The organism is Ottowia sp., assembly GCF_035325765.1.
GTDB lineage: Bacteria > Pseudomonadota > Gammaproteobacteria > Burkholderiales > Burkholderiaceae_C > Ottowia.
Genome location: NZ_DAOKZG010000003.1, coordinates 1 through 56843, shown reverse-complemented (window position 1 = coordinate 56843; position 56843 = coordinate 1). Strand labels below are relative to the sequence as shown.

Sequence of the window (56843 nt, the reverse complement as noted above, 5' to 3'; positions counted from 1 at the left end):
AGGGGCGGCACGTCGCCGCGCGCCAGGCGCGCCGCGAAGCCTTCCACCACCGCGGTCTTGCCGACCCCGGCCTCGCCCGTCAGCAGCGGGTTGTTCTGGCGTCGGCGCATCAGGATGTCGACGATCTGGCGGATCTCGTCGTCGCGGCCGGTGACCGGGTCGATCTCGCCCTGGCGCGCCTTTTCGGTCAGGTCGACGGCGAACTTCTTCAGCGCCTCGCCCTTGCCCATCGCCGCCGGCGCGATGGCGCCGCTGTCCTCGCCCGGCGCGCCGCTGCCGATGCCGCTGCCGTCCTGCGCGCCCATGCGTGCCTCGGGCGACGCATCGCAGATGCGGGCGAAGTCCTCGGCCAGGTCTTCCACCCGGACCTTGCCGAACTCGGGCGACAGTCCGAGCAGCGGGTTCTTCAGGCTGGGCGTGCGCAGCATGCCGACCAGCAGGTAGCCGGTGCGCACCTGGGCCTCGCCGAACTGCAGCGTGGCGTAGGTCCAGGCGCGCTCGATGGCGTTCTCGATGTGGGGCGAGAAGTCGCTGATCGCGGTGGCGCCGCGCGGCAGGCGGTCGAGCGCCGCGGTCAGGTCGCGCGCCAGCACCGAGATGTCGAGCCCATAGTGCTGGATCACGCGGTGCAGGTCGCTGTCCTGCTGCTGCAGCAGCTGGGCGAACCAGTGCTCGAGTTCGACGTAGGGGTTGCCACGCATCTTGCAGAACACGGTGGCGCCCTCGATCGCCTTGTAGGCGAGCGGGTTGAGCTTGCCAAACAGGGCGGTGCGGCTGATCTCACTCATGGCGGGTCATTCCTCGGGATTTCGAGATGGAGACGATCCGGCGTCGATGTCTTGCAACTGCGGCGCCGACGCACGCGGCGCGATGCGCACGTCGGACGCATCGCGCGCGCGCGGCTGCGCACCGAGCCACGAGAGCCAGCCCAGGCGCGGGGCATTGCCCCGCGCCTGGCCGAGCCGCGTCGGCGGCACCTCCTCCCGCTTCAGGATCAGTTCGGCGTCCCAGGCCAACCCGTCGCCCAGCAACTGCTGCATCCAGCCGGCCAGCGCCGGCTGCGCCGAGCCGGTCGGCAGGAAGGCGCGATAGCGCGCCAGCGTCAGCGGGCCCAGGTGCAGGCGCACGCGATACTGGCGGTCCCAGACACGCTGGCCCAGCACAGCACCGCCGCCGAGCCGCTGCGCCGCGCGCGCCTGCGGGGCGGCATGCGCCAGTCCGATGCTGCGCAGCCGGCTGCGCTCGCGCGGCGCAATCGGCAGCCAGTGGCCGACCCAGGGCTCGAGCCGGGCCGGCACGTCAAAGTAACGACCGATCACGGCTTCCACGCCTTCGCGCCCATGCACGCGCCGCGCCAGCCAGCCGGAAAAATGCAGGCGGGCGTCGTCGTGCACGGCATCGCGCTGCTGGCGCGCCGGCGTGCCCATGCCGACCAGGGCACCGACCCAGCGGCGCCACGGGTCCTGGCCGGGTCGGTCGAGCGCCACCGCAGGGCGCGGCTGGCGCCAGGCGCGGTAGAAGTGCAGCGCGAAGCGGTGCAGCAGGGTGTCGAGAAAGGCCAGCCAGGTGGTGTCGCCGTGGTTCAGCGCGCGGTCGCGGATGACGTCGCTGAGCTGGATCGGCAGCGGGCCGTTGGGACCCAGGTAGCCGAAGAAGTGCTGGCGCAACCGGTGCACCGGCAGGCCGCGCGCCGGCGGTTCGAATGCCGCCACGCTGGCGGGTGCGAACGCCAGCGAGGGCGCCTGGCCGACGCGCAATGCCTCGGCCGCGGGCACCACGGCCTCGCCCCAGCGCGGCAGCGGTTCGGCCAGGGCCTCGAGCCGGCGCATGGCGGCAAAGAAGTCGACCGACCACGGCGCCTCGGCCCAGGCCTGGACCTGCGCCGCGACGCGCGCGCGGGCAGCCTCGTCCAGCGCGCCGCGCGGCATGGCTGCGCGCGCCGGCGTCACAGGATCGGACGGGTCCCGCATCGCGGCCTCCAGCGCATGATCTCGGCGCCACCCGGGTTTTGCAGCACGGTCTCGACGAAGTGGTTGACCTCGACATGGCGCGCAAGGTATTCGGCCAGCACGGCGCCGAACATGAAGGCGCTGTGGCCGTGGAAGGCGCCCGGATCGATGGTCAGCGTGACCTCGAGCCCACGCCCGAAGGCGATCGGCCCGGCCAGCGGCAGGCGCCGCGTCACCGCGCGCGACTGCACCGACAGCAGGCCCTGCACCTGCGCGGCGCGCGCGTCGTCGACCTGGCCCGCGTAGAGCATGAGCATCTCGCGCAGTGCGGCGGCGCCCTCGCGCGCGTTGCTGTCGGCAAGCGACAGGTAGTTGAGCGCCAGATGGTCGACGGCGCGCCAGCCCAGGCCGTTCGAAACCACCGGAGAATACGGCCGCGAGGGCCCGCGCAGGATGGCCACGCGTTGCAGCGGCAGGGCCTCCGCGCATTCGAGCGCGTCGTTGCCGGCGGCCAGCATCAGGGGCAGGTCTCGATTCGTGCACAGCGCCGTCACGGCAAGCTGGCGCAGCGCCCCGTCGTAGGGCGCCTGTTGCGGGTCGACGAGCTGGATGTAGAGCTCGGAGCCGATGTGGCTGCTGCGGTGCCCTTCGCTGCGCTGGCGCGCCGACAGGCGGCGCGGCTCGCGCTCGGTCGTGTAGTAGGCCGGATGCGGCTGGCGGCTGCCGTGGTAGGCGGCATAGAACGGCAGGAAAACCTGGGTGCCGGCCTCGCCGCGCGCGTCAGCCCGGGCCGGGCCACCCGCCGCCACGTGGCCGGTGACCTCGGTCAGGCTGTGGATTTCGTAGTCCTGGGGCCGGGTGCGATCGGCCAGCAGGTGGAACTGGCTGCTGCCGTCGGTGACCACCACGCGATCCAGGCGCTTGGGAAACAGGTTGATGGCGGGCACGCAGTGCAGGCGCACGTGATCGGCCGTCACCAGCTTTTCCAGCTCGGGCCGGGCGCGCGTGAACAGCAGCACCAGTTCGAGCTGCCGGCCGGGCACGCCCTGCAGGATGCGCCGCAGGCCGGTGATGCGCAGGAACTGGAAGCGGGGCGCGAAGGCAAAGTACTCCTGCACCAGACGGTAGCCCGAGAAGCCGGTCGCCGTGGCCGGCAGCAGCGCCTCGTCGGCGGCGAATCCGACCGGCGCGATGGCTTCGCCCTCCAGCACGCCGACCACGCCCAGGGCCTGGCCGGCGGCATCACCGGCACCCGGCGCGCAGACCAGCACGCCGACCGGATCGGCCAGCGCGCATTCGAGCAGCGGCCAGCCGACGTCGTCGCCGGCGCCGCCGAGGTAGAGCAGCAGTTCGTCCAGCGCCAGCGCGGCAAAGGGCAACTCGCCGCGCGTCTTCAGCGTCAGGCGCAGGCCGCCGCGCACGGCGCGGGCGCGTGGATGGCGCGCCAGCGGCAGGTCGGGGGCGTAGCTGAAGTAGCTGGCCTCGGTCAGTTCGAGCGGCCACAGGCGCAGGTCCTGCGCGGTGCGGAATTCGCAGTGCGTCTTCTGCCCGAGCGCGCGCGTGGCGCGCAGTGCGCTGCCGCGCGCCAGCAGGGGGCCGGCGGCCAGGCCGCCGTCGTCCAGCCTGGGCGCGCATTCGGCCACCAGCATGGCGGGCGTGGGCGCCAGGAAATGCGGGTAGACGATGTCCAGCAGGTGGGCGGCAAAGCGCGGGTATTCGGCGTCCAGCTTGAGCAGCACGCGCGCCGACAGGAAGGCGCTGCCCTCGATCAGGCGTTCGACATAGGGGTCGGCGACCTCGGGGCCGTCGATGCCCAGGCGCCGCGCGATCTTCGGATAGGCGCGCGCGAACTCGCCGCTGCCCTCGCGAAAATAGCGCAGCTCGCGCTCATAGAGGTCCAGCAGGCGCGGGTCCATGCCGACGTTCCCTCGCCCCCGGCTCAGCGCCCGCGGCGCGCGCCGTCCTGGATCTCGACGCGACCCTCTTCCAGGTCGATCTGGCTGCGCAGCAGGAACTCCAGCGGCACCGGTTGCGCCCACAGCATGCCGCGGATCAGCAGGCCGATGCCGTTGTGCGAATCGATCGCCGGTCCATCCATGACGAGTTCCACCTCCAGTGTGTCGGGCAGGATGCGCGGCTCGAACTGCACGATCGCCTGCCTGAGTGCCTGCTCCATGCTGACACGCTGGATGGACGAGGTGAACTGGCCAGACAGCATAGGCAATCCGTAGTTGATGACCGAACGCGCAGCCTCCGGATGACGGCCGTCGCCGTGCGTCAGGCCCAGGCCGGTGGTGTTGAGCAGCCAGTCGAGATCGCGCAGGACGGCCTGGCGCAGCGCGCTGCGCGTGAGCGTGCGCTTGTCGTCGCCCTCCTTGAGCCGGTCCGGTTCGTCGTCGATCAGGCGGTCGAACAGGGAGGGCTGGAGCTGCTCCTGCGGGGCGGGATCAGGCATCGGTGGTCGGCTCCGGGCTGGCCGGGGCATCCAGCACGATGTCCCGCAGGTCCAGCAGCGCGTGCTCGCCCTGGTCGGTCGCCAGCACGCGCTGGCCCAGCCCGTGCCAGACTCCGGGTGCGGCTTCGCGCCATTCGGTGCGGCGCGCCAGGGCCAGCGCGCCATCGGCCTCCGCCTCGCTGCCGGGGTAGCGCGCCGGGATCAGGGCCAGCGTCTCGCCTTCGGGTCGCAGGTCGAGGTGGGCCGGCATCCAGACCGCGTCGCGCAGGTCCTCGGGCGGATCGAGGCGCACACGCGCCAGACGCTCGCACGGCACCCAGTAGTAGCGCCCGTTGATGAAGGCTTCCAGCACCGGGCCGAGGCGCATGTCGGCGTCGGCGATCCAGGCAAAGGCTTCGCTGCCCTGCGTGCCTTCGAGCCGGCCGGTCAGTGCCGGGGCGGCGTCGAAGGCGCGCTGGCGCAGCGCCTCGGCCTGCGCCGGCTGGCCGCTGCCAGCCAGGCGCAACGACTCGATCAGCGGGGCCAGCCAGGCGGGTGGCTCGCCCAGCACCAGGGGCGTGCGCCGCCCCGCGAAGACCTCGGCGCGCAGGCCTTCGCAGCGAATGGCGTCGCCATAGACCTGCTTCATCGGCAGCGCCAGGGCGTCGAGTTCGGCCGCGACGTCGAGCTGCGTCAGCGCGCGCTCCCAGCGCCCCAGCACGCACAGCAACTGGGCCATGAAGACGCGCAGGCGACTGTCGCCCGGCTGGGCGCGCACCTGCTCGGTCAGGGCAGACAGCGCCTGGTCGGGTCGCGCCTCGTGCAGCCAGTCGGCCGGACTCATCGAAGAGGGGGTCATGGTGGTCAGTCTCCCGCCAGGTTCATCGTGAAAACGCGTTCGGCCCCGGCCCTGCCGCTGCCCTGCTGGGGCCGGCTGCTGACCGTGAAGTCACGCCCGGCGAAACTCAGGATCTCGCACGGGCCCAGCGCGCCCGGCGCCGTCAGCAGGGTGTGCGACGTCAGGCGGCCCTGCTCGACCACGAACTGCAGGCTGGGATCGGGCTGCGCCTCGCCACCGGCGCGGTAAGCGCTCAGCGTGATGCGCAGCGCGTCGCTGCGACCGTTGATCAGGCTGAGCAGCGATGCCGTGGCGGCGTCGCAACGCCGCAGCACGTACAGCATGCGCGGGTAGGCATTCCAGTGGTCGACGTCGCCCATGGAGTTGATGGGCGTGGCCACGCCCCACAGGTAGCCCTCGACCTCCATGCGGGTGCGGCTGTCGCTGAACTGGCGTGGCGACTCGCCCTCGATGGCGCGGCCCTGGTTCTCGATCGACAGCATGAGGTCGTACTGGCCCTTGTCGACCGCGAGCTGGACCAGGGTCCGGATCTGCTCGCTGCTCAGGTAGCCTGCATGCTCGACCAGGTTCGATTCGGGAGCTGGCATGGGTTCAATCCTCCGTTTCAGGTTTTGCTTGCTGCAAGAAGCGCCCGGGCATCACCATTGCGCCAGGACCGCGTAGGCCTGGTCGGCCGGCGCGCCGGCGGCGCGCAGCAGCACATCGCCCGCCGCGCCGGATGCCGGTGGCGCCAGGCCGAACAAGCGTGGCAGGCTGCGCGGGCGCGCCGGCGTGGCCAGCACCAGCAGCGTGCCGCCGGGCTGGGCCAGCTCGGCCGGCAGGGTGAAGCGCTTGCGCGCAGGCAGGGCTGCGTCGCCGCGCTCGAAGCGGTTGGATTCGCCCAGCGCGGCCGGAAAGATCGGCCAGACCGCGCCATCGCCAGCGACGCCCACGATCATCAGGTCGACCGACTGGCCACTGGCGTTGGCCACTTCCAGCGCACTGCCCGCGAGTGGGCGCTGCACCTCTTGCGCCAACGGCTCGGGTTGGGCGCTCGCCTCGGGCCCGCCCTGCGGCCACAGCCAGGCCTCGAAGCCCGCCAGTGGTGTCAGGGGCTGCGCCAGGTGCGCCAGCCGCCCCAGCCAGCGCTGCGTGGCCAGGCCGGCCAGCCGGCGCCGCAGCGCGTCGACGCCATCGATCGCCTGGGGCTCCTGGCCTGCCAGCCGCAGCGTGAAACGCGTCGCCGTGCCCCGCACCCGCACGTCCGCCGGGCCGCCATCAACCACGCGCAGCGACGCCGGATACTCCAGGTTGATGCCGTCCAGGGCCTGCCGCGCAGCCGCACCCTCCGCCAGCACGCGCAACGCCAGCGAAGCGGGCGGCTCGATGGGCGCAACCTGCCAGCTCGCTGCCGGCGGCGCCGCACGCCAGGCGGCGGGCAACGGCAGGCGCGTGCTGCCGGGCGCGGGCCTGGCGGCCACCGCGTCGGCAACATGCAAGCGACCCTCGGCGTCCAGCGCGGAGACGCGCAGCGCCTGGCCGGGCAGCAGACCGTCCAGCAGTCCCGCTGCCACGACCAGGTCGGCGCCATCACGGTGCGCCGGCCAGATCGGCTGGGTCGACGCGGCCGCGGCGGTGTTGCGCCACAACGGCACATCCAGCGCGCCCTCGGCCACCGGCGACGGCAGCTCGCGCGTCGGGAAACGCTGCTCGAGCTCGTCGATGATGGCTGGATAACGCGCCAGCACCTGTTCGAACAGCGCGCGCCAGGTCGCCGGGCGGCCCTGCAGTGCGTCCGCGATGGCCCAGGTCAGCAGGCCATGCATCTCGGCGACGCCCTGGCGCCGCGGCAGGCGCAGCTCGGGCGTCACCTGATGGCTTTCCGAGGCAAAGAAGGCAACATAGCGCGCCGGCGGCACCGGGGGATCATCCGAGCGCGGGACCGACGCGGCGTCCACGCCGAGGGCGGCGGCGCGCACCGGCGCCGCCAGCTCGGTGCTGGCCAGGCCACGGAACCGCACGGGATCGTCCGGCTCGACCGCAGCAGCAGCCGGCACGCCGCCGCGCGTCATCGAGGCCGCCGAGCAGGTGTCGAACACCGACCAGACGAAGCTGCCGCGCGCCAGCAGCGCCTGCACCCAGCGTCCGATCTCCTCGTCGCGCAGGGCGCCGCCCGGCGCCAGGAACATTTCGGACAGGCTGTCCGGCTCCTGGTAGGACTTGCCGGGATCGCGCAGCCGCGTGCCGTGGCCCGAGAAATACAGCAGCACGAAGTCGCCCGGCGCGACGCTCGTCACCAGCCGGCCGAGCGCCGCGCGAATCGAATCCAGCGCCGGCGCCGGCGCGCCCGCGACGCCATCGGCCAGCACTTCGATGCTGGACGGCGACCAGCCCTGGCCCAGCAAGGAATCGCGCATCAGGCGCACGTCGTTGGCGGGTGCCAGCAGCCAGTTGGCGGGCGGCTGGCCCGGCAGTTCGGACACCCCCACCAGCAGCGCGTGCCGCGCGGGCACCGCCAGCGCCGCGCCTGCGGCAAGCAGCCAGGCCAGCGCCAGCGCGCGCAGCCCGCGCCACGCCGGCCGGGCGCGCGGCGCAGTGCAGGCGCGCCAGGCTGTCATGGCCCGGTCACCTCCAGCACCAGCGGCGACGCCAGCAGCGCGCGCTGGGCAGCGGCCGGGTCCGGGGCGCGCACGATCCAGCGCCCGGCCGCGTTCGGGCCGTCCACGCTCTCGCCGCCGAAGCTGCGCACCAGCGCGGCGATCGCCGCCGGGTCGGCGCCGTCGCGCCAGCGCACGCTCAGCTCGCCGCCCGCCGCCGGGGCGGGCAGGGAACGAAATCGCACCTCGTCATCGATCGGCGTGCCCACCGGAGCCGGGGGATAGAGGCCTTGCAGGACCAGGATCAGCGCCGCCAGAGTCACCCCGGCCAGGCCGATGCGCACCGGCACACCGGCGCCGAGCCAGTCGCGCAGGCGCGCTCCCCAGCCCGGGGCCGGCGCGACCGGCGCGGCCTGTGCCGCTGCCAGCACCGGCCGGGACAACTGCGCCCCGGCGTCGCGATACAGCGCCTGGTAGGCGACACGCGGATCGTCCGGCCCCAGTGGCGTGCCTGTCAGCACCGTGAAACCCCCCGCCTCGCGCAATGCGATCGAGCCGGGGCATGGCACGATCGCGGCGACGCTGGCGCTGGCGCCACGCGCGTGTTCATCGCGCACGGCGCGCACGGCGGCCAGGCGCGCCGCGCCCAGGCGCCCGAGCAGGGGGGCCTGGCGCACCGTCACGCGCACCGGATTCCAGGCCTGCACCACCCCGGCCACCGGATCGAACGGCTCGTCCTCGGGCTCGAGCAGCACGTCGGAGACGCCCGCCCAGTCGGCCTCGGCCACCGCCAGCCAGCCGCGCCAGACTGGCGCGCCGGCGGGCCCGGCCTCCTGTTCCACCTCGTCAAGCAGCACGCCCAGCAGGTTGCCGCCGGGACCAGGCAGCGCGATCAGATCGCCCGGATGCCAGCGGCCGTCGCTCTGCAGCCCCCGCAGCGCGGTGCGCGCTGCCGCCAGGGCGCGCAGCGGCTGCGGCAGCTCGGGCGTCTGCGCGACCGCGCCGACCGCGGTCGCCAGCCGGGTGGCCGAGGCGTCCTGCGGCTCGTCGGGCGGCCGCGCGCCCAGCGCGCGGCGCACCTCGTCCAGCGGGGGCCAGAGCGCGACTGTGGACATGTTCATCTCCCGCGTTGTCATCATGTCCAAGACGCTTCAGCACCGAGGATTTGAAACACCTGGCCGATCACGGCCCAGTTCTCGGCACGGATCGGGATGCCCAGGGTGCGCTCGATCCAGTGGCCCAGGCGGGTGCGCCCGTAGTCGGCCGGCAGGGCGCCCCGGTGATGCACCAGGCCCAGGCGCCCGGCGCGGTAGTGGTAGGAGGCGATCGCATGGCGCGCCGCCACGCTGGCCAGGCCGCCGGGCCGTTCCTGGCCGAAGCCCTCGCACAGCAGCAGGCGCTCGGGCTCCGGCAGGGCGCGGATGAACTGCCGCGCTGCCAGCGCCACCTCGGCCGCGCTCAGCCCATGCTCGGCGAGCGCGGCGGCCGCGTCTTCCGGTGCCTCGTTCAGCCCGGCCGCATCGCGCGCCAGCTCGGGGTCGAGCGGCGCGCTGCGCCGAAACGCGCTGGCGCGCAGGCAGTCGATCAGGTAGCGCCGAAAGTAGGCACACAACGCATACGCGCTGGAGGGCGCGCTGTGGCCAGCGCGCGCGCGTGGCACGGCGCCCTCCGCCTCCTGGCCGGCATCCAGGCGCAGCACCTTCAGGTAGATGAACTGTGCCACCAGTTCCTGGCGCGATTCGCCCAGCGCTGCCAGTTCCGGCGGAGCGCAGCCTTCGAGCGCGCGCTGCACCAGCCGGTAGCCCAGTTCCATGTCGTCGGGCGTGAGGCGCTGGCGCCGGCACCACAGGCGCGTCAACACCACGCTGTCGTCGACGCTCAGGCTGTCCTGCATGGCGGCACGCTTCCTTCAGGCGCCCGCGCCCAGACGCGCGCCGTCGGCAGCCGCCAGCCCGCGCCACTCGCACGACGCGCCCGAATCCCTGGACCCGATCATCCGCATGCCAGCAACTCCCGCGCCCGGTCGGCACGTCGGCCCACGGTCACGGTTCGGCGTCGCCCGCCTCGACGCAACTGTCCTCGTCCGCAACCAGGCAGTCGGGCAGGTCGAGGGCAGCCCCGCCGCGCGTGCGCGGACCGGACCCGGTGGTCGCCACCGCCACGTTCATGCCGCGCGGCAACAGCACCCACATTTCGCCACGCTGCTTCATGCGGCGCGCCGAGCTGGCGGCGCTGGGACCGGCGCCAAAGAAGTAATCCGCCCGGACCGCGCCGCGGATCGCGCCACCGGTGTCCTGAGCCAGGGTCAGGCGCTGGATCGGTGCGCCGGTGGCGGGCTCCTGGGTCGAGACGAACACCGGATAGCCCAGCGGCGTGCTGCGCGGATCGACGGCGATCGAGCGCCCGGCCGTCAGCGGCACGCCGAGCGCGCCGACGACGCCGGGCACGCTGGGCGGCTGGGCGCGAAAGAACACGTAGCTCGGATCGGTGTTGCCGGTGCCCAGCGTCACGCCGGCGCGCGCCACCTGGCCCGGCACCGCCACCGGCCCGGACTTGACCGGACGCACCAGCGAGAAGCCGCGTGTCAGCGTGCCCGCGGTGACGTCGTCCTCGGCATCCTCATCGTCGTCGAGCTCCAGCTCGACGAAACCGCCGCGCACCGCGACGCCCTTGCTCTTGCCGCCCTTGCCCTTGGCCAGCATCGGCCGGAACGGGTGGCCGTTCTGTTCCGCATACGCGATCTGCAATACGCTGCCGTCGGTCATGCGGATGCGGCCCGAGCCCTGGATCTGCAGCTCGTACAGCGTATTGGCGTCGCGCACGAAGGCCAGCACGGCAGCATTCGGCGCACCGCGCGCCTCGATCTCCTGGCGTGTGTAGTAGGGCACCAGGCGCCGGCCCTCGATGCGCAGTCGGGCCCGCCGATCGAGCGCGCTGCGATCGACGCTGGCCAGGTCCAGCGCATAGAGGTCGCTGGCCTTCATGTCGCGCGTCGACAGGCCCTTCTGCACCAGCACCGAAGTGCCGTCGACGCGCGCCGCCACCGTGCCGCTGCGCTCGGGCGGCAGGGCGCGCGTGTCCAGGATCAGCATGTCGCCGGGGGTGGCGTAAACGGGGTAGATGAAGGGCGGTGCGTAGCGCCGGCTGCCCTCGATCTCGGGCTCGAAATAACCGGTCACCACGCCATTCGGCCGCCGGTCATCATCGCGGATCTGATAGACGTTGAACTCGCGCTCGTAGAAGCCGCGAATCGCCGCGGGACTGCGCGCATCCACCGCCTGCGCGCGCCCGCACAGCGCACGCCATGACGCGGCGCGCGTTCCGAGACGCTTGCAACTGGCGATGAAGGCTGGCCAGCCGGCCTCGAAATCGTCACGCCCCCAGCCCGGGAGCGCGTCGAAATTCGACTCGGTGTAGGTCGCATGGCGCGTCGAGAAGCTGCGCGCCTGACCGACCACGCTGCCGGCGCCCAGCGCGGGCCCGGCAGGCGCCGCAGCGGCCGCCGGCGCGGGGACGCTGGGTTCCGGGACCGGCGCCGCCGGCGCCGGCGCGGTGGTCGCGGTCGGCTCGGGCGGTGCCTGCCACAGCGGCGCGCAGGCCGCCACGGCCAGCCCCACGCCCAGCAGGGCAACGCACCGGCCGGCCCGCTGCAGCGACGCATCCAGGGTTTCGAATTCGAAGTTCATGACCTGCTCCTCATGACATCCAGACCAGTCGCGCGAGCGCACCTCGACATGCGGCTGCCGCGCCACGTGCGGCAGCGCATCGAGGCGCGTCGCCTCTTGCGAGACGATCGGATCGCGCATGTTTCAAAGTCGGGACGCGATTGCTGCCAGGTTTTCGATCGACGCATCACGCCCTCCGGTCCGCTTCACTTCTCGGTAATCTCGAAATGCGCGACGCCCCAGGCGTCCGCGCAGCCCGCCTGGCCCTCGGGACAGATCACGTGCCCGAGCAGCGGCGTCGGTCCGTCGCCACGGGCCTGCTCGAGCGCCGCCAGCACGGCGGTCGGGAACTGCGGAAACACGCCGCCGGCCAGCACGCCGGACTGGGTGAAGTCGCGCTCGCGCGCGCTCACCAGCACCGCGAACCGATCCACGCCGGCCGGTCCGCCGGCCTCCATCGCCCAGGAGGCGCGCGGCAGTGTCAAGGTCTGGCCGGGCGCAATCTCGTTGCGCTTGTCCAGGGCATTCGGGAACAGCAGGTACATCTCGCCCTGGCTGTCGAGCAGGAACACGTAGACGAAGCCGGCGCGATTGCTGCTGACGTCGAAGGCGAGCTGGTCCTTGCCGATCACCACCTGCGCCTTGCCCGGCCTGGCCGTGACGTCGAAACCCGGCGTGGCGCCCAGCGCCAGGGCCTGCAGCGACTCGACCGGCGTGCGCTCGCTGGCCGGCGGGGGCACGACCGGAACCGCCGGAGCAGACGGCTCGGCCACTGCAACCGGCGGCGCTGGCGGCGAGGCAGGAGCCGGGCTGGCGGGCGTCGCGGCGGTCTCGGCCGGCGGTTCGGGTGCCGGCACCTCTGGCGGCGCGCGCAGCAGCCACCACGCGCCGCCGCCCAGCAGCAACGCGACCAGCACACCGGCCCCCAGCAGGGTGCCGCGCCGCGAACCGCTGGCGGCGGGCCCCGGCGCCCCGCTGGCGGGGGATGCCGCGCGCGGCACGAGCACCGTGGCACCGGCGTCGCCCTGGTCCAGTCCGAGCAGGGCGCGGAACGCGGCCACCGACTGCGGGCGCGCCTCGGGTCGCACGGCCAGGCCGGCGTCGATCGCAGCCAGCAGCCCGGCGCTGTAACGCTGCCGCAGCGCCGCGTCCTGCGCCAGCGGGACGTAGCTGTCCGACAGGATGCGGCCGACCGAAGGCGGTGGCACGCGGCCCGTGACGGCCACGTGCAGCACCGCCGCCAGGGCGTAGACGTCGGTCCAGGCGCCCTGGCGCATGTCGGGCATCTCGGCGTACTGCTCGATCGGCGCGTAGCCGGGCTTGAGGATGACCGTGATGGCCTGGGTCTTGTCGCTGATGACGCGGCGCGCGGCGCCGAAGTCGAGCAGCACCGGGCGATCGCTGCCGTCCAGCAGCATGATGTTGTCGGGCGCGATGTCGCGGTGGTAGCACTGCGCGGCGTGCATCACGGCCAGGGCCTGTGACACGCCATCGACGATGCCGAGCAGCCAGGCCTCGTCGGCACCCCCGCTTGTGCCGGCGAGCGCCTGGCGCAGGGTGCGCCCCTGGTAGTACGGCATCACCAGGTAGGTGGTGCCGCGCTCCTCCCAGAAGCGGTAGACCTTGACCAGCGACGGGTGGTCGAACTGGGCCAGCAGGCGGGCCTCGTTGATGAACGAGCGCATGCCGAGGTCGAAGGTCTCGCGCTGGCGCTCCGACAAGGGCACGATCGAGCCGCTGGCGGAGCGCGTGGCGAGCGAGCCGGGCAGGTATTCCTTCAGGGCGACCACGCGCTCGAGCGTGTGGTCCCAGGCCTCGTAGACCACGCCGAAGCCGCCCTGGCCAATCAGGCGCGTGACCTCGAATTCCGCCACGCGCGTGCCGGCGGCCAGCACCGTCGCGCCCTCGGCGGCGACCGCGGGCGCGGCGGGAGCACCGGATGCCTGAGACGCCAGCACCCGCGTGGCGTCCTGCGGGACCCCCGTAGCGCCCACGCGGGTGGCGTCGTCCGCGCTATCGGGCATGGCATCCTCCCGGCACGTGGGCGCACGCGCCTGCCGGCCAGCGTGGTGCAGGCATCCTCATGTCCCCAGCGCTCCCGACACCGGCAGGCCGGCCAGGTCGAACAGCAGGTCGAAATGCGCGCCGCGGGGCCAGCCCTCGCACACCAACGGCGCGCCCAGGTCCCGGTCGCTGTGCCAGTGGCTGTGGCCGGGCGCCGGCAGCGGCACCGGTTCGTCTCCGGCGCGCGGCGCCTCCGCCTGGGCGAAGCGCCTTGCCAAGCCCCGCTCGAGGTCCTCGGGACCCTGGTCCTGCTCCAGTGCCTGCAGGGCGGCGTCGGCCGCGCCGCGCCACCAGCCCCGCACCGAATGACCGTGCTCCTGCACGGCCTCGCGCACGCTCTGCACGATCACCAGCGGAAAGTAGCGGCCGACGCGATCGACCGAGGGCATCAGCACGCCCAGCCAGGCCTCGGGCGTCAGCACGCCCGGCCCCACGGCAAAGCACCACAGCGGTGCATTCAGGTAGGCGCTCTGCCAGCCGGCATGGCGCGCGCGCAGCTTGCCCAGTTCGGCTTGCAGCCAGCCGTCGAGACACGCGCGCGGCGCGTCGGGCAGGCGGCGATGCGAGAAATCGCCCGCGCCGGGCAGCTTGCCCCACCAGCCCGGCAGGGCGCTCACAGGCCCCGTGGACATGCGAACTCCCGCAGCTCGCGCAGCCGCACCGGGTGCTGCACGCTGTTGGCCGTGACTTCGAGGCGGGTGCGGCGCCCGTCGATGGCAAAGGTGATGAAGAAGCGCTCGGGCGCGTCGGCCGGCTCGAGCTGGGCCTGGTCGAAGGCGCGGAACAGCGCCCACGGGCCATCCACCGTCAGGCCGGAGGCGCCACCGCCAGCCGAGGGCGGGCTGAGCTGCACGCGCACCTGGTTGCTGCCCTTGGGTCCGGGCCATTGCACCGCCATCGGCACCACCGGGCCGTGCGAGTAGCGCACCAGCTGCCCGTCCACGTCGAGGATGAACTGCGTGATGCTGGCGTCCATCTCGACCGGACGGAAATCAAAGCGGATCGAGGGCGTGCGCCCGCCGGCGCGGAAGAAGATGTCGCGGATGCGGGCGGCGCGCTCGAACTGCGCCAGGGCCGCGGTGGTGATGGCGCCCTGCTCGGCCACCGGCTTGTAGCGCCAGGGCCGCGTGCTGGTGTCGACCAGCGCCGCCAGGCGCTTCTGGAAGAACTCGTCCATCAGCCCGCCCGGGCCGAACATCTGGCCGAAGTCGTCGGGCAGCACGTCGCGGTTGCTGCGCGGGTCGAACGGGTAGCGCCCGGCAATGGCGCGCTGGCAGAACTCCGCCACCGGACGCAGGTCCTGGCTCAGGTTGTCGCGCTCCGCCACGCGCGCCTCGGCGGCGCCAGTCTGGCTCAGGTTCTCGACCATCGAGCGCACCGGCTCGGGCAGGCGCGCGGCGTCGGCGCGCAGCTTGCCGGCAACGTCGCCGGGCGGCGGCGAGCTGCGGCTCTTGAGCGCTGTGTCGACCGCGTTCAGGTAGACGTAGACTTCGTTGAACAGCTTGAGCACGTCGTCGATCGGCGCCGGCTGGCCCGCCGGTGCGTCGACCAGGCGGTGCAGCGGCTCGAAGCGGTCGTCGACGATGCTCTCGATCGGCTTGCCGGGGACCTCCGTCGCCGGCGCCGCGCCGCCGCCCAGCAGTTCCTCCAGGTTGCGCCGCGTGCCGCGCACCGCCTGTGCGGCCCGGTCCAGCGCGCCGCCCGCGCCGTCCTTCTTCGCCGGCACCAGCGTGGTCTCCTTGGCCACCGCGCGCAGCAGGCGCGCCAGCGGCGAGTCGGCGCCCGACAGCACGCGCGCGACCTCGATGCTTTTCTCGACGCCACCGCCGCGCACCAGGCGCAGGTCGGCCAGCAGGCCTTCCCAGGTCGAGACGTATTCACGCAGGTAGAGACGGCGCACGCGGTCCGTGAGTTCCGGCAGCGCCAGCGCATCGCGCGCGCGGCTGGCGCCGCCCGCATCCAGCCCCAGCACCCAGGGTTCCTCGGCCGCGAGCTGCGGCGTCACCTGGGCCACCGCCTGCTGGAAGCGCTGGTGGTAGCCATCGTAGGTGAACAGGCCGGGCACGCCATCCGCCAGCGGCTTGCCGCTGGCGCGCTCGAACACCAGCGGCGCCGATGGACCGGCTGCCGCGGCCACGCTGAAATCGGGGACGCCCCGCGCCAGGCGCTGGCGCTTGAGCCGGCTGAAGATGCGCTGTTCGAGCGGATAGCTGGCCAGCATGGCGCGCACGTTGCGCACCAGCGCCTCGTCCATCTGCAGCGGCGTGCGCGGCGGTCCCTGGTCCACCAGCGCATTGAGCTGCTGCTCGAGCTGGCGCACCTGCGTCTCGGGAATGCCGCGATCCAGCGAACGCGACCAGTCCAGCAGCACCCAGGCCTTGAGCGCTTCGGCGTCGAAATGCTCCGGCTGGTGCAGCATCAGGTAGGCCTTGAGCGCCTCGTAGGTGAATTCGAGATCCTCCTTGCCGGCGCCGCGCAACTGCGCCTCGATGCGGCGCGTGACCAGCGGCAGCAGCACGTCGTCGAGCGCGTGGCGGTGCGCCAGCGCCGCGGCGGCGTCGATCTTGTCGCCCTGGTAGAAGCCGGCGGTCATGGCCAGTGGCGGGTCGCCCTCCCCGTTCTCCGGCACGCGCCACACGTCCCGCAGCGCCGCGAGCACGGGCGCCAGCGCGGTGATGCCGTGGCGCGGGTCCTGGACCTGGCTGGGCAGCTGCGCAAGCTGCTCCTGCATCGGCGCCACCCGCGCGTCGACCGCCGCCAGGTAGCGCGTGTTGCGCCAGGCACTGAAGCCGCCCAGCGCCAGCAGGCCGACCGCGAGCAGGCCCAGCAGGGTCAGCGCCGCCGCGCGCGACACGTGGCGCCGTCGCTCGGCCTTCATGTCGGCGCCGGCCAGCAGCTGCTCGGGAAACACCACCTCCTTCAGCAGGGTGGTCAGGAAGTAGCTGCGCGCGCTGCCGGACTGTGCCGGCAAGGCCGCGCGCGGCAGCGCAAAGCTGCGCGCCAGCGCGCCCATGACGCGGTCGATCGGACTGCCTTCCTGGGTGCCGCTGGTGAAGTAGACGCCGCGCACCAGCGGCGCATGCGTATAACGCGAGCCCACGAACACCTGGTTGAGCAGGTCCTCCAGCGCCGGTCCCATCGCCGCGAACTGCGCCGGGAAGGCAAAGATGTCGGCGCGGCGCGCGCTGTCGCCCTCCTGCTGCAGGCGGTCGACCAGGCCGTCCGCCAGGCGCTGGGCCAGCAGGCCGAACTCGCGCCCGAAGAACGGCCCGACGCCCTTCTCGGCCAGCTCGCCGCCTTCCTGTTGTGCCAGCGTGAAGCCCAGCACCTGGGCGCGCTGCGCCTTGCCCAGGTCATCGAAGTAGGCCGTGAAGCCGTGCAGCAGGTCGGCCTTGGTGACCAGCACGTAGACCGGCAGGCGCGTGGCCAGGCGTGCGTCCAGCTCCTGCAGCCGCGCGCGCAGCGCCGCCGCGTGCGTGCCGCGCTCGGCCGGCCCCTGCTGCAGCAGGTCGGCGGCGCTGACGGTAAGCACCACGCCGTTGAGGGGCCGGCGCGGGCGCGTCTTCTTGAGCAGGTCGAGAAACGCGTCCCAGGCCTGCCTGTCGCCCGCCTGGTCGCTGTCCTGGGTGGTGTAGCGCCCGGCGGTGTCGATCAGCACCGCCTCGTCGGTGAACCACCAGTCGCAGTTGCGCGTGCCGCCGACCCCGCGGATCGCGCCCGGCCCGTATTTTTCGGCCAGCGGAAAGCTCAGTCCCGAGTTGACCAGGGCCGTCGTCTTGCCCGATCCGGGCGCGCCGATGAAGACGTACCAGGGCAGTTCGTAGAGGTAGCTGCCGCCCGATACCGACAGCCAGTCGCGCCACCCGGGCTTGCCGCCGGCGCGGTGCAGGCGCATCTGGCGCAGCGTGCGGATGGCCTCGCCAAAGCGCTGGTCCAGCACCTGCGACTCGCCCGGCGCGGCGTCCTGCAGCGGCGCCGCCGCCGGCCGCGCGAGCTGGTCGGTGAGCTGACGGCTGGCCCGCCGCGCGCGCCAGCGGCGCCAGCCGTACGGCAGCAGCACCAGCAGCGCGATCACGCCGATCAGCAGCGCGCGCGCCGCGGGACTGGCCAGGGGCGTCGCAGTGCCGACCTGCACCACCGGGCCGATCCACCAGATCAGCACGGCCAGTGTCAGCAGTGCCAGCAGCATCAGCACGATCGGCGTCAGCAGGGCCCGCAGCGCGAACGTCAGCGGCGACAGCAGGGTGCGCAGCAGCGAGCCCATCAGCGTGCTCCCGTCTCGGCGGCGGGCGTCGCGCCCGCGCCGGTGAACAGCACGATGTCGACGCGGCGGTTTTGCGCGCGCCCATCGGCTGTGTCGTTGCTGGCCACCGGCTCGGCATCGGCACGGCCCTCGGCGCGCAGGCGTTCGGGCGCCACCGGCGGACTCAGCGCGGCGCGCACGCCCTCGGCGCGCGCCGCCGACAGCTGCCAGTTGGACGGAAAGCGCAGCGAGCGGATCGGCACGTTGTCCGAATGCCCGGTGATCAGCACCGCGCCCTGCACCTCGGACAAGGCCTGCGCGATGCGCGCGAGCACCGGCAGCGCGCGCGCCATCGGCTCGGCGCTGCCCGAAGCAAAGAAGCTGTCGCCGCGCAGCCGCACCGTGCTGCGGTCGGCCTCGTCGGTGACCGTCACCAGGCCTTGCTTGATCTCCGGCTCCAGGAAGCGCGCCAGCCGCGGCGGGGCTGGCATCGCCGCCGGCGGCGGCGTCGGCACCCCCGGCGCGCGCAGCGCCGCCACCGCGGCGTAGGTCGTATCCGAACGCTGGCCCAGCGCCACGCGCGCGCCGAACCAGGCCAGCCCCAGCAGCAGCAGCAGTGCGGTGCCGATCACCCAAAGCGGCACCGCGTGTTGCAGCGCCCGGCCCGTGGCGCCGGCCCCGCGCCAATGCGGCGACAACTCGGCCTCCAGCGGGCCGCGCTGCTTGCGGATCAGCTCGGCCAGGCGCTGGCGCACCGCCTCGAGCTGGGCGCGGCCGTTGTCGAGCACGCGGTAGCGTCCCTCGAAGCCGAGCGCCAGCACGCAGTAGATCAGCTCGAGCAACTGGCGGTGCGTGGGCACGTCCTGCGCCAGCCGGGCCAGCAACTGGAAGACCTTCTCGCCGCCCCAGGTCTCGTTGTGGAACTGCACCAGCAGGCTCTGCTTGTTCCAGCCCGACTGCACGCCCCAGGGCGTGTTGGCCACGGCCTCGTCGAGCGCCGTGCACAGCACGTAGCGCGCGCCCAGCACGCTTTCGGGCGGCTGGCTGGCGGCGCGCGCATCGGCGTCGAAGCGGCGCACGGCCTCGCCCGCCGCGGCGCGCAACGCCGCAGCGTCGGTCGGCTGCACCGTGCTGCGCAGCCGGGCCATCAGCAGCAACAGGGGCGTCGCGGCCGCCACCAGGGGATTGAGCGCCGCCAGATGACTCAGGTCGGCCGGCGGCGGCGCAGCGTCGGCGCCATCGGGCGGCGCGGCCGCTGGCCGGGCCGCTGCGCGCGGCTGCGGCTTGACGATGGTGCGTTCCGACTCGAAGGCCGCAAACGGGTCGGGCGGATTGCTCATGGCCGCATCTCAGTTATCCATGGACCGTGGCACTGGGCGCAACGCATCGAACGCCACGGCTCCAATGGCCGCGGAGCCGGCCACGCGCGGGCACCCGTGGCCGGGGTCTCCCTGGCCACTGGACGCGTCCCCCTTGGGGGAAGGAGCGAAGCGACATGGCGGGTATCCCATCTCATCCCCGGATGGCCCAGAAGGCCAGCTCCAGCCCCGGAAAATCGCCGGCGATGTGCATCGCCATGCCGCCCGACTGCTCGAGCTGGCGCCACAGGTCGCTGCTGCGGGTTTCCAGCTCGAAGTAGCTGGCGCCGCTGTGAAAGGGAATCTGCCGCGGCGCCACCGGCAGCGGCGTGAGCGCCACGCCGGGCAGCTGCAGGTTCACCAGGTCGCGGATGCGCTCGACCGGGCCGATCTTGACCTGGGTGGGGAAGCGCGCGCGCAGCACCTCGCCCGCCATCTGCGACTGCACCGCCAGCACGAAGGTGGCGTGGCGCTGCAGCTCGACATCGGGAATCAGCGCCACGCGCACGCCGTGCTTGCGGTCGTGCAGCTCGATCCGAATCGCGGACTGCTCCAGCACCATGGACAGGCTGCGCCGCAAATCGTCCATCAGCGGTCGAAAACAGGCCTGAAGGTCGTCGTGCACGTAGAGCGGCAGACGCGCCGCGCGCCGTCCGTCGCGAAACGTCGCCAGGTCGCCGGCCAGCGCCAGCGCGCATTCGAAGAAATGCGCCGGGTGCAACGCCGGGCTGGCCGCGAGGTGGGCGAACACCGGCTCGTGGCGATTCACGGTCTGCAGCAGCAGGAAATCGGCGATCTCGGCGACGCCGCCCGTGCCACCCTGGCTCAATCGGCCCGCCAGCGCCTCGCCGCGCTGGCGCAGCAGGCCGACCAGCTCGTCCAGCCAGCCGCGCAGCCCCGCATGCGCCCCGCTGTCGAGCATCGGCGGCACGTGGTCGCGCGCCAGCACGAGCTGGTTGTCGGCGCGCCGCTCGGTCACGCGCGCCACGCCCAGCGTGATCCAGGCATCGTCCGCCTCGCGCGCCAGCATCAGGCGTGCATGCAACTGGCCCAGCTGCAGCAGCGCCGTGCGCTCGCCGGCGGTGTTGGAGTCGGGCACTTCCTCCTCGACCACGCGATGGCGCACCAGCGGCTCGAACTCCTCGACATCCGCCTCGCGCGCGCCAGGACGGCGCAGCGGCAGCGCCAGCACGACCAGGGCATCGCGTTCGTTCGCCGGCAGTTCCAGCGGCTCGGGCAGCGGATCGACGCCCGGCATGTCGAAGCCGGTGCCATCGCCAAACAGCCCGGACGCGCGCACCAACGCCAGCTTGCCCAGCGCCAGCGCCGCCATGTCGAGCTCCAGTTCGGCGAAACCCCAGGCCCAGGCGTGGGTGGCGCGCAGGCTCAGGTGGCGTGCGTGATCCAGGCTGCGCTCGCTCTGTTGCAGATGCTGCGGCTGCAGCAACATGCCTTCGCTCCACACCACTTTGGATCGCCAGCTCAACTTGTGCTCCCGAAATCTGAACTCCGGCACCGCACGGGCACGCCGCAGCGCCCTTTAACCGGAAGTTACAGTGTCCGGGTGATGGCCCTCAAGGCCAATCCGCCGAATGGCCTAGACGTTCGGCTGGTGGCCGCACGCATCGGGCCACGCATGACGCGTGACCCATGACGTCGCCGCGGGCGCGGCGTCGATGACGCATGACCCGGCCTGGCGACTGGCCTGTCATGCTGGAGCCAGTCGGGGCCATGCGCCATGGCCCTGAGCGCGAGGCAGTCCCGGTTTTCGCGGTGCACCGCAACAGCCACGACGTCCGGACGGCACGGCTCAAGCGGCCGCGGAGCCGGCCACGGGCGCATCTCCCCTCAGGAGGAAGACGCCGCAGGCAGCACGGCGAGTGCTTCAGGTCATTTCCGCATCGTGCTTCGCGCCACCCGCAACGCCGGTAACGACGCGGCTCCGATGGCCGCGGAGCAGGCCAGTCGAGGCGGCCGTGGCCGGGGTTTCCCTGGCCACTGGCTGCGTCCCCCTTCAAGGAGGAAGACGCCACAGGCAGCACGGCGAGTGCTTCAGGTCATTTCCGCATCGTGCTTCGCGCCACCCGCAACGCCGGTAACGACGCGGCTCCGATGGCCGCGGAGCAGGCCAGTCGAGGCGGCCGTGGCCGGGGTTTCCCTGGCCACTGGCTGCGTCCCCCTTCAAGGAGGAAGACGCCACAGGCAGCACGGCGAGTGCTTCAGGTCATTTCCGCATCGTGCTTCGCGCCACCCGCAACGCCGGTAACGACGCGGCTCCGATGGCCGCGGAGCAGGCCAGTCGAGGCGGCCGTGGCCGGGGTTTCCCTGGCCACTGGCTGCTTCCCCCTTCAAGGGGGAAGACGCCGCAGGCGGCACAGGGGTACCCTATTCCGCCGTCAGCAACTTCACCTGGGCTGCGTATTCGGCCTCGATGCGATCGAGCCGCGCTTGGCGTGCCGCCTCGTTGATCCATTGCGCCTCCAGTGCCTGCTGGCGGGCGTGGCGGTAGGCGATGCGCGCCGCGCCGAGCAGCGAGCGGTTGTCCGCCGCCAGGAAGCCGGCGAGATCGTGCAGGGCCTTGAGCACCCGGCGCTGCCGGTCGGCCAGTTCGGACTCGCCCCGACCGTAGCCGGCGAGGAAATCCTGCACCGCCATGCGCAGCCGGGCGTCGAAGCTGCTGCGCACCACGATCTGGCCGTGCGGAATCAGCTCGGACGCCCAGAGCACGTGCAGCCGTGCCGCCTCGACCGGAAACTGCAGCGTGAAGCGCTCGAAATCCGCGGTATTGCTGGTGGCCAGGTCGGCTTCGCCGTTGGCCACTGCCAGCGCGATGCGCTGATGCGTGCCGACGATCTCGCTCGCAAAGCGCGTCTCCATGGCGATCTGGTGTGGCGCGAAGAACTCGAGCTGGGGCACGATGAAGCCCGACAGCGACTGCTTCTCGCCACGCGCCAGGCGCCAGGAGTCCGGGTCCGCCATCAGTTCGTCCAGCGTACTGCGCGGCCCCTGCGCACGCGCCAGCAGGATCGCTCGGTAGCCCGGCAGGCCGTCGTGGCGCGTCACCTGCGCCACCACCCGCATGCCGCGCCGCGTCACGGCCTCGAGCGCCATGCGGCCCGACAGGAAGGCCATGTCGACCTCGTCGCGCGCAATCGCCCCGGCCAGTGCCTCATAGCTGTTGGCCGACAGCATGGTCACGGGGTGCTTGAGGCTGCGCTCCAGGTCCGCCAGCAACGGCGCCCAGTCGTTGCGCGAGTCCAGGGTGCCACCGATCGGCAGGACGCCGAAGCGCAGGGCCCGGCCGATCGCCGGCGGCGCCTCTCCGAGTCCCGATGACGCGTCCTGCGCCGGCGCCAGCCGCGGCCAGGCCAGCGCCAGCAGCACGGTGCTCAGCAGCCAATCACGTCTTGATCCGGACACTGGCATCTCCCTGTTCCAATCGGCCGTCACCGCCCTCTTCTCCTTGCCCAGGATGCCTGTTATTCTCGTCCAGCAAGAAAATAGAGCAAGTTCGCACGTCCGGGCAATTGGGTTCATGCGACGACATGCCGGCACCACACGCCGTCAACGCCGCGAAAGCCTGAACCCAAATCCGGCCGTCGGATGCACTTGCCAGTGTCGCCGTCGGCGTGTCAGGCAAGAGTGAGTGCCCCGGCGCCAAGGGCGCTTGCGCGCCTTTGGATGGCACGGACGGGCCCAGCCTCTGGCTGGGCCACGCAGTTGTGTGCGCGACAACGGGCAACGCCGCAGGGCGCGTCGAGGGTCGGGCCAGCGGGCGCATGGCGCGCTCACCCACCCGGTGAACCCGACAGAAGACGCCAAACCCGATGTCTGCGTTGGTTTCGAGACATTCTCAAGCGGTCAATTGCCGGATTTAGGATCAAGCACCAACCGTTCATCGAATCTGCGCCATGCACGTTCCCGCCCGCAGGTCGCCCTCCTGGCCCCGGCTGTCGCTGCCCCAGCAGCTCCTGCTGTTGGCCGTGCTGCCGGCGATCCTGGCGACGACCGCCGTGCTGGTGGTGACCACGCTGCAATACCTGCGCGGCCTCGAGGCACTGATCCAGGCCAACGCCCAGACCCTGGCCTACCAGCTCGCCGCGTCCGCCGAAGCGCCCCTGGAGACGCTTGACCGGCGCGCCCTGCTGCGGATCGCGCGCACGGGAGCGGCCCAGCCCAACACGCAGGGCGTGCGCATCTGGTCGGCCGAAGGCGAGCTGATGGCGCACGCCGAATCGGGTGGGGCGCCCGCACCGCAGGGCCTCGAAGTGGCGGCACCGATCGCCGACGCCCGCGGCGTGGCAACCGGCCAGGTGGTGGTCAGCATCGACCTGGCGGCGCTGCGCCAGGCCGAGCGCACGGGCTGGCGCTACTTCGCCCTGGCACTGGGCATCTGCGTGCTGGCGGTGCTGGTCGGCGGTGCCTGGGCGGCGCGCCGCATCAGTGCCCCGGTGCGGCGCCTGGACCGCGCCATGGCCCAGCTCGGGGCGGGTGAACCGGCCCAGGTCGCAGAAACCGGCCCGGCGGAAATCCGCCGCCTGCAGCAGGGCTTCAACCGCGCGGCACAGGCACTGGCCGGGCACCGGCTGGAGATGGAGGCGCGCATCCGCGAGGCGACCGAGGAGCTGGCGCGCAAGAACGAGCAGATCGAGCGCGCCAGCCAGGCCCGCATGCGCCTGCTGGCCGCGGCCAGCCACGACCTGCGCCAGCCACTGCACGCGCTGACCCTGTTTTCCGATGGCCTGGCGCGGGGCGAGACCGATCCCGTGCGGCTGCAGCGCATCCACCACGTGCAGGAATGCGTGGCCTCGCTCGACCACCTGTTCGCCGAACTGATGAACCTGACCCAGCTCGACGCCGGCACGCTGCGCCCGCGCTGGACCCGCTTCGCGCTGGACCGCGTGTTCGAGGACGTCAGTCGCACCTTCCGGCCGCTGGCCGAGGAGCGCGGCTTGCGCCTGGTGGTGCGCCCCACCCCGGTCTGGGTGCATTCGGATTTCACGATGCTTTCGCGCATCCTCGCGAACCTGGTCGCGAACGCCCTGCACCATACCGCCGAAGGCGGCGTACTGGTCGCCGCGCGGCGCCGCCGCAACGGGGTGCAGATCGACATCGTCGACACCGGCGTCGGCATTGCGCCCGAGCACCAGCCCCATGTGTTCGAGGAGTTCTACCAGATCGACAACCAGCCGCGCCAGGGCAGGACGCAGCGCCATGGCCTGGGCCTCGGCCTGGCCACGGTGCAGCGGCTGGCGCAACTGCTGCGCATCCCGATCTCCCTGCAGTCGGTGGTTGGTCGCGGCACCTGCATGCGGCTGCGCCTGGCCACGGTGGCGCCGCATGCACCCCACCCCACCGCGCCGCCCCATGGGGGCGTCGACGCCCTGCGCGACCTGCGCGTGCTCGCCATCGACGACGAGCCGATCATCCTGCAAGGCCTTCACGAAGCGCTGTCGCACTGGGGTTGCACCGTGCTGACGGCGCACTCGCGCAGCGAGGCGCTGCAGCGACTGGACCAGTTCGATGCGCCGCCGCAGGTCGTCATCTGCGACCTGCTGCTGCCGGGCGGCGACAACGGCATTGCACTGATGCAGGCGCTGGCCGAGCACCCGAACGGCATCCGCCCCGACACCGTGCGCCTGCTCGTGACCGGCGAAACCAAGCCCGAGCGCCTGCGCGCCGCGCGCGCCAGCGGCGCCACCATCCTGTGCAAGCCCGTGGCCCCGGCCGTGCTGCAACAGCACATCAGCGAACTGCTGGCCGCTCGGGGGAACGCCGCAGCCACTGCCACCGCGTGAGCGCCGTCGATCACGCGAACCCGCGTTCACACGGCGCATGACTTCGCCACGCTTCAACCTGGAAGCGGCATCAGAAATCGCTGCAGGCGTTGCGTCGCGAGGAGTCGATGCAGCTGGTCAGGCGCGGACGCACGCGCACGCGGGACCACTCACGCGCCAGCACGTCGCCTTCCACGTCCGCGCGATCTCCATCCAGCGGCGCGCTCGCCAGGCAGATCGGCGCGCCACCCAGGTTGCCGTCGTAGGTCGGGGTATCGCCTGGCAGGTCCAGGCCGGGAGTATCCCCGGGCAAGCCACCACCCACGACCTTCAGCGTCCCCGGCACCACCTCGAGCTGGTAGCCGGCGTCCGACGTGTAGTCGCCATTGATCTCATAGGAACCGATCGGACTGGCTGCGGTCGCATCGGTGCTCGGACTGCCGTGAATCGCGGCGGCGCTGTCGCCTGGACGCAAGCCGCTCACGGTCATGCCGAAGGGTGGGTTGGGCAGACCGACCGGACGCGTCACGTCGTTGATCGTCACGGTCGCCGTGGGACGCTGCGTGTAGATGAAGTGATTGTCGGTGGTGGATACGCTGACGCCGCAACTGCCCTCATAGGTGCAACCGTACAGGTTCGGCAGCGGCCCCGATCCGGCCATGCCGCCGCGCGTCTCGCCCTCCCAGGTATCGGCCCAGACGCGCCAGGGCGCTCCGCTGATGCTGCCGGCACCCGGATTCTGGAAGCGAGCCGCGGCCACCAGGTCGGTGCCCGCACTGCTGCTGGCCGGCATGGCCAGGGTCAGGTCGTCCGACAGCGTCTGCACCCGCACCAAACCACCCTGCAGCGAAGACACCTGGATCGGCTGCGGCGCATTCACCGCGGACGAGGCACCCATGAGGCTGAGCGGCCGCACACTCAGCGCATTCGCGTCCACATAGGCGAAATCTCCCGCAGCCGAGCCCGCCAGCGCGCCGGCGTCATTTTCGACATACTGCAGATCGACGTCGCCGCCGCGCGAACGCGCCAGCAACTCGTCCGCCTCGATATGCGCCCCGGCGTGCTGCCGGATGCTGCCGCCGCTGTCCAGTGCCAGCCGCGGCGCCTGCACGGGCGCATCGAGCTGGATGCCGCCACCGGCTCCGTTCTGCAGGGTCAGCGCATAGGGCACCGCAATGGCGCCGTCGACCGTGATCGGCCCGGCGTGCACGTCACTGCCGACGACCACTGCCGTGCCGGCCGACAGGCGCGCGAGTTCGTCGGGCGACAGGGCAAAGCCCGTGCCGCTGGCCGCGCCCAGTTCGATCGCGTCTCCCGGGCGATCGGTCCAGGCCGACCCATCAAAACCCCCGGGACGCAGGTTCAGCATGCCGCCGGCCTGCACAGAGCCGCTCGTGCCGACGACCAGCGCATCCGCATTGCCGTCGTTGAACGCGCGCAAGCTGGCATCCCCGCCCGTCGCGACGCGCCCATCAATCTGGAGCCCGGTGGAACCGCCATTGCTCGATGCGGCCGAGCCGACCACGTCGACCGAGCCGCTCTGCGACTCGATCCAGCTGTCGCTGTCGAGGAGCACGCCCGCCTCGGGTGCCACCGCAAGGCCATCCTGCACGTGGCCATGCACGGCCACGCTGCCGGCCTGCGTTTCGATGCTCGACCCGCGCAATGCCACGCCGTTGCCGGGGTCGAGTTGCGAGTTGTTCCCCACCCCCGTGACCGAAACCGCGCCCGTGCCACCGGCCGTCACCGTGCTGTTGCTCAGCTGCACCCCGCCCCCGGTACTGCTGAAGCCGGCCAGGGCGATCGAGCCGCTGGCGCTCTCCAGCACGGTGTCGCCCAGGTCGATCGCCCAGCCTCCCGCGCCATCCGTCCAGTTGGCCTTCATGCCGATGTCGCCGCCATTGGAGCGGGCCGTGAGGCCTTGCAGCGCGATCCGGCCGCCGCCGGTTGCCGGATCGGCGGCATGGTTGTGCGCGTCGGCGTTCAGGTGGACGTTCAACGGGCCGGCACCGGCGCTGGACTCGATGGTGATGCCGGCGCCCGGGGAGCCCGTCAAAGCCGATGCCGAGGTGATGCTGCGGTCGGCGTTGATGGTGAAGCCCACCGGCGCACCCGCCGCCGTGCGCTGGATCAGGATCGGTGCATTGACGTCGTTGAAAACGACATCGCCCCCGGTCGACGTCCCGCCCGCGGGAGTCACCACCGTCACGTTGGTGCCGGTATCGAGCGCAGCGCTGATGGTAGAGTCGTACAGGGTATTCGTCGCGCCGGCGGCGGGCCCGGGGGTGATGGTCAGGTCCTGCGGATCCAGCAGCCAGGTTCCGGCCTGCCCGCCGGGGGCGGTGGCCGAGGCATCGACCGCAAAGCCCGAGCCGATGGAAAAGGAGCCGCCGCTGGTCTCGATGGCGCCCCCATCGGCTGCGCCGCCGCTGCCGCCGCGCGCCGTCAACCTCCCGTCCAGGACCAGCGCGCCCGCGGCGTTGACCTGGATGCGGCCGCCCGAAGCCGAACCCACACCGTCGGCATCGAGCGTGCCCCCGAGGTACACGTCCGCGACCGGCTCGGTCTGGTTGTCCGCGCTGGCCTCCAGCGTGATCTCGCCGCCCCGGTTCGCCAGACGCCGGGCCTGGATCACCCCTTGCTGGTTGATCACCGCGCCGTACAGCGAGTCGGCCTTCAACAGCACGCGGCCGCCGTCGGCCTCGATCCGCCCACCCGCTTCATTGAAGATGCCCGCCGCGTCCGAGGACGAGGGCAGGTCGATGCGCAGCGTCGTCAGGCCGTCGCCGACCGGATCCAGCGTGATGCGGTCGCCGACGCCCAGCGCCACGGTGCCGCCGGGCGCCGAGATCAGGCCGCCGTTGGTCACCTGCTCGCCCAGCAGCGCCACCAGGCCGCCATTGCCCTGGGTGCGAATCTCCGCACCGGGATCGACCCAGACCCCGGAGGCTCCGCCCTCGCTCACCGCGAACTCGAGCGCCCCGCCTCTCATGAAGCGGTCGTTGCGCTCCGCCACCGTCGTGCCCGTCAGATCCAGCGTCGAGGCCACGATGCCGCCCACGTTGACCCGCGCGCCTGCGCCGAACAGCACGCCCCAGGGATTGATCAGGTAGACGTGGCCATTGGCGTTGAGCGCGCCGTCGATCTGCGAGGTCGTGTCGGTGATCACCCGGTTGAGCAGCACGCTGTTCGCGTTCGGCTGCACCACGTTGACCGTGCCGCCGGCACCGATCGAGAAATCGTTCCAGTGCGCGATGCCACGCTGCTGGGACTGCGTGATCGTCATGGTCGATCCGCTGGTGCTGGCCGACACGCCGCCGCTCGGTGTGGCGAAACCGCTGGGCAGTACCTGCGCCAGCGCCGGCACCAGGCCGGCGCCCAGCATGACGGCGGTCAGCCAGCTCAGGCGCGGCAGGGCGCGCCGGCCCCTGCGGGACGGATCATGGGTTTTCATGGCTCGGCTCCATCACGGCGGCCCGCTGCAAATTCAGAACGCCTTTTGCGCATGCACGAACAGGCGCGGGTTGCGCCCACCGCCATCGGCCAGACCACGGCGCGTGCCACTGCGCCAGGCCAGCGTGGCGTTCAGGCTGAAGTCGCCCGGTCGGCCCCAGGCCAGGCCGATGCCGGCGCCGCGCAGGCTGACGCCGTTGCCGGGCACGGACAGGCGCTTGGCCTGGCGCCCGTGCGCGGCGTCGTAGAACAGGTAGGGCGTGAGTTCGTCGGTGGCGGCCCAGCGCCATTCCAGGGTCTGGATCCAGCCCTGGTCCACCAGCGCCTCGCTGGCGGCATAGGCGCGCACCGCGCGCGAACCGCCCAGCGCCAGCCGCTCCGAGGCGTCCAGGTTCTTGCTGGCCCACTGGCCGCCGACGGAGTAGTACAGCGTGTGACGCGGTGCGATCGACTGCAGGCGCGAGAGCTGGAACAGCAGGCGCGAGAAACGGCCCGAGGTGTGCAGGCCGCCGGGCGCCTGGTCGGCCGCGCGCGCGGCGGCGTCGCCGATGCGCAGCCGCCCGGTGTACAGCGTGCCGTTGCTGGCGAAGTAGCCGCCACCCAGCCAGTCGTCGCGCCGCTCCCAGGCCCAGCCCAGTCCGACGTCGTGCACGCGCTTGCCCAGGCTCACGTCGACGGCGCGGTATTCGTCCTTCAGGCGCTTGGACTCCAGCACCAGGCGCCCGAACAGGTTGTGGCTGCGCTGGCGGATGAAGGGATAGTTGAGCGAGACATCCACCACGTCGGCCTGGCCATGCGCGTCCAGCGCGCTGAAGGCTCCGCCCAGCTCGTACTGCACGCGCGCCAGGCCGAAGCCGGCACGCAGCCCGCTGCCGCCCAGCGGCAGTTCGTAGATCGCGCGGCCAAACGCCAGCTTGCGCTCGGACAGCATCAGGCGCGCGTCCAGGTTGTCGCCGATGCCCGCCGGACTGTTCCAGCGTGCCGTGCCGCCGACGCGCCAGCGTCCGGTCTCCAGGGTGCCGTGGTTGTCCGCCTCGGCGGCAAAGTTCCAGCGCGGCGCCGCCACCACCTCGACCGCCAGGTCCACCGTGCCCGGCGCCGTGCCCTGTTGCAGGCCGGAGCTGACCTTGATTCCCGGCTGGTCCGACAGCAGCAGCATGGCGCGCTCGTAGGTTGGCGCGCTTACGGCCTGACCCACCGGCAGCGCGGCCAGGAAGGCGCGCACGCGTGCCTCGCTGATCGGTGCGTCCGGCGCCACCGTGACGTCGACTCGGCCGAGCCGCCCCTCGATCACGCTGATCTCGACCACGCCGTCCTGCACCTTCTGCACCGGCACGATGGCCTGCGCCAGGAAGTAGCCCTGCTCGCGGTACAGCGCCGTGATGGCATTGGCCAGCGCCTGCAACTGCGTCAGTGTCACGTCGCGGCCGCGGTACGGCTGCACCAGGGCGTCGAGTTGCTGCGCATCGACACTGTGCGCGCCCTGCAGCCGCACGTCGACCAGGCGGAACGTGGCCACCTGCTGCGTCGGCGCGCCCGACGGCAGCGCCTGGGGCGTGGACGCCGCCGCCGGCGCCTGCGCGCCGGCGCTGCCTGCCAGCACCAGCGCCAGCGCCAGGCCGCTGCCGCGCGCCCAGGCTCGAATGGCCATGCGGCGGGGGAACCCTGTGAAAGCATGCACGGCTTCAGCCTCCCACCGTCAGGCGCCAGTTGCCCGTCAGGTTGAACGGGGCCCAGAAGAAGGGATGGGCCATCCTGGGCTGGCGCATCACCGCGAGCTGCCCCGCCTGCATCGCCTGCTGCACGTCGCGGCCCTGCGCCAGCGCGCCGTACAGCGTGCTCATCAGCACTTCGGTGGATTCGTCCGAAACCGGCCACAGCGAGGCGATCAGTGCCTCGCTGCCAGCCGACAGGAAGGCGCGCGGAAAGCCCAGCACCTCGTCGCCGCTGGCAATGCGCCCCAGGCCGGATTCGCAGGCCGACAGCGTCACCAGGGCGGTGCGCGGCAGCTTCATGTCCATCACCTCGTGCGCCTCCAGGAAGCTGTGGCGCCCGTCCTCGTTGGCCAGCAGGATGCGCGAATAAAGCGGATCGACCTCGTCGGCCTGCGCGTGCGCCGCCACGTGCACCAGCGGTGCCTTGGCGATCGCCTCGCGGAAATTGGTCTTGGTGGCCTGGGCGCCCGTGAACAGGGCGTGCTGGGGAAACAGCCGCGACAGCCGCGACACCTCGGCCTCGGCGCCGGGCAGGTCGTACTTGTCCTCGATGCGCGGGTTGCCGAAGGCCGTGAGGGCGTCGGCTGCCTGGCTGCCACGCTGCACCAGACGCAGCGCGATGCCGGCCGAGGGCGCGACCGAGATCGGGTGGCGCTCGATCAGATACTGGCCTTCCAGCCGCAGCGCCTGGAACGGCAGGTAGTGCAGGGGTCCGTGCGGCACCACGATCACGCGCTGCCCCGGCGCCAGCCCCAGCGGCGCCATCAGCGCCTGGCCCAGCTTGTCGGCGTTGGTGATGGCGGTGCGGCGCCCGCGCACGATCTGGTTGCGAAACACCTCGACCAGCTCGGTCAGCTCGTCGCGCTTGACCGGAAACTGGTGGCTCTCCAGCGAGGTCGGCCCGATCACCCAGGCCTGCAGGTACTCGGGCAGCGCGTGGAACTCGACCATGCGCTCGTCGGGCCGCAGCGCGGCCTGCAGCGCGTCCACCCGCACGGTCTCGGACGCATCCGGACCCAGGGCAGCGCGCCCGCGCACCGCGTCCAGCAGCGCGCGCGAACGGCTGCGCTCGCTCACTTCGAGCGCGCGGCGCGCGTCGCCGGCGCCCAGGTACAGGTCGATCGCACGCTCGAACACGCTTTGCAGGTCCGAGAACAGGCCGATCTTGAACTCCTCGCTGCGAAAGCGGCTGCGCGTGCCATCGACCAGCGTCAGCGCCTGCTCGATCGCCGCCAGCGCGTCCGCCTGGTCGCCCTCGGCCTGCGCGCTGCGCGCCACGCCGTCCCAGGCCCAGAGCTGGAAGTAGTGGCTGTCCACGCCGTAGCTGCGCGTGGTCAGCGCCTGGTAGCGCGCGCGCGCCTCGGCCGGCTTGCCCTCGGCCAGCAGCAGGCGCGCCTCGGTGCGGTCAATCTGTGCGCGCAGCGGCCCCTCCTCGGGCGGCTTGGCAATGGCGGCCAGCGTCTCGCGCGCGCGCTGCGTCTGGCCTGCCTCGATCAGGGCGTTGGCGAGCGAGGCGCGCACCAGCGGCGCGTAGCGCTCCGAGCTGCCCGCCAGCGCCTCCTCATAGCTCAGGATGGCGCCCGTGACGTCGCCGCGGCGCATGCGCACGTCGCCGATCACCTTGTTGGCCGGGCCGACCACGGTCTGCGGCTCCTTGGCTGTGAAGCCGAGCGCCTGGCGTGCGAACTCGATCGCCTTGTCGTACTGGCCCGAATAGCTGTAGACGATCGCCAGGTCACGCCGCGCCAACGCCTGCAGGTTGTCGTCCCCCTGGGCATCGGCCAGATGCAGCACCTTGCTGGCGGCGCGCACGCTCTGGCGAAACTCGCCCGCCTCGGCCAGCGCCACCGCCTGGCTGCAGTACTGCAGCGCATCCAGCTTGACGTCGTCCTGCGCGTAGAGCACGGCGCCGTCGCTGGTGAGCGCCAGCAGCGTGTCGGTATCGGCCACGCGCAACTGCTCCGCCCGCGCCGCCGCGGCCTCGGCGTCGGGCGCCGCCGGCTGCGCCGATGCGCTCCCCATGGCGGCGCCGGCGGCCAGCACCAGCACGGCCGCCCACCACCACCCGCCCGATCCGCCGGCGAATCTCATGCGTCTAGCCTCGCTTTCCTCGAAACACCCTCTGCGCGCGAGATACCCAGTCTAGAAGGCGCGGCCGGCCGCACCAATGTACAAAACGGCCTAGTTCGAACGGTCGACGAAAGCCGCCCCGGCGCGTGCGCTGCCGTGCCGCTTCATCGGACAATCGGGCTCGGCACATCGGGGCTTGCGCAGCGAGCCAGCGATGAAGACCCCAGGCACCCCCTTCCTCCATGCAACCGACCCACTTGCCCGCATCACGCCTGCGCCGCTGGCGGCGCCACGGAGCCACACTGGCCTGGCTGCTGCTGGCGCTGCTGGGCGTGCACGCGTGGCAGACCCGGCACGTGCCCAGCGGGCCGGCGCCCGACTTTCGCGCATCGGCGGTCGCCGCGCAAGCAGGCGCCACGATGTCGCTGACGCAGTGGCGCGCCGCCCATCCAGGCCAGCCGGTCGCGCTCAATTTCTGGGCCGAATGGTGCCCGGTCTGCAAGCTGGAACAGGACAACGTCAGCCGGGTCGCCAACCACTGGCCGGTGCTCACGGTCGCGCTGCGCTCGGGCGACGCGGCGACGGTGCAGCGCGAGCTCGCGCGTCGCAGCCTGCACTGGGCCGCGGTGACCGACCCGCAAGGCGAGATCGCCGCTGCCTACGGCGTCACCGCCGTGCCGGCCTTCATCGTGCTCGACGCCGACGGCCGCATCCGCGCCAGCAGCGTTGGCTACACCACCACGGCCGGCCTGTGGCTGCGCCTGGCCTGGGCCGGATGGCGATGAAGCCCCCCATGTCGCCGCGTTTCTTCCTCCGAGGGGGACGCACGGGGGCCCAGCGAAGCCCCGTCCACGGGTGCCCGGACTGGCCTGCTCCGCGGCCATCGGACTTGTGCCGCTCCCCGCGTCGCGGGTCGCACGAATCGGGGTAACGGGTGGGAAACGACCGCCGGCCTGTCTGTCCTGCGAACGCCAGCCGGCTCCCTCGCTCCCCGGAAAATGGACCGACGCGCAGGTCTGGGCGGGTCAGGATGCTTGCCGTTCGGCGTGTGAGTCGAGGCCAAGACCCGCGCGCGTCACCCAGGCACGGCACCGTCAGCCCGCCAGGTCCGGCGCCAGTTGCTCGCCCCAGTCGTACAGCGCCTCGAGCACCCCCTGTGCGCGCTCGTCGTCCACGCCCTCGGCCAGGGTGTCGATGTGCTCGAACCAGGCCTGGATCGGCGGTTCCTGCTCGGCGCTTCCGAGCAGCCGCGCGGTGCGGTGCGCCTCCCAGTGCGCCTGTTCGGCGGCACTGAGCGTTTGCGGGAAATTGCGCGCGCGGTAGCGCAGCAGCAGTTCCGGCAGGCGCTCGTCGTCAAAGCCAACACGCGACGCCGCCAGCTCCTCGGGCCCCAGCGCGCGCAGGCGCTCCAGGCGACGTCGATCGGCGTCGCCGAGGAAACCGCCGTACAGATCCTCGTCCACGTCGACCGGCGCCTCGGCCGGCGCGCGCGCATAGACCTGGGACCACAAGGCGCTCAGGTCGGGCAACGCGCGCAGGCTTTCGAAATGCCGCTCTGCAACGCCGAAATCAACGCCCCAGCGTTCGGCCAACTCGGGCCGCAGGGTCTTCAGGTTGGCGATCACGATGGGTGACTTGTTCAGGTGCACGCTCTTGAGGGCGAGTCGCGTCACGCCCTCGGGCAGATCGGCGGCCGCCGTGAACAGGCGGGCCCGCACGGCCTCCGGGCGGAGATCGGCGAGTTCCGTCGGATCCGCGGACAAGTCCCAGGCCAGCAGTTCGTTGCGGTTGGTCGGGTGCATCGCCAGCGGCGCCATCACGGCGATGCAGCCGCGCGCGGCACCGAAGCGGCCGCTCACGTGCAGGAAGGGCCGTGCCGCGCGCAGCGTGGTCGGCAGGCCCAGCTCCGCCGCCACGCGTTCCTTCTTGCGCAGCGCCAGGCAGAAGTCGAACAGCCGGGGCTGCCGTTGCCTGACCAGTCGCGCCAGCGCGATGGTGGCGCGCACGTCCGACAGCGCATCGTGCGCGGCCTCGTGCGCCAGGCCGTTGGCGCTGGTCAGGTGCTCGAGCCGGAAGCTCGCGGTGCCGTCCTCGCCCTGCGGCCACGCGATGCCCTCCGGGCGCAGCGCGTGCGCGCAGCGCACCACGTCCAGCAGGTCCCAGCGGCTGCAATCGTTCTGCCACTCGCGCGCGTAGGGGTCGATCAGGTTGCGCCACAGCAGGAAGCGCGTCACCTCGTCGTCGAAGCGGATCGAGTTGTAGCCCACGCCGATGGTGCCGGGCTCGGCCAGCAGCGCGTTGATGCGCTCGGCAAAGCGGTGCTCGGGCACGCCGCGCGCGGCGCATTCCTGGGGCGTGATGCCGGTGATCAGGCAGGCTTCGGGCGCCGGCAGGCGGTCAGTCGGCGGCTGACAGTGCAACTCGACCGGCGCACCCACCTCGTTCAGCTCCGCATCGGTGCGGACGGCAGCGAACTGCGCCGGCCAGTCGCGCCTTGGATTCGTGCCGAAAGTCTCGTAATCGTGCCAGAGGAAGGTGAGCGTGGACATGAGGCGGAGCATAACCAGCGCGCGCAGCCTGCCGCGGTCAGCCAGCCCACAGGGCGTGCCATCCGCAACATCCCGTCACCCCCCGATCCGGAAAGGACCGATGATGACGCCATGCCAGAGCCCGCATCGCCTCTCCGCTCGCGTCACCTGATCACCGGCGACGGCGTCATCGGCCGCGCCACCGCCGACGCGCTGCGCCGAGCCGGCCAGGATGTGACGCTGGCCAGTCGCAGCGCCCCGCCGCCGGGTGATCAAGGCATCCCGCACCTGGAACTGGACGCACTGGACGGCGCCGCGCTGCACGCCGCGGCCCGAGGCGCAAGCCACCTGTACCTGACGCTCGGCCTGGCCTACCGCGCGGCGGCATGGGAGCACGACTGGCCGCGCGTCATGCAGCACGCCATCGATGCGGCGCTGGCGCACGGCGCGGGGCTGGTCTGGTTCGACAACGTCTATGTCTACGGCCCGCGGCCGCTGCAAGTTCCGATGCGGGAGGACCACCCGATCGACCCGCCTTCGCGCAAGGGCAAGGTGCGCGCGCGGCTGCTGGCCATGCTGCAGGAGGCTGGTGCGCGGCGCGGCCTGCGCTGGCTGATCGCCCGCAGCGCCGACTTCTACGGGCCCCACGTTCGCCTGTCGATCCTGTACTCGGCCGCCATCGAACGCCAGCTGCAGGGCCGCGCCGCCTTCTGGTTGGGCGACCCCGACGCGCGTCACAGCTTCACCTGCACGCCGGACGCCGGGCGCGCGCTGGCCCGGCTGGCACTGGACGATGGCGCCTGGCAGCAGAGCTGGCACCTGCCGACCGCGAGCCCGCCACCCACGCCGCGCGAACTGCTGCTCGAAAGCGCGCGCCTGCTGGGCGCACCGACGCGCGTGCAGCGCCTGCCCGTCGCCCTGGTGCGTGCCATGGGCCTGGCGCTGCCGCTGCTGCGCGAGGTTGGCGAGATGCTCTACCAGAACCAGCAGGACTACGTGTTCAGCAGCGCGAAGTTCATGGCGCGCTATCCGGACTTTCGCGTCACGCCCTACGCCGAGGGCCTGGCGGCGATGGTGTCCTCGTTGCGCCCGATCGCGCGACCCTGAAAAAAAGCCCGCTGCGCGCGGCAGCGGGCTGGGCCTGGAGTGGCGCGGACGCCGCTCAATCGGCTGCCATCTCCTCTTCCGGCTCGGTCGGCTCGCCGCCCTTGCGGTCCTTCTTGGGCAGCGCCGTGATGTCGAGCAGGACCTCGTCCTTGTCGTCCAGGTCCACCGTCAGGCGCCCGCCCTCGGTCAGGCGCCCGAACAACAGCTCGTCGGCCAGTGCCTTGCGGATCGTGTCCTGGATCAGGCGTTGCATCGGGCGCGCACCCATCAGCGGGTCGAAGCCCTTCCTGGCCAGGTACTTGCGCAGCTTGTCGGTGAAGGTGACCTCCACCCGCTTCTCGGCCAGCTGCGTTTCGAGCTGCAGCAGGAACTTGTCGACCACGCGCAGGATGACCTGCTCGTCCAGCGGCTTGAAGCTGACGATGGCGTCCAGACGGTTGCGGAACTCCGGCGTGAACAGGCGCTTGATGTCGGCCATCTCGTCGCCCGCCTGGCGCTGCGTGGTGAAGCCGATGGTCGCCTTGTTCATGGTCTCGGCGCCCGCATTCGTCGTCATGATGATGATGACGTTGCGGAAGTCCGCCTTGCGCCCGTTGTTGTCGGTCAGCGTGCCGTGGTCCATCACCTGCAGCAGCACGTTGAAGATGTCGGGGTGCGCCTTCTCGATTTCGTCGAGCAGCAGCACGCAGTGCGGCTTCTTGCTGATCGCCTCGGTCAGCAGCCCTCCCTGGTCGAAGCCGACGTAGCCCGGCGGCGCGCCGATCAGGCGGCTCACGGCATGGCGCTCCATGTATTCCGACATGTCGAAGCGGATCAGCTCGACCCCCATGATGAAGGCGAGCTGGCGCGCGGCCTCGGTCTTGCCGACGCCGGTGGGGCCGGAGAACAGGAACGAGCCGATCGGCTTGTCGCCCTTGCCCAGGCCCGAGCGCGCCATCTTGACGGCCGAAGCCAGCACGTCGAGTGCCTGATCCTGGCCGAACACCACGCTCTTCAGGTCGCGCTCCAGCGTCTGCAGCTTGCTGCGGTCATCGTTGGACACGCTGGCCGGCGGGATGCGCGCGATCTTGGCGACGATCTCCTCGATCTCGTGCTTGCCGATGGTCTTCTTGCGCTTGCTCGCCAGCGCGATGCGCTGCGCCGCGCCGGCCTCGTCGATCACATCGATCGCCTTGTCCGGCAGGTGACGGTCGGTGATGTACTTGGCCGACAACTCGGCCGCGGCCTGCAGCGCCGAGGCGGCGTACTTGACCGCATGGTGCTCCTCGAAGCGCGTCTTCAGGCCCTTCAGGATCTCGATCGTCTCGGGCACCGTGGGCTCGACCACGTCGATCTTCTGGAAGCGCCGCGAGAGCGCGGCGTCCTTCTCGAAGATGCCGCGGTACTCGGTGAAGGTGGTGGCGCCGATGCACTTGAGCGTGCCCGACGACAGCGCCGGCTTCAGCAGGTTGGACGCGTCCAGCGTGCCGCCCGAGGCCGCACCGGCCCCGATCAGGGTGTGGATCTCGTCGATGAACAGGATCGCGTTGGGCTTGTCCTTCAGGCTCTTGAGCACGCCCTTCAAGCGCTGCTCGAAGTCACCGCGGTACTTGGTGCCCGCCAGCAGCGCGCCCATGTCGAGCGCATAGACGATCGCGCCTTCCAGGATCTCGGGCACCGTGCCCTCGGTGATGCGCCAGGCCAGGCCCTCGGCGATCGCCGTCTTGCCGACGCCGGCCTCGCCCACCAGCAGCGGGTTGTTCTTGCGCCGCCGGCACAGGATCTGGATGGTGCGCTCGACCTCGTAGTCGCGTCCGATGAGCGGATCGATCTTGCCTTCCCTGGCAAGCTGGTTGAGGTTCTGCGTGAACTGCTCGAGCGGCGAGGCCTTCTCGCCGCGCTCGCCGCTGGCCTCGCTCTCGCCCTCGCTCGCGCCCGGCTGGCCCTCGGCCGGCTTGCCGGCCTCCGGGGGGTCGCTCTTGCGGATGCCATGCGCAATGAAGTTGACCACGTCCAGGCGCGTCACGCCCTGCTGGTGCAGGTAGTAGACGGCGTGCGAATCCTTCTCGCCGAAGATCGCCACCAGCACGTTGGCGCCGGTCACTTCCTTCTTGCCGTTGCCGGTGGACTGCACGTGCATGATGGCGCGCTGGATCACGCGCTGGAAGCCCAGCGTCGGTTGCGTGTCGACCTCGTCGCTGCCGGCCACCTGCGGCGTGTTGTCCTTGATGAAGTTGGCCAGCGACTTGCGCAGGTCGTCGATGTTGGCCGAGCAGGCGCGCAGCACCTCGGCCGCGCTGGGATTGTCCAGCAGGGCCAGCAGCAGATGCTCGACCGTGATGAATTCGTGGCGCTGCTGACGCGCCTCGACGAAGGCCATGTGGAGGCTGACTTCCAGTTCCTGGGCAATCATGATGTGTTTCCTTTTGCCGCCTCTAGCTTACTTCTTTCCCGAGACTTCGACAGCCTCAGTTGGGGAAGGTTCGGTGATATTCAACGGCATTGGGCCCGCGTCCGTCTGCTTGGGGGTTTTACCTAGCCACACGGCGTCGGGCCCATGCTACGCGCGTGGCGCCGTCCGGCCGCCCTATTCGATCGGCTCGCTGATGCACTGCAGCGGATGCCCGGCCTGGCGCGCCGCGCCCAGCACCTGGTCCACCTTGGTGGCCGCCACGTCGCGGGTGTAGACGCCGCACACGCCCTTGCCGTCCAGGTGGATCTTCAGCATGATCTGCGTCGCCGTCTCGCGATCCTTGTGGAAGAACTCCTGGATCACCACCACCACGAACTCCATCGGCGTGTAGTCGTCGTTGAGCAGCACCACCTGGTGCATGCGCGGCGGCCTGATCTTCTGCGGAACCCGCTCGAGCACCACCGCGCCGTCGTCCGACGGGCGGCTGGGCGTCGCCTGGCCGGGCGTGCCGGTTGGCGTGATGGGAAAGGAGGTGGCCATGGCAGGAATTTTATCGAGGCGTCGCAGGCCTGCAGCGCGCGCGCCCATGCCAACTCCGCAGGTCGGGACGCAGGCCGCGAAATCAAGCCGGCGCGGCTGCGCGGCGCCGGGTTTGCGGCAATTGACAAGGCGCCGGCCGCTGCCGCACACTGCACCGACAAGGGGCAGATGACCCCGGCGAGGAGACAGGCATGCCGAGCGGACGCGTCAAGTGGTTCAACGATCTGAAGGGGTTCGGTTTCATCGAGCCGGATGGCGGCGGGCCCGATGTCTTCGCCCATTTTTCGGCCATCGACATGGACGGATTCAAGACCCTGAAGGAAGGCGCGCGCGTCGACTACGATGTGAGCGAGGGCCCCAAGGGTCTGCTCGCCATGCACATCCGCGCCGCGGGCGCGCCCGAAGGCGCGACGCCCGCCGTCGCCTCGCCGGCCCTGGATGGCGAGGCGCCGCCGGCGGCGTGAAACGATCCGCGCGCGGCTGACAACGGGCCCGGCGGGCCCGTTGTTCCATCTGGCGCGAACTTGCGCCGCCATGGCAGATGACTTCGCCGCGCTTCGATGAGACAGTCACCACCGGCCGTGGGTCATGTCCAGGGACGCCAAGAGGCATCGCGAGTGTGGAGGATTTCGCACTCCGACACGATCGGAGCGTCCCGCGATTGCTCGCCGGCACCGAAGCCTGAACTGCCCGTCACGCACCTTGCGTCGCTGTTCGTCGAGCCATTCCATGCGCCGCACCGTCCCATCCGCACGCGCGGCGCTGTCCAGGCTGGCGACGCATTCATCCAACCAGCGGCAGCGTTGGGTCTCATCGGGCATTGACGTGTGGCGGACCACCGGGGCCGTCGGGGCGGGGAGCGCCGCTCCTTGCAGGTGCGCGGCGCGCGCCCGATCATCTCGGGGGAATTCTTCGGGGACTTTCTTATGATGGCTCCATTCCCAATCGAAGGAGCCTCCTCGATTCCCGCGTCGGTTCAGCTTGCCGGAATGTGGCAAGGCAATGAAAACGGGCCGCGCGGGCCCGTTTTCTTGTCTGGCGGAGACGGAGGAATCCGGACCCTCCTATACCTTGGCGCGGCGCTGGTAGGCCGCTGGCTTCGTGACACGGTAGACAGCGCGCTTGGCCACCGAGGGCGACACGCCGTATTTTGCTGACAGGCTGTCATAGGTGAAGCCGCCAGCGAGGTAGTCGCGCACCAGGTCGGCCTCGTCCTCGGGGGACATGGCGCGGGCTCGGCCGGGATGGCGGCCGCGAGCTCGGGCGGCGACCTGGCCTGCAATGGATCGCTCGCGGATCATGGACCGTTCGAGCTGAGCGACGGCGCCGAGAATCTGGACCACGAAGACGCCCATGCTGTTGGTGGTGTCGAGCGGCTCGGTGACGCTCTTGATGGTGGCGCCGACGCGCTCCAGGTGGCGCAGTATGCCGAGCAGGTCGAACAGGCTGCGGGCGATGCGGTCGATCTTGTAGACGACGAGGACGTCATCAGGACCGAGTGAAGCGAGGCAGCGGGCCAGCTCCTGGCGGCCGCGCCTGGAGGCGCCACTGGCTTTTTCCTGGTAGACCTTCTGGCAGCCAGCGGCCGCCAGGGCGTCCAGCTGCAAGGCGGTGTCCTGATCCTGGGTGCTGACCCGTGCATATCCCACAAACATTCACGCTCTCCTAAGAAACCGGCCGCAGATCGGCCGGGGGACCGCTTAACATCGCGAAATGGGACTGAAAGACCGGGACTACTACTGGGACCACTACGACAAGCTGGTGCGCAGCAGCGAGCGGAAGCAGCGCCGAGGCCGGGTCCTGCAGTGGGCACTGCTGCAACGCGCGCCGGCCCGGTTGCCGACCTGGGCCATGGTGCTGGCCTGGATGGCGGTGGGTGGCGGGTTGTTCTGGACGTTCAAGGCACTGGGGTATTGAAGGTTGGACGCGTCCCTGCGGGACCGGGCTCTACTGCTGCGCACCTGAGCCTAGGTCTCATCCCATGCGGGTAACGATCCCTCGCGCAGATGGAGGAAAAGCATGTGCCACGAAATAGGGGGCACGTGTTGGAGGAAAGGCTGACATGGGGGGTCTGCACCCCCATACCCCCAGCCCCGCAAGCGGGTCCCCGAATACCCTGTTTGTCAGTAAGTGGGTGGCTCAGGGTCTGCGCTGGTAGACAATGGCGGCATGAGTTCCGGCGCCATCATCCTGGTGATCCTGGGCATCGTCGCTGCTGCGGTGCTGCTGGATCGACTCACGAGGCCAGGGAGGCGGGATGATCGCCAACCGCTCCTTGGGTTTCGGAAGACTCCGAGGGACTGGCGCTCGACCGTGTATCACCCGAAGGCGTTCCGTGGACGCGGACGCGGTAGGGGTTGAAGGCATCACGCTCGAGCCATTCGCGGCAGTCGCGGGAGCCCACATCGTGGAGACGACCGCCGTCTGCGCTGTAGCACCGGCAGTCCTCACCGATGCACATGGCGCCGGCGATATGGGGGACCTGGACGACCTTGCGAATGTCGTCGTAGGCGGGTGCCGTCCAGGGTCGGCCGGAAATCCTGGGGATGAAATCGACTCGCTCGTCCACTGGGCCGACTGACGCTTTGGACGCTGGTGCGCTGACGCTGGGCACGTAGTCGGCAAGCTGGCGCTTCTTGGACTCTGACGCCTCGACCTGCTCTATCTCCTTAGGTTGACTGAACTGCTTGTAAACGCGGCCGCCGAGGACGGCGACGGCGACCAGGGCGATGGCTGCACCGTAGGCAACCAAGGGAATGCTCTGCTTGTGCTTGAAGTGAACGCTGGCGCTCTTGTAGAGGCTGAACACCCGCTTCGGAAGCCGATACTTGCGCTTGTTCAGGCACGACTTCCAAGCGCAATCAACGGACACCTCAGGCCATTCATAGAGCCACCGGCCCATGACGCCGGTATTCCTCACGTGCAGGTGCCGGCCGACCAGGTTACGGACGTTGGAGTCCACCAAGCGCGGATTCTGCGTAATGACGACGATATCGATGCCGCGATGCCGGTGGGTTTCAAGGGCTGCAACGGATTCGGGAACCTTGGCACCTGGGCCGCGCGGGCGCCATTTCCGCTGCACCTCGTCAACGACGATGACGCCGCCGTCTTCGACTTCCTCTGGCCACTTCATGACGTCGATGGGAACGTGATCGAGCTTGAGGCCGTTCAGGCCGTCCACGTAGAGCGGCCGACCTTGAAACTCCTTGAGAAGCAGGTCGACAGCCAGCGCAGTCTTACCAGAGCCAGGGACCCCCGTTACCAACGTTATCTTTGCGTCACTCATAGGAAAGCCAGACGACGAGCGAAGACCAAGGAGGCGCGCGCGACCACGGCGCCCAGGATGATGCCCAGGACCTCGGGCATGCCGGCGAGGCCGAGGAACTGGAGGACGCCGGCGGGCATTTCGTTGTAGGCGGCCCGGGCGTAGGTGATGGCGTTGTTGATCGCGTAGATCACGCCGGCGTATGTGACGATGCCGATGCCAATGGAGGCAATCGCGCGGACGATGGCGAAAGTGAAGACCCACCCGAGGACCTTGGCAAGCATCACGTCTCCCTCGCGCCCAGGAGGATGAAGGCCGCCGACAGCCAGGCCATGGCGATCATGAGCGGCCGGATCATGGTGAGGGAATCGCAGAACGGTTCCCAGGAAAATTCAATCTCGTGGCCTACGACCTCGACGGATATCGGAGGCGGGCAGGTGTCGCCGCCGGCGAAGCCCTCGACCTCGTCAAACTGAAAGTCGATTTCCTTGGTTTCAAGCTCGACGGGCTCAACCTCGCCCATCTTCTCGCAAGCGAGGATGTCCGGATACTGCTCACACAGCCCCAAATCGCCCGGAGGCTTGCCGTCGGGCGGGCTGCCGCCCTCGCCGCCTGGAAGCTGCTCAATCGGTAGCGGGCTCGGGTCATCGGTCAAACTCGGCTTGTCATAGGGACGGACCTCGACGCGCCAGGGCTCGACCTCGGTGCCCTGCGGGATCACGCGCACGGTCGGCTGCAAGAAAGGCGGATTGGACGTGCTGGGATCTTGCTCGGGGTCGAAGTTCGGGTTCGGAACGGGCCGGCCCTGAGGGACGTCGAACGGCGCAGGCTCGCCATCGGGGCCAGGCTGCGGGTTCATCTTCGGCCGCTCGACCGGGACCGGACCACCGACCTTGCGAACCAGGTCAGCCGGCAGCTTGTTAGCGTGCTGCCCAAATGCGTCCTCCCACTCCTGCGGCGTCAGATCAGTAACGGGCCGAGTATCAGAGCATCCTGTCATCGTCACATACCAACCCGCAGGACAAACGCTCGACCCGTCCGGCCTCACATAGATATTCCACCAGAGCGATCCGCTCGGATTGTGCTGAACATTCCACTCGGTCGAATTGTTCTTCACCGGCACCCGACACCGCCCGGCATTCCCGTAGTAAGCCACGCAGCCCGCATAGACCGAATCCGCAGCCTGTTGACCCCCTGCGTGCTCGGTCACACCCGTAGCCGAGCAGTTGTGAATACTCGAAAAATTAGACGCAGTGCACCACCTCAAACCATCCGAGACGACCGCATCGCCATCTGGCTGCACCCACTTCTGGCCTACCTCGTCCCACAAATACTCCAGCCCTGCAGACAACGCCCACCCAGTCAACAGCGGCACCACCCCAGGCCCAAGCAAAAAAGCGCGCTTCGCAACAAACCGCGCGCCCTCAGTGCCCACCCGAGCCGCAGCAGAAAATTCCTTGCCGAGGATCGAGGGCTTACTCATCAAGCGCAAGAAGTCATCGGAGCCCTTGACAATCTCCGAGCTCGCCGACGCGACCATGGCTCCACCAGCAGCACCGCCGACCCACTGCATGGGCGGCGTGGCGCTGGCAAAGGCGGCATGGGCATCGACACTGCTGCCGAGCCATGCCGCGACCAGGAGCGCGGACCAAATTACTGAACGAGAAGCCATGCCGCGCCTAGCATTCCGATGACATAGATGATGGCTTCAGGTGTCATCCCTGCCCCCATGTGCAGCGGCCCATAGCTGCTTGATCATGAAGACTGCGACCCAACCGGCGAGGACGGCCCAGGCCAAGGGCTGGACGTCCGAGATGGTCAGGAGGCCGCAGGGCTGCGGGTCCATGACGAGCTGCTGCACGATGGGCGTGCCGCCGCCGATGGGCTGGAGGATGTATTCAACGCCGGTGTCCCCGATCAGGGCGACGTCAACGATGTGCGGGACCCCGCCGTATTCCACGATGGAGCCCCGCACGGTGGAAGCCGTCGCGGCGTTTGCCAGTGCTGGCGACTGGTAGCAGACCGAGCCGACTTGCCACATGATTCGCTCGCCTTACTTGGCGCGCCACATGAGCTTGATCGCGTAGATCGCGAACAAGCCGATGACGATGGCAACGGCGATCTCCTGCGCCGAGGCGAACCCGCCATTGACGGCGGAAAGCACCTGCTCGGACGCGCTGGGGTCCTCCTGGGCCAGGGCGGGCAGCGAGGCCAGAGCGGCCATCGGGGCAAGCGCCAGCTTGGCGCCATACTTGCGCGCGACGGCGCGGGTTTTGTTGATCATGGTGTGATCTCCTTTGGTGAACGGTGCAGGATTGCACCCCTGCAGGTCGCACGCGGCCTGCTAGGCTGAAATCCCCTCAGTAGTCATCGGCCGTGCCGAGTCGGTCGAGGTTGACGACCTGGACCTGCTCGGACACTTCGGCCCACTCGTAGGCAAGTTCGATCGCTTCCTGCTCGTCTCTGACGACACCGCCGCCCGCTTCGCGGAGGCTGGTGACCCATTCGGGCGAGCCGTCCACGAGCGAGGGCGCCAGGAAGCGGCCGGTGTCCAGGGACTGGACCAGGAAGCGGCCCATGTCACGCCTTGGCTGCAGGCGCTGCGCGCTCGAGCGGGACGATGCCGACCAGGGCAAGCGCGGTATCGCCCTTGCCGGTGGCCTGGACCTCAAAGGTCGCATTCGCCCGGATCGGGAACGAGGCGCCCAGGTGAGCCCACTTGTCAAACTCGGCGGACGTGCCGCACTTCATGGGCGTGGTGACGCGGCCGAGCGAACGGCCGGAGGCGTTTTCCTTCAGGTCTGCCTCGACGTGGAAGGTGCAACTATCGAAGGCCCTGCCCTCGAATGTGCCCTTGCTTTCCTTGATGCCGTGCACGACGACTTGCTGCTGGAACTGCATACCGACTCCTTGAGTTACGCGCTTGAAACGGCCGTGAAAGGCGCTGCGCCACACGCCAGGCCGAAAACTCGATCTGCTACCGCTGACACTGCGTCACCGATGCGGCTCGAATACTTTTGAAGCCGGCGCGGCAGGGACTTGCCTTGCACGAGCTCCAGAAATCCCTCATCGCCCAAATGCTTGAACGCCAGAGCAATAGACGGCGCGGCCGTAGTGCGAAGCCAGCGCAGATTGCGCTCGACTTCGGCCTCGACGGTTTCGTCCTGGATGCGCGGCCGGGTGGGGACTTCGACCGGTTGCACGAACTCACGAGCCAGGGCAAGGGCTGCGGCGTGAGCGTCGCCAGCGCCGGCAAAGAAGCCGTCCGGGTTCGCCAGAATGTCGGCGTCGAGCTCGCGCAGCTTGTTGCCCAGGCGGAGCTCCCAACGCAGCCAGGGCATGCCGCTTTCCGGGCCATACATCTGGTGCCCCTTCTCGTAGACGTTGGTCTGCTTGCCCGCTTCGCGGGAGCCCACGTAGAACGACCGGGCGCGCTTGTTCACCCAGTCACCGGCACCGTTGCACTTGGGCCGCTGGCCCCTGACGTCCCAGTCGCCAGCCTTGTAGCCATCAATGATTCCGTCCAGGCCGCCAGGGAAGCCGTCGAAAAAGTCGAGCGCCAGGTCAATGCGCGTCACGGTGGCCTTGCGGGCCTTGATGAAGCGGGCCATGCGCTTGCGCCATCCGCGCTCGGCGAAGGTGCAGGCCATGCCGTATAGATTGACGTGGATCGTCGCTGCCTGCTTTTGCTGCCTGGGCGAGTCGCTGGAAGCACCGAAGCCGACCCATCCGCATTCAGCATCGTTCCAGACGATGGGCCAGCGGCGGGCGTAGAAATCATGGCCCTTCTGCGGTTCACCAGCGACCGAGAAATCCGGGCCGAGGTAGCGCGCAACCTTCCGGGCTACGGCCAGGGCCTGGCCTCCAGGGCTCCAGGACTCTTCAAGCTCCAGCGCGGCCAGGTGGCGCTCGCGGATGCTGTCTTTGACGTCCCAATAGTTGCCCTCGGTTTTCTCCGGAAACATGAGGTCAAGGTCATAGGGTGCATTGCGGAGCTGGAGCGTGAAGCGGAGCCAGTCCACATGAACGACCTGAGGGCCTGCCACGCGATCGGCTTCCAGGCGAACCCGAAGGGTGTCACCGTCCAGGACCAGGGAAGAACGGGCCGGGCGGGTCATTTTTTAGCTCTCCCCGTGATTACCATCGGGGCGGCAGACGCGGCCATCCCCTCCGGGCGGCGCGCGCGCTTCGCTTGCGCCCGCCGCCCGGCCGTGCTGGCCGCGCCACCTAGGAACGCGGAAATCGCGCGCCAGGCTTCCGAATTACGCGAGAGGTCACGCCCCCGAGGACCAGACACGCCGGAGCCGGCAAGGTCTGACGTGCCGTCATCGGCCCTGGGGGCGCGGTAAACGTGGAATGGGTAGGGGTGCGGCTTCATGCTGCCTCCCTGTCCAAGTCCAGCTCGGACTCGTGGGGAACAACCACGTAACCGCCATCGACCAGACCCATGGTCCAGCCGAGAGATACAAGGCAACGAGCGAAATGCTCAGCGTCCCTGTAGTAGTCGAAGAGGTTGATTGCTGGTCCGTGACGGGTCACGGAGAGAACAACGATCTGTTTTGCAAACATGCCGGCTCCTGTAGACTGATGCCAACTTGTCACCGATGACAAGTTGTCAATGCGCGTTTCTACAGGAGCGATGACATAATGTCAACACTTGACCAAATTAGTCAACTAATCGAGCGTGCGGCAGCCATCGCCGGTGGGCAGAACCAGCTCGCCCGCACCATCGGTGAAGACCCTGGCGCCCTGGCGAACATGAAGAAGGGGAAACGCCCCGCGAATTGGCGCGTGCGAGGCAAGCTGCGCGTGGTCCTGGGCGAGGACCCGGCGCATGCATTCGTGGCCGTGATGGCCGAAGACCTGGAACGGTCAGAAAACGCGGACGAGAAAAAAGCCGCCAGCGACCTGAAAGTCATGCTGGCGGCTTTCCCGCATCATGGCGGAGACGGAGGGATTCGAACCCTCGATGAGGCTCAACACCCCATACTCCCTTAGCAGGGGAGCACCTTCGGCCACTCGGTCACGTCTCCTGGGCCGGCTCGAAAGCCAAGAGCGGCATTATGCCATTGCCGGCGCAGCGCCCCGCGCTCAGGCGCTGGGTGGCTGGTCCAGGTCGAAGGCGCGGTGCAGCGCGCGCACCGCCAGCTCCATGTACTTCTCGTCGATCACGACCGAAGTCTTGATTTCGCTGGTCGAGATCATCTGGATGTTGATGCCCTCCTCGCTCAGCACGCGGAACATCTGCGCCGCCACGCCGACGTGGCTGCGCATGCCGATGCCGACGATGCTGACCTTGCAGATGCGCGGGTCGCCCAGCACGTCGGCGGCGCCCAGCGCCGGCGCCACCTTTTCCTTCAGCAGGTCGACGGCGCGTGCCAGGTCGGCCTGCGGCACGGTGAAGCTCAGGTCGGTCTTGCCGTCCTTGCTGACGTTCTGGATGATGACGTCGACCTCGATGTTGGCGTCGGCCACCGCGCCCAGGATCTGGTAGGCGATGCCGGGCTTGTCGGGCACGCCGAGCACGGAGATCTTGGCCTCATCGCGGCTGAAGGCAATGCCGGATACGACGGCGTGTTCCATCTGTTCGTCTTCCTCGAAAGTGATCAGGGTGCCCGAGCGGTCCTCGATGTCGATGTCGATGTCGGGGGGGGTGAAACTGGAGAGGACGCGCACCGGCACCCGATACTTGCCGGCGAACTCGACCGAACGGATCTGCAGCACCTTGCTGCCCAGGCTCGCCATTTCCAGCATCTCCTCGAAGCTGATGGCACCCATGCGCCGCGCCTCGGGCACGACGCGCGGATCGGTGGTGTAGATGCCGTCGACGTCGGTGAAGATCAGGCACTCGTCGGCCCCCAGCGCCGCCGCCACCGCCACCGCCGAGGTGTCGGAGCCGCCGCGCCCGAGCGTGGTGACGTTGCCCGCCGCGTCCACGCCCTGAAAGCCGGTGATGATGACAACCTTGCCGGCATTGAGCGCCGCGCGCACCTTGCCGTCGTCGATCTGCTCGATGCGCGCCTTGGTGTAGGCGTCGGTGGTGCGGATCGGCACCTGCCAGCCGGCCAGGCTGACCGCCGGCTGGCCAAGGGCGTGCAGGGCGATCGCCAGCAGGCCGACCGAGACCTGCTCGCCGGTGGCGGCGATCATGTCGAGCTCGCGGTAGTAGTCCGGCGTGAGCTTGGCGGGCGCCAGCTCCTTGGCCAGGCCGAGCAGGCGATTGGTCTCGCCACTCATGGCGCTGGGCACCACCACCACCTGGTGGCCGGCGCGCGCCCACTTGGCGACGCGCTGGGCCACGCTCGCGATGCGCTCGGTCGAGCCCATCGAGGTGCCGCCGTATTTCTGAACGATCAATGCCATGGTTGCCGAAGACTGGACGGGTGCCGCCAGGTCCACGTGCCCGCGGCAAACCGCGCATTTTAAGCGTCGGCGGTGCGGCCCGCTGGCGGCTCCCAGGCCAGCACGTCGCCAACGCGGCGCACCCGCCCCTGACCCACCCGCAGGTCGATGCGGTGTCCGCGCGTGCGGCAGGCCTCGAGCTGGCGCTGCAGCGCCGCGAGCTGGGCGCTGCTCGGAATCTGGCCATGCGCGCTGCGCAGCCAGTGACGCAGCAGGTTCGCGCGCCGCGCCGCAGTGAGCGCGCGCAACGCTGCCAGGCGCGGCGGATCGCCGCATTGCGCCAGGTCCTGCGCGGCGAGCTCATCCAGCAACTGCTGCGCCTCGGCCGCGTGCGCGGCGCTGCGCGCGAAGGTCTGGCGGAAACCGGGGAACACCGCCTCCAGCGCCGGCAGCAGGCGCGCGCGAATGCGGTTGCGGGTGTAGCGCTCGTCAGCGTTGGTCGGATCCTCGATCCAGCCCTCGCGGCGCGCACGCAGCCAGGCCTTGATCGCCGGTTCGGGCACGGCGAGCAGGGGGCGCCAGCAATCCAGCGCGCCGCGCCGCCAGTGCATCGGCATGGCCGCCAGGCCCGGCAGGCCGGCGCCGCGCGACAGCGCCAGCAGCATGGTTTCCACCTGGTCATCGGCGTGCTGGCCGATGGCGACGCCACGCGCGGCTGGCCCCACGCCAGCCCGCGCCATCTGCTCGAACGCGGCGTAGCGCAGCTGCCGCGCCGCGTCTTCCGGGCTCTGGCCCGGAGCGGGCCGCGCGTCGACGTGGCGCACGACCAGGGGCACGTCCAGTTGCCGGCATCGAGCCTGGCAGTGGCGCTCGAAGTCGTCGGCCGCCGCCTGCAGGCCATGATGCACGTGCCAGGCGACGACCTGGCCGGGCCAGCGCTCGTGGCAGGCGAGCAGCAGCGCGGTCGAATCGGCGCCGCCGCTGAAGGCGACCGCCAGCGGCAGCGTCGGCACCTGGCGCGCGAACGCATCCATGGCCTGGTCGACCTGGCGCGGATCGGCGGCGAGCGGGGGCGCGGCGGTCATGGCATCATGGTAACGTTGGTTGCCGGGCGCATCGATGCGCAGCCGGCAGCGCGATCGACGCCTGGAGGTGCTGGCGATGTGGCGATTCGGACGACTGCTGGCGACGTTCCGCAAGGAACTGGTGCTGGGCTGGGCCCTGCTGCGCGACCCGCGCACGCCGCTCGCCTCCAGGCTGGTGCTCGGACTGGCGCTGCTCTACGTGATCAGCCCGATCGACCTGGTGGTCGACTTCATCCCGGTGCTCGGCTGGATCGACGACGGGGTGATTGCCTGGTTGCTGCTGCAACTGGCGCTGCGCTTCCTGCCGCCCGAGCTGCTCGCCGCGCTGCGCAGCAGGGTGCAGGCGCGGACGCAGCCCATCACGCGCTGAATTCCACGTGACCGGGCCCGTCGCGATCATTCCACCCACGATGCCTCAGACCCAGGAGGGCAAGGGCCGAGGGGCCGGTCATCCAGGACATCCGTGGTCGGGGTCCCCCTGGCCACGGGGTCCGTCCCCATCAGGGGGAAGCGGCGCAGCCGCACGGGAAGTCATGATTTCGTGTCGTTGAAGCGGCCGTAGCTCTGCAGCCGCTCGTAGCGCCGCTCCAGCAATTCCTTGATCTTGAGGTCCGCCAGCTGGCGCCAGGCGTCGCCCAGCGCGCGCTTGAGGAAGCTGCCCATCTGGTGCGCGTCACGCTGCGCGCCGCCGACCGGCTCGCTGACGATCTTGTCCACCAGGCCCAGTGCCTTCAGGCGATGCGCGGTGATGCCCAGCGCGCTGGCGGCCTCCTCGGCCTTGTCGCTGGTCTTCCAGAGGATGGAGGCGCAGCCCTCGGGGCTGATCACCGAGTAGATCGCGTACTGCAGCATCAGCACCTGGTCGGCCACGGCAATCGCCAGCGCGCCGCCCGAGCCACCCTCGCCGATGATGGTGGTGATGATCGGCACCTCGAGCTGCGCCATCTCGTAGATGTTGCGCCCGATGGCCTCGCTCTGGCCGCGCTCCTCGGCGTCGATGCCGGGAAAGGCGCCGGGGGTATCGACGAAGGTGAACACCGGCAGCCTGAACTTCTCGGCGGTCTTCATCAGGCGCAGCGCCTTGCGATAGCCCTCGGGCCGCGTCATGCCGAAGTTGCGCGCGGCGCGCTCCTTGGTGCCACGCCCCTTCTGGTGGCCGATCACCATGCAGGCATTGCCGCCAAAGCGCGCCAGGCCACCGACGATGCTGGCGTCGTCGGCGAAGTGACGGTCGCCGTGCAGTTCGACGAAATCGGTGAAGCACTCGCGGATGTAGTCCAGCGTGTAGGGGCGGTCCGGATGTCGCGCGATCTTGGTGATCTGCCACGGCGTCAGGTCGCTGTAGATGTCCTTGGTGAGCTTGAGGCTCTTCTTGTCGAGCTGGTCGATCTCCTCGGAGATGTCGACCGCGCTCTCGCTTTGCACGTAGCGCAGTTCCTCGATCTTGTTTTCCAGCTCGGCAATCGGTTGCTCGAAGTCCAGGAAAGTGCGTTTGGCCAATCTAGGCTCCTCGTAACGAGATGCCGGTGATGTTACCGGATGCCGCGTGCGGCGGCGCTCAATACGCGACCGGCAGCGGGTCGAGCGAGCGCCACATGTACCAGGTGGCGACACTGCGCCAGGGCGCCCAGCCCTCGGCCACCTCGCGCGCCTCGCTGCGGCTGACGGGTTCGCCGGAAAAATAGTTCTGGCTGATGCCCTTGATCAGGCCGACATCGTCGAGCGGCAGCACGTCCGGGCGCAGCAGGTGGAAGATCAGGAACATCTCGGCGGTCCAGCGGCCGATGCCGCGGATCGCCACCAGCTCGGCGATGATGGCCTCGTCGTCCATGCCGGCCCAGCGCGCGACATGGATCTTGCCGGCGTCGAAATGCAGCGCCAGGTCGACCAGGTATTCGACCTTGCGCGCCGACAGGCCGGCCGCGCGCATGTCGTCCACCTTCAGGCGCAGCACGGCGGCCGGCGTCAGGCGGCGCGACAGCGCGGCGAAGCGGTCCCACACCGACTGCGCGGCGCGCACCGAGATCTGCTGACCCACGATGGAGCGCGCCAGCGTGACGAAGGCGTCGCCGCGCGACTCCAGGCGAGCATCCCCGAAGCGCGGGATCAGGCGGCGCAAGACGCGGTCGCGCCGTGCCAGGTGGGTGCAGGCGTCCATCCAGTAATCAGGCGCGATGGCCTCGGCTGGCGCCCCGCGGCGCGCCGTCACTGCACCGCCTCCCAGGTGGTGCCGGCGGACGAGTCCTTGAGCACGATGCCGGCGGCCCGCAGCTCGTCGCGGATGCGGTCGGCCTCGGCGAAGTCGCGCGCCTGCTTGGCGGCAGCGCGCGCTGCGATGCGGGCCTCGATCGCCGCCTCGTCCAGCACGCTGCCGGCGCGCAGGAACGCCTTCGGATCATCCTGCAGCAGGCCCAGGCAGCCGCCCAGTGCCTTCAGCAGGCCGGCATCCTGCGGCCGGCGGTGGCGATTCACCTCGCTCGCCAGTTCGAACAGCACGGCCACGGCCTCGGGCGTGCCGAAGTCCTCGTCCATGGCGGCCTTGAAGCGCGCCGCGAACGGATCGCTCCAGTCGATCGCCGCCGGCGGCTCGGCCGGCACGGCGTCGAGGGCGGTGTAGAGGCGGCGTAGCGCGGCGCGCGCGTCCTGCAGGTGCACGTCGCTGTAGTTGAGCGGGCTGCGGTAATGCGCGCGCACGATGAAGAAACGGATCGTCTCGGCGTCGAACTGCTCCAGCACCTCGCGGATGGTGAAGAAATTGCCGAGCGACTTGGACATCTTCTCGTTGTCGATGTTGACGAAGCCGTTGTGCATCCACACGCGCGCCAGCGGCACGCCATTGGCGCCCTCGCTCTGGGCGATCTCGTTCTCGTGATGCGGGAACTGCAGGTCCGCGCCGCCGCCGTGGATGTCGAAGGTGTTGCCCAGCAGGGCGCAGCTCATGGCCGAGCATTCGATGTGCCAGCCGGGCCGCCCCAGGCCGTAGGGGCTGTCCCAGCGGGCGCCCTCGGGTTCGCTCGGCTTGGCCGACTTCCAGAGCACGAAGTCGAGCGGGTCATCCTTGCCCGCGTCCACCGCCACGCGCTCGCCGGCGTGCAATTCGTCCAGCGTCTTGCCGGACAGCTTGCCGTAGCCCGGGAAGCGCCGCACCGCGTAGTTGACGTCGCCATCCGCGCCGCGATAGGCCAGGCCCTTGCCCTCCAGCGTGCCGATGATGGCGAGCATCTGCGGCACGTAGTCGGTGGCACGGGGGTCGTGCGTGGGCCGCTCGACGCCCAGGGCGTCGAAGTCTCGGTACATCTCGGCGATCATGCGGTCGGTGAGCTGGCGGATGGTCTCGCCGTTCTCCAGCGCGCGGCGGATGATCTTGTCCTCGATGTCGGTGATGTTGCGCACGAAGGTCACGCGCAGGCCCGACGCCTTGAACCAGCGCTGCACCACGTCGAACGCGACGGCCGAGCGCGCGTGGCCGATGTGGCACAGGTCGTACACGGTGATGCCGCACACGTACATGCGCACGTGGCCGGGTTCGAGCGGGGCGAAGTCTTCCAGGGCACGCGTGAGCGTGTTGTAGATGCGCAGGGTCATGGAAATCGGGGCCGGGCCGCGCGCGGATGCCGCGACGCGTGCGAGAGGAGCCGTCTCGGCCGCTTGCGCGGCGTGACTACAATCCCGTCCAGTATAAAACGCGCGTTGCCGGATCCAGCGTCCATCCGCGGTTGCCCCGAAAGGGCGATGGCTCCGTGCGCCCGCCACCGATGACCGCGCGTCCCGCCCACTTTCGCCATCCCCTGGCTCTGCTGCTGGCCCTGCTGGCGCTGCTGGCGCTGCCGGCCTGGGCGGACGACTACGCCGAGGTGCAGCGCCTGCATGCCGCCGGCCAGACCGGCGAGGCGCTGGCGCAGGCCGACCGCTACATCGGCGAGCATCCGCGCGACCCGCAGATGCGCTTCATCAAGGCCAACCTGCTCAGCGCCAGCGGCCAGCCGCAGGCGGCCGAGCAGATGCTCGAGCAACTGACGCGCGACTACCCCGAGCTGGCCGAGCCCTGGAACAACCTGGCGGTGCTGCGCGCCGCGCGCGGCGAGCTGGCGGCGGCGCGCGCGGCGCTCGAGAACGCGCTGCGCATCCAGCCCGACTACGCGACGGCGCTGGAGAACCTGGGCGACGTGCAGGCGCGCGAGGCCCTGCGGTCCTACCAGCGCGCGCGCACGCTGGATGCCGGCAACCCGCGCCTGGCACCCAAGATCGAAGCCCTGGGCAGCCTGCTGAAAGCGCGGGCTGGCGCCGGCGGCTGAAGCCCAGGCGCGACGCGCCGGGAACCCCTGGCATGCGCCACGCCACCAAGCCTGATCCCGTTCCTCACTTTCCGCATCCGCCCATGAACCTGTCCCGCAGAACCCTCACCCGCCTGGCTGCCGGCGTGCTGGCCAGTGCCGCCCTGGCGACCGCCCTGCCCGCCCTGGCCGCCGACCCGCGCGTCAAGTTCGTCACCAGCGAGGGCGACTTCGTGATCGAGGTCTACCCCGAGAAGGCGCCCAAGACCGTCGCCAACTTCCTGCAGTACGTCAAGGACAAGCACTACGACGGCACCATCTTCCACCGCGTGATCAAGAACTTCATGATCCAGGGCGGCGGCTTCGACGCGGACTACAAGGAGAAGCCGACACGCGCGCCGGTGACGCACGAAGGCCGCCAGGCCCTGGCCGCCGGCCTGAAGAACGTCCGGGGCAGCGTGGCCATGGCACGCACCAACGATCCCAATTCGGCCAGCGCGCAGTTCTTCATCAACGTGGTCGACAACGACTTCCTGGATCCGGTGCCGATCCCGCCGGGCGACCCGGTGGCCAAGTTCGAGTACCGGGGCCAGACCTACACCGACGTGCCACGCGCCAACCTGGAAAACCATCCGCAGCTGTTCGGCTACACCGTGTTCGGCCAGGTCGTGAGCGGCATGGACACGGTCGAGAAGATCCGCAACACGGTCACCGGCAAGGGCGGGCCGTTCCCGACCGACGTGCCGCAGAAGATGGTGCGGATCGAGTCGGCCACGCTGGTGAAATGATCCCCTCATGTTGCTGCGCTCCTTCCCCCAGGGGGACGCACCCAGTAACCAGGGCAACTCCGGCCACGCGTGCCTGCGGATGGCCAGCTCCGCGGCCTGTTTGTCTTTTCCCGCTGAAGCCGCACGTGGCACCATGAAAATTTCTGACATCCCGTTGCAAAGGAAGAACCCATGAGCAATCCCCAGGTTGAACTGCACATCAAGGACCGCGGCGTGATCACGGTCGAACTCGAGCAGGAGAAGGCGCCCAAGTCGGTGGCCAACTTCCTCGCCTACGTCCAGAGCGGCCACTACGACAACACGGTGTTCCACCGCGTCATCGGCAACTTCATGATCCAGGGCGGCGGCTTCGAGCCGGGCATGAAGCAGAAGCCGACCCAGGCGCCGATCGAGAACGAGGCCAACAATGGCCTGAAGAACGCGCGCTACACCCTGGCCATGGCGCGCACGGGCGACCCGCATTCGGCCACGGCGCAGTTCTTCATCAACGTGGTGGACAACGACTTCCTGAACTTCCAGGCACCGACCGGCCAGGGCTGGGGCTACGCGGTGTTCGGCAAGGTGGTCCAGGGCCAGGACGTGGTGGACGCGATCAAGGCGGTGCCGACCACGCGCAAGGGATTCCACGACGACGTGCCGCGCGACGACGTGGTGATCGAGAAGGCTGTGGTGGCTGCCGGCTGACCCGCACCGCGTGACGAGCGTGCCGGCCTTTGCCGAGCTGGTGGCGCCCGCGCACTGGCGCACGGTCGACTTCATCTCCGATCTGCATCTCAAGCCGGACGAGCCGCAGACCTTCGGCGCCTGGGCCGGCTACATGGCGGCCACGCGCGCCGACGCGGTGTTCATCCTGGGCGACCTGTTCGAGGTCTGGGTGGGCGACGACGCCGCCAGCGCGGGCAGCTTCGAGGCGCGCTGCGGCGAGGTGCTGGCGGCGTGCCACGCCGAACTGGCCTTCCTGCGCGGCAACCGCGACTTCCTGGTCGGCACGCCATTCCTGCAGCGCCATCGCGTGCGCGACCTGATCGACCCCACCGTGCTGGCCTTCGCCGGGCAGCGCTTCCTGCTCTCGCATGGCGATCTGCTGTGCACCGAGGACGTCGACTACCAGCGCTTTCGCCAGCAGGTGCGCAGCGCTGACTGGCAGCGCGACTTCCTGGCGCGCCCGCTGGCCGAGCGCCAGGCGCTGGCGCGGCACATGCGCGCCGAGAGCCAGGCGCGCCACGCCGAACAAGCCGTCTACGCCCACACCGACACCGCACTGGCGCGCCAGTGGCTGCACGCGGCAGACGCCACCACCCTGATCCACGGCCACACGCACCAGCCGGCCGACCACGCGCTCGGCACCGACGGCCAGGGCCGGCCGCTGGCCCAGGTGGTGCTGAGCGACTGGCACATCGACGCCCGCACGCACCGCGCCGAGGTGCTGCGCCTGCAACCGTCGGGGCGCTGGACGCGCCTCGATCCGGGTGACGCCTGAGCGCCATGGCACCGCTGGCGCGCCTGGGCCGATGGTTGCGCCGCGCGGCCGGCGTGCCGCCGCCGATCCCCGACGCGCTGTGGCAGGCGACGCTGGCGCGCTACCCGTTCCTGGCCCGGCTGGGGCGACAGCAGCGCGAGCGCCTGCGGCGCCTGGCGACGCACTTTCTCGCGCAGAAGGAATTCAGCGGCGCCCACGGGCTGCAGGTGACCGATGCCATGGCGGTCGCCGTGGCCGCCCAGGCCTGCCTGCCCCTGCTGCACCTGGGGCCACCCGAGCGTCCGGAGGACGCCCTGTCCTGGTACGACGACTTTGTCGGCATCGTGATGCACCCGGCCGACGCCGTGGCGCGCCGCCAGGTGATGGACGAGGCCGGCGTGGTGCACCACTACGACGAGGTGCTGGCGGGCGAAGCCATGCAGCACGGCCCGGTGATGCTGTCCTGGCCGGCGGTGCAGGACGCCGGCACGGAAAGCGGCAGCAGCGTGGTGATCCACGAGTTCGTGCACAAGATGGACATGCAGGCCGGCGGCGCCCACGGCGCGCCGCCGCTGCCGCGCGGTTTCATGGGCGCGCGCACGCCGCGTGAGGGGGCGGCGCGCTGGGCCGCCACCTGGGCGCCCGCGTATCAGCAGTTCCGCGAACAGGTGATCCGGGCCGAGCGCTTCGGCGCCCCCATGCCCTGGCTGGACGCCTATGCCGCCACCGCGCCGGAGGAGTTCTTCGCCGTCGCCTGCGAGGCGCACTTCGTCGAGCCGCAGCGCTTCGCGCAGGAATTCCCGCAGCTCAGCACCGCGCTGCGCGCGTTCTTCCGGCAAGATGCGTCCTGAGTAACCGTCTTTCAAGTCAAGCGCCGTGAAGCGATTTGTCCCAAGGTTT

Annotated in this window: 48 protein-coding genes and 1 tRNA gene (1 of these 49 running past the window's edge); 11 read left to right on the top strand and 38 right to left on the bottom strand. The window is 70.4% G+C overall.

Annotated elements, in window-relative coordinates; genetic code table 11:
* The 16 genes from tssH to phnD form a co-directional block, all read right to left on the bottom strand.
* On the bottom strand, positions 1–788 hold the start of the coding sequence (gene tssH, locus PKA16_RS01960) for a type VI secretion system ATPase TssH (protein ID WP_324399865.1). The gene continues 1954 nt to the left of window position 1, outside the view; 788 of the gene's 2742 nt are visible here — the first part of the coding sequence; the start codon lies at positions 786–788; its stop codon lies beyond the left edge, outside the window.
* A gap of 6 nt (positions 789–794) precedes the next feature.
* Positions 795–1970, bottom strand: coding sequence for a type VI secretion system baseplate subunit TssG (gene tssG, locus PKA16_RS01955; RefSeq protein WP_324399863.1), 1176 nt, complete (start codon positions 1968–1970; stop codon positions 795–797).
* A complete protein-coding gene (gene tssF / locus PKA16_RS01950; RefSeq protein WP_324399861.1) occupies positions 1946–3865 on the bottom strand; it encodes a type VI secretion system baseplate subunit TssF in 1920 nt (639 codons plus the stop codon). The genes tssG and tssF overlap by 25 nt, the downstream gene beginning before the upstream one ends.
* 23 nt (positions 3866–3888) lie before the next feature.
* The gene (gene tssE / locus PKA16_RS01945) at positions 3889–4404 is read right to left on the bottom strand and encodes a type VI secretion system baseplate subunit TssE (protein ID WP_324399859.1); all 516 of its coding nucleotides are present in this window, start codon (positions 4402–4404) and stop codon (positions 3889–3891) included.
* Positions 4397–5242 (bottom strand): type VI secretion system accessory protein TagJ, encoded by an 846-nt coding sequence (locus tag PKA16_RS01940; protein WP_324399857.1) that lies wholly within the window; start codon positions 5240–5242, stop codon positions 4397–4399. Before PKA16_RS01940 ends, tssE begins: the two co-directional genes overlap by 8 nt.
* A 5-nt stretch (positions 5243–5247) precedes the next feature.
* On the bottom strand, positions 5248–5829 hold the full coding sequence (locus PKA16_RS01935) for a hypothetical protein (RefSeq protein ID WP_324399855.1): 582 nt from the start codon (positions 5827–5829) through the stop codon (positions 5248–5250).
* 51 nt (positions 5830–5880) lie between these two features.
* Positions 5881–7839, bottom strand: a complete 1959-nt coding sequence (locus tag PKA16_RS01930; RefSeq protein ID WP_324399853.1) for a caspase family protein — start codon at positions 7837–7839, stop codon at positions 5881–5883.
* On the bottom strand, positions 7836–8939 hold the full coding sequence (locus tag PKA16_RS01925; protein WP_324399851.1) for a hypothetical protein: 1104 nt from the start codon (positions 8937–8939) through the stop codon (positions 7836–7838). Before PKA16_RS01925 ends, PKA16_RS01930 begins: the two co-directional genes overlap by 4 nt.
* A gap of 14 nt (positions 8940–8953) precedes the next feature.
* Positions 8954–9712, bottom strand: a complete 759-nt coding sequence (locus PKA16_RS01920) for a hypothetical protein (RefSeq protein ID WP_324399849.1) — start codon at positions 9710–9712, stop codon at positions 8954–8956.
* Positions 9713–9860: 148 nt separating this feature from the next.
* A complete protein-coding gene (locus PKA16_RS01915) occupies positions 9861–11624 on the bottom strand; it encodes an MltA domain-containing protein (RefSeq protein ID WP_324399847.1) in 1764 nt (587 codons plus the stop codon).
* Between the two features lie 65 nt (positions 11625–11689).
* Positions 11690–13507, bottom strand: coding sequence for a protein kinase (locus PKA16_RS01910; RefSeq protein ID WP_324399845.1), 1818 nt, complete (start codon positions 13505–13507; stop codon positions 11690–11692).
* 57 nt (positions 13508–13564) lie between these two features.
* A complete protein-coding gene (gene tagF / locus PKA16_RS01905; protein WP_324399843.1) occupies positions 13565–14179 on the bottom strand; it encodes a type VI secretion system-associated protein TagF in 615 nt (204 codons plus the stop codon).
* On the bottom strand, positions 14161–17811 hold the full coding sequence (gene tssM, locus PKA16_RS01900) for a type VI secretion system membrane subunit TssM (protein ID WP_324399841.1): 3651 nt from the start codon (positions 17809–17811) through the stop codon (positions 14161–14163). The genes tagF and tssM overlap by 19 nt, the downstream gene beginning before the upstream one ends.
* Positions 17811–19130: a DotU family type VI secretion system protein gene (locus PKA16_RS01895; protein ID WP_324399839.1), complete on the bottom strand. Its 1320-nt coding sequence runs from the start codon at positions 19128–19130 to the stop codon at positions 17811–17813. Before PKA16_RS01895 ends, tssM begins: the two co-directional genes overlap by 1 nt.
* Before the next feature lie 172 nt (positions 19131–19302).
* Positions 19303–20634: a type VI secretion system baseplate subunit TssK gene (gene tssK, locus PKA16_RS01890; RefSeq protein WP_324399837.1), complete on the bottom strand. Its 1332-nt coding sequence runs from the start codon at positions 20632–20634 to the stop codon at positions 19303–19305.
* 899 nt (positions 20635–21533) lie between these two features.
* The gene (gene phnD, locus PKA16_RS01885) at positions 21534–22574 is read right to left on the bottom strand and encodes a phosphate/phosphite/phosphonate ABC transporter substrate-binding protein (protein WP_324399835.1); all 1041 of its coding nucleotides are present in this window, start codon (positions 22572–22574) and stop codon (positions 21534–21536) included.
* A gap of 485 nt (positions 22575–23059) precedes the next feature.
* On the opposite strand from phnD, the gene PKA16_RS01880 reads away from it, so the two are divergent.
* Complete coding sequence (locus tag PKA16_RS01880) at positions 23060–24946, top strand: hybrid sensor histidine kinase/response regulator (RefSeq protein WP_324399833.1); 1887 nt, start codon at positions 23060–23062, stop codon at positions 24944–24946.
* 70 nt (positions 24947–25016) lie between these two features.
* Here the strand turns inward: PKA16_RS01880 and PKA16_RS01875 are convergent, their stop codons facing one another.
* From PKA16_RS01875 to PKA16_RS01865, 3 genes are read right to left on the bottom strand one after another with little or no spacing between them, the layout of a single operon-like run.
* Entirely contained in the window at positions 25017–28379 is a 3363-nt protein-coding gene (locus PKA16_RS01875; RefSeq protein ID WP_324399831.1) for a filamentous hemagglutinin N-terminal domain-containing protein, read from the bottom strand.
* 33 nt (positions 28380–28412) lie between these two features.
* On the bottom strand, positions 28413–30029 hold the full coding sequence (locus tag PKA16_RS01870; RefSeq protein WP_324399829.1) for a ShlB/FhaC/HecB family hemolysin secretion/activation protein: 1617 nt from the start codon (positions 30027–30029) through the stop codon (positions 28413–28415).
* A 34-nt stretch (positions 30030–30063) separates the two neighbouring features.
* A complete protein-coding gene (locus tag PKA16_RS01865; RefSeq protein ID WP_324399827.1) occupies positions 30064–32184 on the bottom strand; it encodes a CHAT domain-containing protein in 2121 nt (706 codons plus the stop codon).
* Positions 32185–32405: 221 nt separating this feature from the next.
* Between PKA16_RS01865 and PKA16_RS01860 the strand changes: the two genes are divergently transcribed.
* Positions 32406–32948 carry a redoxin family protein gene (locus tag PKA16_RS01860; protein WP_324399825.1) on the top strand — a complete coding sequence of 181 codons (543 nt, stop codon included), beginning with the start codon at positions 32406–32408 and terminating at the stop codon, positions 32946–32948.
* Between the two features lie 309 nt (positions 32949–33257).
* Here PKA16_RS01860 and sbcB read toward each other — a convergent pair whose 3' ends face one another.
* The gene (gene sbcB, locus PKA16_RS01855) at positions 33258–34712 is read right to left on the bottom strand and encodes an exodeoxyribonuclease I (protein ID WP_324399823.1); all 1455 of its coding nucleotides are present in this window, start codon (positions 34710–34712) and stop codon (positions 33258–33260) included.
* A gap of 111 nt (positions 34713–34823) precedes the next feature.
* On the opposite strand from sbcB, the gene PKA16_RS01850 reads away from it, so the two are divergent.
* Positions 34824–35798 (top strand): NAD-dependent epimerase/dehydratase family protein, encoded by a 975-nt coding sequence (locus PKA16_RS01850; RefSeq protein WP_324399821.1) that lies wholly within the window; start codon positions 34824–34826, stop codon positions 35796–35798.
* Positions 35799–35853: 55 nt separating this feature from the next.
* Here PKA16_RS01850 and clpA read toward each other — a convergent pair whose 3' ends face one another.
* Positions 35854–38190 (bottom strand): ATP-dependent Clp protease ATP-binding subunit ClpA, encoded by a 2337-nt coding sequence (gene clpA, locus PKA16_RS01845; RefSeq protein ID WP_324399819.1) that lies wholly within the window; start codon positions 38188–38190, stop codon positions 35854–35856.
* 174 nt (positions 38191–38364) lie between these two features.
* Positions 38365–38730 (bottom strand): ATP-dependent Clp protease adapter ClpS, encoded by a 366-nt coding sequence (clpS, locus tag PKA16_RS01840; RefSeq protein ID WP_324399817.1) that lies wholly within the window; start codon positions 38728–38730, stop codon positions 38365–38367.
* 191 nt (positions 38731–38921) lie between these two features.
* Here clpS and PKA16_RS01835 point away from each other — a divergent pair, with 191 nt between their 5' ends.
* Complete coding sequence (locus PKA16_RS01835) at positions 38922–39194, top strand: cold-shock protein (protein ID WP_324399815.1); 273 nt, start codon at positions 38922–38924, stop codon at positions 39192–39194.
* 600 nt (positions 39195–39794) lie between these two features.
* On the opposite strand, the gene PKA16_RS01830 is transcribed toward PKA16_RS01835, so the two are convergent.
* Entirely contained in the window at positions 39795–40385 is a 591-nt protein-coding gene (locus PKA16_RS01830; RefSeq protein ID WP_324399813.1) for a recombinase family protein, read from the bottom strand.
* A 58-nt stretch (positions 40386–40443) separates the two neighbouring features.
* Between PKA16_RS01830 and PKA16_RS01825 the strand changes: the two genes are divergently transcribed.
* Positions 40444–40647: a hypothetical protein gene (locus tag PKA16_RS01825; protein WP_324399811.1), complete on the top strand. Its 204-nt coding sequence runs from the start codon at positions 40444–40446 to the stop codon at positions 40645–40647.
* Positions 40648–40966: 319 nt separating this feature from the next.
* Here PKA16_RS01825 and PKA16_RS01820 read toward each other — a convergent pair whose 3' ends face one another.
* The 12 genes from PKA16_RS01820 to tilS form a co-directional block, all read right to left on the bottom strand.
* Complete coding sequence (locus PKA16_RS01820; protein ID WP_324399809.1) at positions 40967–42016, bottom strand: zonular occludens toxin domain-containing protein; 1050 nt, start codon at positions 42014–42016, stop codon at positions 40967–40969.
* Positions 42013–42279 carry a DUF2523 domain-containing protein gene (locus PKA16_RS01815; RefSeq protein ID WP_324399807.1) on the bottom strand — a complete coding sequence of 89 codons (267 nt, stop codon included), beginning with the start codon at positions 42277–42279 and terminating at the stop codon, positions 42013–42015. The genes PKA16_RS01820 and PKA16_RS01815 overlap by 4 nt, the downstream gene beginning before the upstream one ends.
* Positions 42279–43667, bottom strand: coding sequence for a virulence factor TspB C-terminal domain-related protein (locus tag PKA16_RS01810; protein WP_324399805.1), 1389 nt, complete (start codon positions 43665–43667; stop codon positions 42279–42281). Before PKA16_RS01810 ends, PKA16_RS01815 begins: the two co-directional genes overlap by 1 nt.
* Positions 43668–43703: 36 nt before the next feature.
* The gene (locus tag PKA16_RS01805) at positions 43704–44036 is read right to left on the bottom strand and encodes a hypothetical protein (protein ID WP_324399803.1); all 333 of its coding nucleotides are present in this window, start codon (positions 44034–44036) and stop codon (positions 43704–43706) included.
* Between the two features lie 12 nt (positions 44037–44048).
* Positions 44049–44279, bottom strand: coding sequence for a hypothetical protein (locus PKA16_RS01800; protein ID WP_324399801.1), 231 nt, complete (start codon positions 44277–44279; stop codon positions 44049–44051).
* Positions 44280–44355: 76 nt separating this feature from the next.
* Complete coding sequence (locus PKA16_RS01795) at positions 44356–44574, bottom strand: hypothetical protein (RefSeq protein ID WP_324399799.1); 219 nt, start codon at positions 44572–44574, stop codon at positions 44356–44358.
* A 1-nt stretch (position 44575) separates the two neighbouring features.
* Positions 44576–44896: a hypothetical protein gene (locus PKA16_RS01790; RefSeq protein ID WP_324399797.1), complete on the bottom strand. Its 321-nt coding sequence runs from the start codon at positions 44894–44896 to the stop codon at positions 44576–44578.
* Between the two features lie 14 nt (positions 44897–44910).
* Positions 44911–46113, bottom strand: coding sequence for a replication initiation factor domain-containing protein (locus tag PKA16_RS01785; protein ID WP_324399795.1), 1203 nt, complete (start codon positions 46111–46113; stop codon positions 44911–44913).
* Positions 46114–46369: 256 nt separating this feature from the next.
* Positions 46370–46564, bottom strand: coding sequence for a hypothetical protein (locus tag PKA16_RS01780; RefSeq protein ID WP_324399793.1), 195 nt, complete (start codon positions 46562–46564; stop codon positions 46370–46372).
* A gap of 371 nt (positions 46565–46935) precedes the next feature.
* Positions 46936–47028: transfer RNA gene (locus PKA16_RS01775), tRNA-Ser, on the bottom strand.
* A 58-nt stretch (positions 47029–47086) separates the two neighbouring features.
* Positions 47087–48358 (bottom strand): aspartate kinase, encoded by a 1272-nt coding sequence (locus PKA16_RS01770; protein WP_324399791.1) that lies wholly within the window; start codon positions 48356–48358, stop codon positions 47087–47089.
* Positions 48359–48417: 59 nt separating this feature from the next.
* On the bottom strand, positions 48418–49422 hold the full coding sequence (gene tilS / locus PKA16_RS01765) for a tRNA lysidine(34) synthetase TilS (protein WP_324399789.1): 1005 nt from the start codon (positions 49420–49422) through the stop codon (positions 48418–48420).
* Between the two features lie 34 nt (positions 49423–49456).
* On the opposite strand from tilS, the gene PKA16_RS01760 reads away from it, so the two are divergent.
* The gene (locus PKA16_RS01760) at positions 49457–49792 is read left to right on the top strand and encodes a DUF1232 domain-containing protein (RefSeq protein WP_324399787.1); all 336 of its coding nucleotides are present in this window, start codon (positions 49457–49459) and stop codon (positions 49790–49792) included.
* A 161-nt stretch (positions 49793–49953) separates the two neighbouring features.
* Here the strand turns inward: PKA16_RS01760 and PKA16_RS01755 are convergent, their stop codons facing one another.
* From PKA16_RS01755 to cysS, 3 genes are read right to left on the bottom strand one after another with little or no spacing between them, the layout of a single operon-like run.
* Positions 49954–50922, bottom strand: coding sequence for an acetyl-CoA carboxylase carboxyltransferase subunit alpha (locus PKA16_RS01755; protein ID WP_324399785.1), 969 nt, complete (start codon positions 50920–50922; stop codon positions 49954–49956).
* A gap of 58 nt (positions 50923–50980) precedes the next feature.
* Positions 50981–51580, bottom strand: coding sequence for a DNA-3-methyladenine glycosylase 2 family protein (locus PKA16_RS01750; protein WP_324399783.1), 600 nt, complete (start codon positions 51578–51580; stop codon positions 50981–50983).
* Between the two features lie 47 nt (positions 51581–51627).
* Positions 51628–53007 carry a cysteine--tRNA ligase gene (gene cysS / locus PKA16_RS01745; RefSeq protein ID WP_324399781.1) on the bottom strand — a complete coding sequence of 460 codons (1380 nt, stop codon included), beginning with the start codon at positions 53005–53007 and terminating at the stop codon, positions 51628–51630.
* Positions 53008–53177: 170 nt separating this feature from the next.
* On the opposite strand from cysS, the gene PKA16_RS01740 reads away from it, so the two are divergent.
* The 5 genes from PKA16_RS01740 (at position 53178) to PKA16_RS01720 (ending at position 56794) form a co-directional block, all read left to right on the top strand.
* Entirely contained in the window at positions 53178–53717 is a 540-nt protein-coding gene (locus PKA16_RS01740) for a tetratricopeptide repeat protein (RefSeq protein ID WP_324399779.1), read from the top strand.
* Between the two features lie 83 nt (positions 53718–53800).
* Positions 53801–54484, top strand: coding sequence for a peptidylprolyl isomerase (locus PKA16_RS01735; RefSeq protein ID WP_324399777.1), 684 nt, complete (start codon positions 53801–53803; stop codon positions 54482–54484).
* Positions 54485–54655: 171 nt separating this feature from the next.
* On the top strand, positions 54656–55168 hold the full coding sequence (locus tag PKA16_RS01730; protein WP_324399775.1) for a peptidylprolyl isomerase: 513 nt from the start codon (positions 54656–54658) through the stop codon (positions 55166–55168).
* 10 nt (positions 55169–55178) lie between these two features.
* A complete protein-coding gene (locus tag PKA16_RS01725; protein WP_324399774.1) occupies positions 55179–55964 on the top strand; it encodes a UDP-2,3-diacylglucosamine diphosphatase in 786 nt (261 codons plus the stop codon).
* A 5-nt stretch (positions 55965–55969) separates the two neighbouring features.
* The gene (locus PKA16_RS01720; protein ID WP_324399772.1) at positions 55970–56794 is read left to right on the top strand and encodes a M90 family metallopeptidase; all 825 of its coding nucleotides are present in this window, start codon (positions 55970–55972) and stop codon (positions 56792–56794) included.
* Positions 56795–56843: the final 49 nt, after the last annotated feature.

Bases quoted from the DNA above. Each gene is read 5' to 3' on its own strand.
- sbcB (WP_324399823.1), bottom strand. From the start codon at position 34,712: ATGTCCACGCTCACCTTCCTCTGGCACGATTACGAGACTTTCGGCACG.
- tssM (WP_324399841.1), bottom strand. From the start codon at position 17,811: ATGGGCTCGCTGCTGCGCACCCTGCTGTCGCCGCTGACGTTCGCGCTG.
- PKA16_RS01835 (WP_324399815.1), top strand. From the start codon at position 38,922: ATGCCGAGCGGACGCGTCAAGTGGTTCAACGATCTGAAGGGGTTCGGT.
- PKA16_RS01740 (WP_324399779.1), top strand. From the start codon at position 53,178: ATGACCGCGCGTCCCGCCCACTTTCGCCATCCCCTGGCTCTGCTGCTG.
- PKA16_RS01780 (WP_324399793.1), bottom strand. From the start codon at position 46,564: ATGTTTGCAAAACAGATCGTTGTTCTCTCCGTGACCCGTCACGGACCA.
- PKA16_RS01760 (WP_324399787.1), top strand. From the start codon at position 49,457: ATGCGCAGCCGGCAGCGCGATCGACGCCTGGAGGTGCTGGCGATGTGG.
- PKA16_RS01815 (WP_324399807.1), bottom strand. From the start codon at position 42,279: ATGCTTGCCAAGGTCCTCGGGTGGGTCTTCACTTTCGCCATCGTCCGC.
- cysS (WP_324399781.1), bottom strand. From the start codon at position 53,007: ATGACCCTGCGCATCTACAACACGCTCACGCGTGCCCTGGAAGACTTC.
- PKA16_RS01895 (WP_324399839.1), bottom strand. From the start codon at position 19,130: ATGAGCAATCCGCCCGACCCGTTTGCGGCCTTCGAGTCGGAACGCACC.
- PKA16_RS01915 (WP_324399847.1), bottom strand. From the start codon at position 11,624: ATGCGCGATCCGATCGTCTCGCAAGAGGCGACGCGCCTCGATGCGCTG.
- PKA16_RS01795 (WP_324399799.1), bottom strand. From the start codon at position 44,574: ATGGGCCGCTTCCTGGTCCAGTCCCTGGACACCGGCCGCTTCCTGGCG.
- PKA16_RS01925 (WP_324399851.1), bottom strand. From the start codon at position 8,939: ATGAACATGTCCACAGTCGCGCTCTGGCCCCCGCTGGACGAGGTGCGC.
- PKA16_RS01790 (WP_324399797.1), bottom strand. From the start codon at position 44,896: ATGCAGTTCCAGCAGCAAGTCGTCGTGCACGGCATCAAGGAAAGCAAG.
- PKA16_RS01825 (WP_324399811.1), top strand. From the start codon at position 40,444: ATGGGACTGAAAGACCGGGACTACTACTGGGACCACTACGACAAGCTG.
- PKA16_RS01750 (WP_324399783.1), bottom strand. From the start codon at position 51,580: ATGGACGCCTGCACCCACCTGGCACGGCGCGACCGCGTCTTGCGCCGC.
- PKA16_RS01730 (WP_324399775.1), top strand. From the start codon at position 54,656: ATGAGCAATCCCCAGGTTGAACTGCACATCAAGGACCGCGGCGTGATC.
- PKA16_RS01910 (WP_324399845.1), bottom strand. From the start codon at position 13,507: ATGCCCGATAGCGCGGACGACGCCACCCGCGTGGGCGCTACGGGGGTC.
- PKA16_RS01920 (WP_324399849.1), bottom strand. From the start codon at position 9,712: ATGCAGGACAGCCTGAGCGTCGACGACAGCGTGGTGTTGACGCGCCTG.
- tssE (WP_324399859.1), bottom strand. From the start codon at position 4,404: ATGCCTGATCCCGCCCCGCAGGAGCAGCTCCAGCCCTCCCTGTTCGAC.
- PKA16_RS01770 (WP_324399791.1), bottom strand. From the start codon at position 48,358: ATGGCATTGATCGTTCAGAAATACGGCGGCACCTCGATGGGCTCGACC.
- PKA16_RS01820 (WP_324399809.1), bottom strand. From the start codon at position 42,016: ATGAGTGACGCAAAGATAACGTTGGTAACGGGGGTCCCTGGCTCTGGT.
- PKA16_RS01865 (WP_324399827.1), bottom strand. From the start codon at position 32,184: ATGAGATTCGCCGGCGGATCGGGCGGGTGGTGGTGGGCGGCCGTGCTG.
- PKA16_RS01940 (WP_324399857.1), bottom strand. From the start codon at position 5,242: ATGACCCCCTCTTCGATGAGTCCGGCCGACTGGCTGCACGAGGCGCGA.
- tssF (WP_324399861.1), bottom strand. From the start codon at position 3,865: ATGGACCCGCGCCTGCTGGACCTCTATGAGCGCGAGCTGCGCTATTTT.
- PKA16_RS01800 (WP_324399801.1), bottom strand. From the start codon at position 44,279: ATGATCAACAAAACCCGCGCCGTCGCGCGCAAGTATGGCGCCAAGCTG.
- PKA16_RS01880 (WP_324399833.1), top strand. From the start codon at position 23,060: ATGCACGTTCCCGCCCGCAGGTCGCCCTCCTGGCCCCGGCTGTCGCTG.
- tilS (WP_324399789.1), bottom strand. From the start codon at position 49,422: ATGACCGCCGCGCCCCCGCTCGCCGCCGATCCGCGCCAGGTCGACCAG.
- PKA16_RS01720 (WP_324399772.1), top strand. From the start codon at position 55,970: ATGGCACCGCTGGCGCGCCTGGGCCGATGGTTGCGCCGCGCGGCCGGC.
- PKA16_RS01870 (WP_324399829.1), bottom strand. From the start codon at position 30,029: ATGGCCATTCGAGCCTGGGCGCGCGGCAGCGGCCTGGCGCTGGCGCTG.
- PKA16_RS01930 (WP_324399853.1), bottom strand. From the start codon at position 7,839: ATGACAGCCTGGCGCGCCTGCACTGCGCCGCGCGCCCGGCCGGCGTGG.
- PKA16_RS01735 (WP_324399777.1), top strand. From the start codon at position 53,801: ATGAACCTGTCCCGCAGAACCCTCACCCGCCTGGCTGCCGGCGTGCTG.
- PKA16_RS01785 (WP_324399795.1), bottom strand. From the start codon at position 46,113: ATGACCCGCCCGGCCCGTTCTTCCCTGGTCCTGGACGGTGACACCCTT.
- PKA16_RS01935 (WP_324399855.1), bottom strand. From the start codon at position 5,829: ATGCCAGCTCCCGAATCGAACCTGGTCGAGCATGCAGGCTACCTGAGC.
- clpS (WP_324399817.1), bottom strand. From the start codon at position 38,730: ATGGCCACCTCCTTTCCCATCACGCCAACCGGCACGCCCGGCCAGGCG.
- PKA16_RS01805 (WP_324399803.1), bottom strand. From the start codon at position 44,036: ATGTGGCAAGTCGGCTCGGTCTGCTACCAGTCGCCAGCACTGGCAAAC.
- tssG (WP_324399863.1), bottom strand. From the start codon at position 1,970: ATGCGGGACCCGTCCGATCCTGTGACGCCGGCGCGCGCAGCCATGCCG.
- phnD (WP_324399835.1), bottom strand. From the start codon at position 22,574: ATGCCAGTGTCCGGATCAAGACGTGATTGGCTGCTGAGCACCGTGCTG.
- PKA16_RS01850 (WP_324399821.1), top strand. From the start codon at position 34,824: ATGCCAGAGCCCGCATCGCCTCTCCGCTCGCGTCACCTGATCACCGGC.
- PKA16_RS01830 (WP_324399813.1), bottom strand. From the start codon at position 40,385: ATGTTTGTGGGATATGCACGGGTCAGCACCCAGGATCAGGACACCGCC.
- PKA16_RS01875 (WP_324399831.1), bottom strand. From the start codon at position 28,379: ATGAAAACCCATGATCCGTCCCGCAGGGGCCGGCGCGCCCTGCCGCGC.
- PKA16_RS01860 (WP_324399825.1), top strand. From the start codon at position 32,406: ATGCAACCGACCCACTTGCCCGCATCACGCCTGCGCCGCTGGCGGCGC.
- PKA16_RS01810 (WP_324399805.1), bottom strand. From the start codon at position 43,667: ATGGCTTCTCGTTCAGTAATTTGGTCCGCGCTCCTGGTCGCGGCATGG.
- clpA (WP_324399819.1), bottom strand. From the start codon at position 38,190: ATGATTGCCCAGGAACTGGAAGTCAGCCTCCACATGGCCTTCGTCGAG.
- tagF (WP_324399843.1), bottom strand. From the start codon at position 14,179: ATGTCCACGGGGCCTGTGAGCGCCCTGCCGGGCTGGTGGGGCAAGCTG.